The sequence below is a fragment of the Candidatus Bathyarchaeota archaeon genome (genome assembly GCA_023131225.1).
Classification (GTDB): domain Archaea; phylum Thermoproteota; class Bathyarchaeia; order Bathyarchaeales; family SOJC01; genus JAGLZW01.
Genome location: JAGLZW010000036.1, coordinates 1 through 57,671, shown reverse-complemented (window position 1 = coordinate 57,671; position 57,671 = coordinate 1). Strand labels below are relative to the sequence as shown.

Below are 57,671 nucleotides of genomic sequence, written 5' to 3'. Positions count from 1 at the left end.
AGCTCTTGTTTGAAGAGATATCCCTAGATAAAGTATCGACGAGCATGACGATAAACGCGCCCGCCGCAGTGCTTCTGGCCATGTACGTCGCCATAGCACAAAAACAAGGGGTCTCCCCGTCGACCCTAGGTGGCACCGTTCAAAACGACGTTCTCAAAGAATACGTGGCTCGTGGCATGTACATTTACCCTCCTAAACCAAGCATGAAACTCGTCACGGACATTTTCGAATACTGTAGCAAGAACATGCCCCGCTGGAACACGATAAGCATAAGTGGTTACCACATTCGCGAGGCAGGCGCAACAGCGGTTCAGGAAGTTGCCTTCACTCTTGCTAATGGCATCGCTTACGTGCAAGCGGCAATTGACCGTGGCTTGAACGTAGACAACTTTGCCAGAAGGCTCTCCTTCTTTTTTGCATGTCACAACAATTTTCTTGAAGAAATCGCCAAATTTCGAGCTGCTCGGCGATTATGGGCGCGTATAATGCGAGAAAGATTCGGAGCTGGAAAGCCTTCATCTTGGCAATTGCGCTTCCACATACAGACGAGCGGCGTGGCGTTAACTGCACAGCAACCCCACAACAACATCGTTCGCGTTGCACTTCAAGCCCTTGCAGCAGTGCTCGGCGGAACACAAAGCTTGCACACCAACAGTTTCGACGAAGCATACGCATTACCAAGTCAAAAGGCTGTAACTGTCGCTCTGCGCACACAGCAAATTATTGCCTGCGAAAGTGGTGTTGCGGACACTGTTGATCCAACTGCTGGAAGCTATTGCATTGAGGCTTTAACCACTCAGATTGAGGAAGATGCTATGCGCTACATTGAGGAAATCGACCGACAGGGAGGCGCGGTGAACACCATAGAAAAAGGTTACATGCAGCGTGAAATTATAGAAAGTGCCTACAAATACCAAAGAGAAGTTGAGAAAAAAGACCGCACAATTGTTGGTGTAAACGAATTCATAACTGAAGAGGAAGTGCCTATCAAGCTTTTGCGGGTTGACTCTGCTATTGAAATGAAAGTGGTTGAACGGTTGAGCCGCGTGAAAAAGGAAAGGAACAACCGAAAAGTTAGGGACGCTCTTGAAATTTTGCGTCATTTGGCTGAAGAGGAAACAGAAAACCTTGTGCCACCTATCTTAGTGGCTGTTAAGGAATATGCTACAGTAGGTGAAATATGCGACGTTCTGCGGGAAGTTTATGGTGAATACAAGCCATTAACTATTTTCTAGTCAATTTCGATAAGCTATGAAGAGGGCGCAGAAGGGAAATTAAAGGAAAGAACCGCTAAGAACATATATACGGCGTTAGTTGAAGAAGCGAAAGTCCAACAGAGAAATTTTTCCTACAACGTTCGATGCTAATGGGAAAAATATTCAATTAAGTTTCTAGAAAACAAAGAGCGCTTCATCTAAATAGCTAACTGTTTGCTGGTCATCTAGTGAGAGCCGATAAAAAAAGAAGAGTTTAGAGAGTTTGAAGTGCTTCGTCTGTCCGTGTCAAGGCTTTTTCGATGTTAGGAATAGAGTTGGCAAATGAGAATCGCATGTAGCCTTCGCCATACTCGCCGAAAGCCGTGCCTGACAACGTGGCCACGCCTGCCTTATTAAGCAGAAAGTCCGGTAGTTTTCGGCTGTCCATGTTTACTTCTTTCACGTTTGGGAAGACATAGAACGTAGCTTGAGGTTTCTTGCAGGTTATGCCCTCTATTCTGTTTAAGCCAGATACTATGACTTCGCGTCTTCGCTTTAGCTCTTCCACCATCCTTTTTACCTCATCTTGAGGACCACGTAAAGCTTCGACGCCCGCCATCTGTGAGAAAGCACAAGTGCAAGAGTTAGAGTTTATCATGAGCTGCGTGATTTTTTCTGCCAGGTTCTTTGGCATAACTCCGTAACCCAGTCGCCACCCAGTCATAGCGTATGTTTTTGAGAACCCGTCTATTATCACTGTTTTGTCTTTTATTCCTGGAAGTGAAGCAATGCTTCTATGCTCACCTTCGTAAATCATCCGACTGTACATTTCATCTGAAACTATAATCAAATCGTCTCTGTCTTTGACTTTGTCAGCGATAGTTTCCAAGTTCTCTTTTGTTAACACGCCGCCTGTGGGGTTTTCTGGAAAGTTAAGAATAATCATCTTGGTTTTGTCTGAGATTTTTTCCAATGTGTCCACTGTGTCTATTGCAAAATCGTTTTCTTCTTTCAGTGGCATGGGCACTGGTTTCGCGCCGATGAATTTTATCAGAGATTCATATATTGGAAACCCCGGGTTTGGATACATCACTTCGTCACCTATTTCGACGCAAGCCAGTATGCCGAAGAATATTATTGGCTTGGCGCCAGGTGTCACAACAACTTCTTCAGGGTTTACTGTAATGTGTCTTGTTTCTGAGATGTGTTCTGCTATGGCTTCTCTCAGTTCAGGAATTCCAGCGGCAGGAACATAATGCGTATAGCCGGAGTTCATGGCTTTTGTTGCTGCGTCTCTGATATTTTTAGGTGTATCAAAGTCTGGCTCACCAATTTCGAGGTGGATTATTTCGCGACCTTGTTTTTCTAAGGCTTTAGCTTTTGCAAGCACCTCAAATGCGGTTTCTGTGCCTAGATCTTGCATTCTTCTCGCAAATATTGAAGACATTCCCGTTCTCTCTCCAGAGAAGACTACTAAAAGCAATAAACTATTTAACGTTTACATTTGGCAAGATGCTACGCAAATTTTGTAGGCGTTCCGCTTAATGTGCGAGCGCCGCGCAGAGTTCTCTAAAGTTTAGGTTCTCTGGACTTTCTGAATAGGGCGTGCCACTCGTCTTGTTTAGTAAGGACTCTGAGGGCTTCGGCGTATATCTTTACTTTTAGGGTCTCAGCGTTTTCTACTGGGCCCTCTTTTGAGTATTTTCGGCCGGTATTCTCAAGTTGCTTGAGCATCATCAGAGCCAACTTTTCAAGGGTCTCGGGTGAGACGCCAAAGAAACGGTGTTGCAGCTGGAAAGCGATGAAGATTCCTCTTAGATTCACAATCTGCATCTGTATAAAGAATCTCTTAACATCCTTTGGTATATGATCGCAGTTTACTATGAAGAAAGCCGCTACAGGGCTGTAGAATTTCTGTAAGATGCCATGTTCCTCGGGCTCAACTCTTTCTAAGTAAATGAGTTGGGCCTTCATCAGCAGCTTGAGGTGATAGCCAATCGCGGCTCTTGTCAGACCGAGTTCGTCGGAGAGTTGAGCCTCTGTCATGGGATGTTCGCACAGTAGCTGTAGAATTTCCGTTCGCGTGAAGTCGGCGAGTAATCGGATCTTGTCGGGGGCATCTACGATGCAAACACTCATTTTGAGGGGTTTAGGCGTACTCTGTTTTCCTCCATTATCGTTTCATGCACTTATGAAATTACATAATATTTATTCTTTAAAAATATTCATCGGTATTAGATATTTAAATGATGGCGACGTTTGCGCCTCTGTCTGAACAACCAATTCGGTTACAGCCTTTAACATCTAACTCTGGCTTTATCTTTTATTCGCGCCGTGTTTATCTAGAAAAGTTGCTGTCAGAGGAAAGCTCATCAAAAAACATCAACTTAAGGCGATTAGGCACTTTTGTTTGCTACAAGTCGTACATGTTGTCCCGGCTTTTGTGGTCTCAAAATTTGGGTGACTTGAAGGCGATTGAAGGCGATTTGGTCAGTAGAAAGGTTAAATGGCGCTTAGTAGAAGGAATATGGCTACTGTGACTATTCCGATGGCAACCATCTGGGCGCCGTATAACAAAATGTTCGCCTTCGCGATTCTCCCCAGATAAAGGCCTAAAGAAAACAATGTGATTAAGGTGAGAATGACCGAGACAATGTAAGCGTCCCCGATGAGAAACGTTCCCGTCAACGCGAGAATGAAGGGGACAAGAGAAATCACCCCCGTCAATACAGGTGATGAACCATCAATAAATGCGGCATACATAGAAACAAAGTCAGAAGCATCATTGTGTATTGAGCCGCTGAGATCGGTGAGCATGGCAGCCTCGAGCGTTTTAAGCTGTCTCTGTCTCTCAGCTTTTTCAGTCATGTAGGCGCCGAAAAGGCCGGATATCCCCATAGCTAGACATGCCCCTAACCCCGCGGTGACGATTATTTCAGGCTTTGTGACTCCCACGCTCCAAAAGCCTATAATAATACCCAGCATGGTCATTGAGCCGTCAAAACCGTCCTTGATAAAGTATCTTCTAGCAATAGGGGTCATTTGCGTAATCTGTATATACTGTCTAGTTCTCCGGAAGAAAGTTTTAACGCGTTCTATCATGCGTCAACCACGTTGAGAAGACGGTGTTTTCATCTTCCGCACTCATTTGGATTATAGCAGTACGTTTAGCTTAATATAAATTTTCATATGTCTCTAATCGCAGGTTCGCGCGCGTCTTTCTCTGTTGGTCACTAGTAAGTGTCGGGTTTTGGTAAAGGTTGATATTTAGACGCTCTTGTTATTCATTTCTTTCTTCTCTTAGGAAGTTTGAATGTGTAAAATCCTCTGGGCTCATTGGTTTTCAGCCGTGTCACTCGAGGCTAGTGCCATTTGCTACCGCTACTTAACCTATCATTCAGAACGCCGAATTTCAACTTCTCCGTTGTCTCTCACCCACCTTGTGCAAGTCAACAGCGACAGACACAACACTGCAGAAAGAATAGAGCCTACAATCCTTCCTTGGAAAGCCATGATGATAGCGGATCCGTAAGCAACGCAAGCAAACATCCAAAGATGTGTGATAGTAAGTTTCTTTTTCACTTGACCCCTCCTCGCGAGGAATTTGAAAGAGCTAATGCTAAGATAAAAGCAAGTAGGTAGATAATGCATAGAATGACGATGCATAGGAAAAGCAAGCTGTAGTCGAGGAATCCAATAATCAGATGGTTATAGGCTAAGAGTGCCAAGGAGAGCGATGTTATTACGGAAATAGCAACTACATCAGGCCTTTCCAATAATTTTATCATGTTTCTATCTAACCGCCCGTTTAAGCCACCTTAGACTCCAAATCTTAGTTGTCTTATCGAACTCGACTTTATCTAAATTCCTCAGTAACAGCAGATACCTAACGATTCTTCTCCTGTCATAGTTGGTTGTCGTGCCGCCCTCACAAAATTTCATTCGATATGTCAGTTCAAAACAGGTTAGTCCTCCGTGTTGCTCCAGCAATCTTAATATCGTGTTCATCAATAGTTGCTTTGTTTTCTCGGTCTTTATCAAGATGTCTCTCTTCCTCCTCTCCATCTAACCTCCCATGAAAAACGTCAGTTTCAAAAACACATAAGACACGTAAACGAGTATGAGCACCAGCGCCTCCTTCCTTTCAAGTCGCATATTCCTCAAAAACAAACCTATCACAAGAAAAGCTACCAGGAACATGAAGGGAATGTCAAACCATAACAGCACAGGATTAACTGTAAACCCGGAGATCATGGCCCCTGCACCCAAAGAGAAGAGGATGTCGCAGATGTTGCTCCCAACCATGTCGCCCACCGCTATGCCTGCTGCGCCTCTCCGCAAGGCGATTATGGCGATTGTGAGTTCTGGCAAACCTGTGCCTAAGCCAACTATTAGCACCCCCGCAACAGAAGGGGGGACATGCCATAACTCAGCCAGTTGAACACTTCCTTCAACAACAAATTCTGCAGCCAAAAGGAGAATACCCATCCCAATGAGGATCATCAAGAGATCTTTGACGAGGTGCATTTCTGGTTTTTCTTTTTCTACTTTAGGGGTTGATTTGGAAGGGTGTACTTCTTGTTTGACGAGGTAAATGAAGTATAGCAGATAAGCGAGTGTGACAACAACTCCTTCCAGAGGAGTTATTTTCAAGTCCAAGGCGACTAGAGCAAAGAGAATTATGGACAGAATTAGCATGGTTCCCTCCCTCTTCAGTTCCCGTTTGGTTATGGACATTGCTCCAGCAAGCCCTACGATACCCATAATTATGGTGACTTGGTTGATGTAAGAACCGATTTTGTTGCCGACCACGATACCAGAAACCGCAGCCATTTCAGCACCCGCAAGTATATCTATGGCTCCTACTACACTGACCGCTATTTCTGGCAAAGAGGTTCCTATGGCTACTATCGTTAACCCTATGAACAGATGAGAGAGTCCGAAGTGGCGTGCTATGTTCTCAAAACCTCTTACGGATAGTTGCGAACCCAAAAAAAGACCCACTAAACCAAGCGCCAAAAGGATGAGTGGGAGTATCATGTACGTTAAACCATCTTGCCAAGCGTTTGAATGTATATCTAAAAACATCGATTTAAATATTTATATCAGTGAAAAATATTAAATAATGAGTTTGCAAAGTTGAACATCAGAACAAACTGTAGCAAGGACAAGCTTTGCGACAATAGCGCTGCCTAATTTGAAAAAAAGGGAAGATGCAGAAAAGCACATATATCCTGTTTGATAAGGTCTCTCCACCCTGTGGCGCGCTCTGTGACAAAAAAAAACAAGAGTTAAGATTCTTTCTTTTCCTTCATAAGCCAGCTTGCCAAGACTATTTTGTTTGTGTTGTAATACTTCTCGACCGAGACAATCCCTCTTCCAGCTAACCTAAAGAGTATCCTATGGGTCTTTACTCGAGACAGACCAGTTTTCCAACGAATATCTTTCTGTAACATCGTGCCACCTTCCGCAACCAGAGTTTCTATTATTTTTTTCTCATCTTCATTCAAAACTCGCAAAATGGCATCAAGGACGGGTTCTCCTTTTTCCACAGTTCGTCGCGAAGTTTTTTCCTTCGTTTTCTCTATGTTAAGTTCTGGAAAGATTAAAGAATATCCTAACACCGACACTGCTATGACAAGTGGTACAGCAAACATAACAAGCCAAAAAGACTGTGGAACCTCTGGGGCCATTCCGTGACCTCTTCCGCCAAGTCCTCCTTCAAATGCGAAAATGAAAAAACCAAGAACACTGACAACAAGTGCAACTGTTAAAATAGAAATCAAAGTCTTAGAACGCATGTTTCACTCATAGAATATGAAGAAGAAAAGCTGTTTATAAGGTGTTTCAAAATCTGAAACGTTTTGTTACACCAACCATCTAAACCACGCGAGAACCATTGTTTTCTTGTAAGCAAAAAAATGGAGGTGGAAAATAATGAGAGGTAAAATGAAAATGATTGTAGGAATGGCTCTAGTGCTAGGTGCCGTATCAATCGCTTTGCTGGCTACACCAATTCAAGCCCACGTTAACGGAACTAGCGATGGCGATTTGCTTCAAGCACAGGACAGAGATAGACTGAGGACTAAAGACTGCGAATGTGATGGTGGCATGCTTCAGACAAGAGACCATATTAGAGACAGGTTGAGAACACCAGATTGTGAATGCAACTGCACACCGAGTTTAGAACAATATAGATGTCAAGACAGAAACCAAAGCAGAAAAGGAACAAGTCTAGCTCCGTGATGAATGTGGGCCAAAGTTGTTCCAACCCTTTTTCCCTTTTTATGTACACGGTGGACTGGGGTATACCTCGTGAAGTATCTTGCTCTCGCGTACATAAGAAAAAATTCGTGCTTGCCATGTATTTCCAGCTATTGTGAGTTCCGCGCTATTATTATGCGCATTATTTCGCTTGTTCCGCCCGCCGCAATTGTTTCTAGAGAGTCTAGCAGATAACATATCGCTTTGAACTCAGGCAATGTTCCATAAGCTCCGTGAATTTGAACTGCGTTAACAGCAGTTTTTCTGGCAACTTCAGCCGTGTAAAGCTTCGCTCTCGCAATCTCCTTGGCAATTTCTCTACCTGTTTTTCCGTGATCCAAGAGCCACGCCGCATAATAGGCCAACCATCTTGCAGCCTCAATTTCAACATCCATGTCTGCAAGCATAAACTGAATAGTTTGAAGCTGAAAAATCGGGTTCCCGTACAATCGTCTTTCCATAGCAAATTGTAACGCTGTCTCGTAAGCAGCTTCTGCGATTCCTAAGGCTACACCTGCGTTACCTATTCTGCCAATTTCAGAAATTGATGCAAGTGCGGCTTTCAGCCCATCTCCTTCTCTGCCAATAAGATTCTCTTTAGGAATTCGGCAATCTTTAAAAAACAATTCAGTAATTTCCATGCTTTGAAAACCCATATGCTTCTCTCTTGTTCCACACTTGAAGCCCGGTGTTCCTTTCTCAACCACAAAAACGCTGAGGCTTCCCGATTTATGCCCCGTTTTGGCAACGAAAACACAACTGTCTGCTACGCCTCCGTTTGTGACGAAGCACTTGCTTCCGTTAATCACGTATTCATTTCCGTCGCCTTTGGCTACGGTTCTAATTGCTGTGGGATCTGAACCACCTGTGGGTTCAGTGACTGCCATACACATGATTTCTTCTCCCTTGACCACGGGCGGAATATATCTGAGTTTTTGTTTATCACTTCCGAAGCGGAGTATTGTCCAGAGACCCATGGGTGTTGCTTGAAGAAACAGTCCCATAGAAGGGTGAACCCGCGAAATCTCTTCTATAGCTACTACACGCGCTAGGTGCCCCATAGGAGAGCCGCCGTATTTTTCAGGAATTACGATTCCTATGAGCCCTAGATTCGCCATTTTCTCAATAATGTCACGCGGGAACTCGCCTTTACCCTCGATTTCAGAAGCTTTTGGCGCAAGTTCCTTTTCAGCAAAGCTGCGTATTGTTTTTCTGAGTATTTCCTGTTCTTGATTGAGGCTGAAGTCCATGTTAATCTCTCCGCATGTTTGATAGGGAAGGTTTGGTAAGTTATATTTAGCTGTGGCTATTCTGTTATATTGTCTGCTTTGTTAGGTGGAAGAGAGTTGGGTGAACACGAGATTAAGGAAGTTGGCATTGTGATTCATTACTTCACGAAAATAAGCGTAGCTGTTGTCGAGTTGAGCGACACGCTTTCCGTGGGAGATCGTATTCTCATAAAGGGTATGACAACGAAGGTTGAACAAACCGTCAATTCGATGCAAATAGAACATGAAAGCGTGGAAAAAGCTGAGGCAGGGCAAAGCTTCGGATTGAAAGTGGATGACCGTGTGAGAGAAGGTGACACGGTCTACAAAATACTCCAATAAACCCTCATTTTCTCTTTTTCTCATTGATAATCGAAAGAACGTGATAAGAAGAGGTGTGTTAGGCTATTTTTGACCAGGCTTTTTGATTCCCACAACGTCCTTGTTCACGAGGTTTGGAGGAATTCTGCTTTCAAAAAAGGCTACTAGGTTCTCAGCCACCATTTCTGACATTCTTGACCGTGTCTCAAAGCTAGCGCTGGATATGTGGGGTGCCACGATTACATTCTCAAGTGTTAACAACGGATTACTTTGTGGTGTGGGTTCTTGCTCAAAAACGTCTAAGCCAGCACTAGCAATCCATCCTTCCTTCAGGGCCTTATAAAGTGCTTTTTCGTCAATGACTGGTCCTCTTGCATTGTTAATTAGGATGGCTGTTTTCTTCATTAGTCTGAGTTTTTTCTCGTCTATTAGATGGTATGTGGCTTTAAGCAGCGGGACGTTAATTGTTACAAAGTCTGCTTTTTGTAGCAGCGTGTCGATTTCTACGTACTCTATTTTTAGCTCCTTTTCAAGGTCTTGTCTGCGAATCACATCGTAATAGAGAACTTTCATGTCGAACCCTCTAGCTCTTTTTGCGATGGATGAGCCAATTCTTCCCAAACCAACGATTCCTAAAGTTGCGCCATAAACATCTCTACCTTGAAGCATAGCAGGATGCCACCCAACTTTCCACTTTCCAGCACGAACATATCTGTCAGCTTCGGCAACTCTTCTCGCTGCAGCCATTAGAAGCGCCCAAGCGAAGTCGGCGGTGGTCTCGGTTAACACGCCCGGAGTATTGGTAACATAGATTCCCCGTTTTGTAGCTTCTTTTACGTCGATGTTGTCAAATCCGACAGCAAGTTGAGAAACGATTCTAAGGTTAGGTGCTGCGTCAAACACTTCTGCGTCTATCTTATCTGACAATAGTGTGGCTAACGCGTCAACTTTAGCGGCTTTTTCAATAATCACTTCTTTTGGCGGCGGAGCGTATTCAGGCCAAATTTCCGCGTCAAATCGTTCTTTTATTATATGCAATCCTCTTTCTGGCAATTCTCTGGTAACGTATACTCTAGGTTTCTGCATTATCAAACGCCTCAATGTTTCTTCAAATAGCACTGTCAAATTTATTACGTTTACTGACTAAAGAATATAAACACTGGCGAAAGAGCTATGGTAATAATCAAAAACAAAAAGACTCTCATAGAAAACGCGAAATCCAAGCTTGACAGAAAAGCTCGAAAACTGGCCCTAGAAGCTTTAGAAGCAGCGTTGGAAGCAGCAGACCCCGAAGAGATAATCAAGTCAAAGGTCACGGTGAAAGGCAGCACATTAAGAATCGGTCAGCACAGATTTGGTTTACAAAAGTTTCATCGCATCTATGTTGTTGGAGGTGGAAAGGCAAGCGGAAAGATGGCTGAGACTCTGGAGTCAGTTCTTGGAAATCGAATATCAAGCGGAATCGTTAACGTTCCCCACAACAGTGGCCCCTATAAAACTCGCAGAATCAAGTTTCAAGAGGCTAGCCACCCGATTCCTGACGACGCGGGAATGAAAGGCGCAGAAAAAATGTTGAATCTTGTCAGCCAAGCTGAGAAAAACGATTTAATCATCTGTTTAATTTCAGGGGGCGGGTCGAGTTTGATGCCGCTGCCCAGAGGCAAAATAACTCTCAACGACAAACGGCAAGTTACCGAGGCGTTGTTGAAGTCTGGTGCCACAATAAATGAGGTTAACACCGTGCGGAAGCATATTTCAGCTTTTAAAGGGGGTTGGCTGGCAAAAAAGGCATATCCCGCCACAATTGTCAACCTTATATTATCAGACGTAATAGGCGATCCTTTAGATTTCATCGCATCAGGTCCCACCGTTCCCGACTCGACCACTTTTGCCGACGCGATAGAAATCATGAGACGATACAGTCTATGGGCGAACATGCCGCAATCCGTTAGAACCGTGCTTGTTGAGGGGCAGAAAGATTTGATCGCGGAAACACCTAAGAAAGGAGACAAGGTGTTTAGTAAAGTCTACAACGTTGTTGTTGGAAATAATCGCTCGGCAACTTTAGCTGTCTGCAACAAGATTCAAAAAATGGGTTTACGTTCGCTCCTTCTCACGGCTTCTCTTGAAGGCGAAGCAAGACATGTGGGAACAGTATTAGCCTCTATAGCAAAAGAGGTTGGGGCTTCTGGACATCCGTTACCTAAACCTTGTGGAATTGTTGCTGGCGGAGAAACAACGGTTACTGTTGTTGGAGACGGGAAGGGCGGGAGAAATCAAGAAATTGCGTTAAGTGCAGCCTTGAATATTTCGGACATGAACGGAGTTGTTATTGCTTCCTTCAGCACCGACGGCATAGAGGGACTAACAGAAGCAGCAGGCGCCTTAGCAGACGGAAAAACCATAATCCGCTCTCAAGAACAAGGGTTGAATGCTAAAAACTTTCTTGCAAACAACGACTCCTTCAATTTCTTCTCAAAACTGGACGACCTCATTTTCACAGGTCTTACAAGAACCAACGTCAATGACATTTCAGTCATTATATCAATAAAATAACCAGCAGCTATTTTATTATGATCAAAATTTCTCCGTCGTTTACTGGAGTTCCTTCTGCAACATTTACTTCCTGAACCTTCCCAGCCTTTGTAGCCGTGATTTCGTTTTCCATTTTCATTGCCTCAAGAATGCAAACTACATCGCCAGCTTTTACAACATCGCCTTTCTTTACCTTGACTGAGACAATTCTTCCAGCCATAGGGGACACCACAGCCCCTTCCTCAACAACTGTTCCTCGACGTCTTTCAGCTCTTGCCACGACTTGCACGGTAGGTGTTTGAGCAGCCATTCTCTTAGCAGGTTCCATAAGTTGAGCCTTAAAAAGCGCGTTGTTAACTTTCAAAGTAAAAGGTGAACGTCTGTTAATTTTTTCCAGTTCAACCCGATATGTTTTCTCTCCAACATCAAGAGTAAAAGGCGAGGTGGCACCTGTTTCGCTTTTCTCTAATTTCAGTTCAACTGGCTTGTCGTTGACCTTTGCCTTAAACAGCTGTTCACCCTCTCTTTTGACAAGCTCCACTCTATAGGCCCTGTTTTCAATCATTATGTTGTATTCGGGCACACTCAGCCACCTTGTCTGACTAGTTTTTGTCTAGCTGACAAAACCCATGGTGAAAGTCTTTCCATTCCAGCTTTTCTGATTGGAATCACTGCTTTCACCTCATGAGTGCTTTTCAGAAATGCTGCGACTGCTACTGACAGCGCTGCAATTTCTTCTAGTTCCTGTTGTTCTGGAGTTAAAGCCGCATCTTTTTCTTTTCTTTTTGCTTCCCTTTTTTTGAAGAAATCTGCCGCGACTTTTGGGAACAAGGCATAAGTCAGTTCGTCTTCTTCGCTTTGTATGTAGGGCTTAATCTTGTTGGATATTTTGCCAAGTTCCGATTTAAGCAGGTCTGCTGGGCGGCATTTGATTGGTTTTTCATCGCCAATTATCTTTTTCTTTATCTTCTTATTTATCGGTGCGGGCGGTTTCCCGTAGAATCCTTTTACGTAATTTCTCACTTCCTTAGACACGATCTTGTAGCGTTCACCCGATAAAACGTTAAAAACAGCTTGTGTCCCAACCAGTTGACTGGTAGGGGTAACAAGAGGCGGATATCCCAGCTCTTCTCGAACATGTGGAACCTCCTTTAAAACCATGTCAAGCTCGTCGAGGGCGTTTTGTTCCTTTAACTGCGAAATTAAGTTAGAAAACATTCCTCCGGGAATCTGATGCTTTAGGATAGACGTGTCTACTCTTTCGGCTAAGGGGCTAATCAAGCGGAGGGGGTCGTAATATTTTTCTCGCAAACCACGAAAGTATTCAGCAATCTCGACTAATAATTCCATGTCAAGTCCTGTATCATACTCAGTATCTTTTAATCCGGCTACTATGCTTTCAACGGGCGGTTGTGACGTGCCCCCAGCTAAAGGCGAGAAAGCGGCATCTAGAATGTCGGCTCCAGCTTGGCAAGCACGTAAGTAGGTCATCATAACCGTGCCGCTAGTGCTGTGGCAGTGCATGTGAACTGGTAAGCCGACTTCCTTCTTCAAGGCTGAAACAAGTTCATAGGCTTTTTGGGGCATGAGCATGCCCGCCATGTCTTTGACGCATATTGAGTCGCAGTCAAGCTCGGCTAAACGCTTGGCTACTTTCAAGTAGTAATCTGTTGTATGGACAGGGCTTATAGTATAACACAATGAGCCTTGAGCGTGGGCGTCGACTTTTTTAACGGTTTTTATAGCGATTTCTAGGTTGCGAGTGTCGTTTAAGGCGTCGAAGATGCGGAATATGTCTATGCCGTTTTCTGCGGTTTTTTTTATAAACTTGATTAGAACATCGTCGGGGTAGTTTCGGTAGCCTACCAAGTTTTGTCCCCGCAGAAGCATCTGCAGGGGCGTTTTTTGAACGTGTTTCTTCAGTGTACGAAGGCGTTCCCAAGGATCTTCGTTTAAGTAGCGGATGCTGACGTCGAAGGTGGCGCCTCCCCAAACTTCGAGAGAAAAGAATCCCACTTGGTCTATTTTTTCGGCTATGGGAACCATGGATTCGGTTCTCATGCGAGTTGCCATTAAGGACTGATGGGCGTCTCTGAAGGTTGTGTCGGTTATTTTGACGGTTCTAGCCAAGAGAAATCCCGCTTGAATGGTATTGAAGATTAGTTACAATCCTAGGCTAATATTTTAACTTACTCTTTTGGCATAGGAAATTTCGAGATTAAATAAAAAAAGAAACGAAGTTTTACCACATAGCCTTAAAGTTATAGCCTTGCTTCTAATCATAATGCCATTTTTAGAGCTTGTATTGGAGATTGAGTTAATGCCAAACTTTTTTCTTGAAAAATCGGATAGAAACCTTCATATCAATTGATTAAATTTCAGAAGCGAAGAATAACCGAACAAAACACGGTTGTTCCAGAGAATCAAGACTCTCACGGATAGACGTTGTAGGGCATTAGAAAGCAGCATTCGCATTTTCAAAGAGGAATGTTTGGATGTTTCTTAGGTGGTCGCGACTCACGCTTAGTGACCAGCATTTCTAGGGCACTGATGAGTTTAGGTCTTGTCTGTGACGGCTCTATGATGTCGTCAATATAGCCTTTCTCTGCAGCAATATAGGGATTCGCAAACTTCTCACGGTATTCCATCGCTAACTCTTTCTTCCTCTTCTTTGAATCCTTCGATTTTTTTATGTCTTTCCTGAAAATGATGTTGATTGCTCCTGCTGGACCCATAACAGCGATTTCTGCAGATGGCCAGGCGTAGTTTATGTCTGCGCCGGAGTGTTTGCTGCCCATGACATCATATGCCCCTCCATATGCTTTGCGAATTATGACAGTGATTTTTGGTACCGTGGCTTCGCAGTAGGCGAAGAGTAGTTTTGCGCCGTGGCGTATTATTCCGCCATGTTCTTGGTCTATGCCTGGTAGAAAGCCGGGGACATCTTCGAAGGTGATGATTGGAATGTTGAAGGCGTCGCAGAACCGTATGAATCTTGCTGCTTTGGTTGAAGATTTTACGTCTAAGGTGCCCGCGAAGTATTTTGGCTGGTTTGCCACGATTCCTATTGAACGTCCATTCAATCTTGCAAAGCCTACTACTATGTTTGGCGCCCAAAGAGGCTGAACTTCCAAGAATTCCCCGTTGTCCATGACTGTGGCTATTATTTCTTTTGTGTCGTATGGTTTGTCTGGATCGTCTGGCACAATTTCTTCCAAGCTCTCGTCAATGCGGTTTGGGTCATCGCCAGTTTCTTCGATAGGGGGGTCTTCCATGTTGTTGGAAGGTAGGTAGCTGAGAAGTCTTCTAATGAGTTCGATGCATTCCTGTTCGTTGTCAGCCATGAAATGACAAACGCCGCTCGTCTGCATGTGGGTCAAGGCGCCACCCAATTCTTCAAAATCAACTTCTTGCCCTAAGACTGTCTTGATGACTTCTGGTCCAGTAATAAACATGTGACTTGTATCTTTCACCATGATGATAAAATCGGTCATGGCTGGCGAGTAAACTGCTCCGCCTGCACAAGGACCCATAACAGCAGAAATTTGGGGAATAACACCCGAAGCTATCACGTTTCTGAAGAATATGTCGCCGTAGCCTGCAAGGCTTGCAACTCCTTCTTGGATTCTTGCGCCGCCGCTGTCATTCAATCCTATGATTGGCGCGCCTGTTTTCATAGCTAAGTCCATTAACTTGCACATCTTTTTAGCAAACATTTCTCCTAAGGAGCCACCGAACACTGTGAAATCTTGGGAAAAAACGTAGACTAACCGCCCGTTGATTGTCCCATATCCCGTTACCACGCCGTCTCCAGAAATTTTTCTTTCAGCCATTCCAAAATCAGTGCATCGGTGAACGATAAAAGGGTCAAGTTCTACGAAGCTGCCAGGGTCTAAAAGCAAGTCAATTCTTTCTCTTGCAGTAAGCTTACCTTGCTTATGTTGCTTTTCTATCCGTTTTTTTCCGCCTCCAAGCTTCGCCCTTTCCCGCAGCTTACGCATTCGCTGAATCTTCTCTTTCACTGTAGGTTCACGAGTCGACAAACTAGTCCACCAAGGAATTGCTACACTATTCCCTTCAGATATATATTTGCTTCACCAACCAAACATAGAAAAACATAACTTTCAGAACCTCTTTGAAAATATGGCGACACTTGATGCTGCGATTCTACAACACAATGACCCGAAAAAAAGAGGTGTTCAAGCCTCTCGAAGAGGGCAAAGTTCGCATGTATTCATGCGGGTTAACCGTGTATGATTATGCACACATAGGTAATCTTAGGGCATACGTGTTTGTGGATTTGCTGAGACGTTGGCTGGAACATCGAGGCTTCGACGTGAAGCACGTGATGAACCTCACCGACGTAGATGACAAAACTATCCAAGGCATGCAAAGAGAAGGATTGCCTCTAGAAAAGTATACTCAGAAGTATATCGACGCGTTCTTTGAAGACCTGCAGATGCTGAACATTGAAAAACCCCAATTTGTTCCAAGAGCCACCGAGCACATAGATGAAATGGTTAGATTGATTAGAATTTTGATGGAGAAAGGCTACGGCTACAGAGGCGAAGACAACTCAATCTACTATAAAATCTCCAAATTCAAAGACTATGGCAAACTGTCCAAAATGAAACTTAAAGAACTCAAAGTTGGAGCAAGGGTCAAAGTTGACGAATATGGCAAAGAGCAGGCAAGTGATTTCGCTCTTTGGAGAGCTTGGGACCTAGACGATGGCGATGTTTTTTGGGAAACAAAGCTGGGCAAAGGCAGACCAGGATGGCACATTGAATGCTCCGCCATGTCGATGAAATACTTGGGTGAAACCTTGGATATTCATACGGGTGGAGTTGACAACGTGTTTCCCCACCACGAAAACGAAATTGCCCAAAGCGAAGCAGTGACTGGCAAAAAGTTTGTCAATTATTGGGTGCATAACGAACACTTGCTTATTAAAGGTGAAAGAATGGGTAAATCCCTCAAGAACTTCTACACATTGCGAGATTTAATGCGCATGGGATACGACCCATTGGCTATAAGATACTTGCTAATGTCAACTCACTACAGGAAACAGCTTCACTTTACTTTTGAGGGCTTGGAAGCAGCTAAAAACGCTTTACAGCGACTCTACGATTTCTTGGAAAGACTTGAAGATGTCAAAAACGGTGTTGGTCACGAAAAAATCAAAGAATCAATTGAAAAGGCGAGAAAAGATTTCGAAGATGCGATGGATGACGACTTGGACATAAACAAAGCTCTCGCAGCAGTATTCAACCTCGTGAAAGAGGTAAACATATTGATCGACCAGAGGAAGCTAGGTCAGGCAGGAGCGAAGCAAGTGAAAGATTTGATGTTGGACTTTGACAAAGTCCTAGGAGTCTCAAGTGATTTTTGGAGTCGGAAAGAGGCGAAGTTGCCCGAAGAAGTCGAGGAGTTGATTAAGAAGAGAGAAGAGGCAAGGAAGCATAAGAAATGGGAAACCTCTGACGCCATTCGAGATAAACTGCGAAAAATGGGCATAATCATAGAGGACACACCTGAAGGCGTAAAATGGAGAAAAAAACGCAAAATTGGCTAAGGATGTTTTCTCACCATTACATCGCCCACCACAATTTTTTTCAAAGTGCCATTCTCAAGCCTAATGATAAGAGCACCATCTTCATCCAAGTCCCATGCCTTTCCCACAAAAACCTCGCTAGAATTAGTAACCTCCACTTGTTCACCGAGAAAGGCTGCCATGCTTTTCCATTCTTGCCGCAAGATATTCCATTGTCCCTGTTGCAGACGCTTGTAATGATGTTCAAAGTTTTGCAAGATGCTTCTTGTTAACGCCCTTCTTCTTATCCTGTAGCCCAACTCATGCTTCAAAGACGTTACTTTGCCCCGTAGACGGCTGGGGAACACTTCCAAATCTATGTTCGCGTTTATTCCAACTCCCACAACCGCAAATTCAATCAAATCCTCTTTGACGCTTGTCTCGGTTAAAATTCCGCAGATTTTTTTACTATTAACAAGAACATCGTTTGGCCATTTGACCTCAATCTTCAACCCAGACATTTTCTTGATTGCTTTTGCAACAGCTGATGAAGCTATAAAAGTCAGCTTCAAAGCTTCTTTTGGAGTCATTCTGGGTCGCAATATTACTGAAAACCAGATTCCTCCCTTTGGAGAAATCCACCGTCTTCCAAGTCTGCCCTTTCCATATGTTTGTGTTTCGGCAAGAATCACTATCTTCTCTTCGCCGCCTTTTTTCGCGATTTCTTTAGCTATATCATTTGTAGAAGACACGTTGTCATAATAATAGATTTTGTAATCAAGGATTGTGTGTTGAATTTCGAGTGGCTCTGGCGTACTTTGGCTGGACATTTTGAATTTAGCGTTCACACAGCTCTATTAAGACGTTTCCAGTGCTTTTGGGATGTAGAAACGCTATCTTTCCTCCTTCGATACCGGTTCTAGGCTTCTCGTCAATCAAAACTATGCCTTTGGCCTTTAGTTGTTCAAGCATTTTTTCTATGTTATTAACCCTGAACGCTATGTGATGTATTCCTTGACCTCGCTTTTCCAAGAATTTCGACACTGGACTTTCCTTGTCCAAGGGCTCTATCAACTCGATACTTGTTTCTCCAACAGCCAAGAAAGCTGCTTTAATCTTGTGTTGCTCAGCATCTTTCAACTTCTCTAGTTTCAATCCTAGGAGCTGTTTATAGATGGGTAAAACATCGTCCATTCTGTTCACAGCTATCCCAACATGGTCTAATCCAATGATCATGCTTTCACCTTTGCAGGAATTTGTGAGATGCGGAATATAAACAAGTCGAGTATATACGCGCATGGTAAAAGCAACCATCGATATTTTGGGCTTAGTAGAATAGTCCAGTCCAAGCGTCACGGACACACAAACACTATAAACCCCCACGGCAAACACCAGAAGGCAGGGAAAACGCTTGGCAAAGCTCTTTGGAACAAGCGGCATAAGAGGCAAGGCTAACATAACTATAACACCACAACTGGCTCTCCAAGTCGGACAAGCCTTGGTCACTAATACAAAAGCAAGAACGATCCTAACGGCTCACGACATGCGCACAACATCCCTCATGTTACAATACGCATTAACAGCCGGCATAACAGCCTGTGGTGCCACCACTATACAACAAGGTATAATTCCAACACCCGTCCTAGCTTACCTTACAAAAAAAACGAAAGCCGACGCCGGGGTAATGATTACCGCTAGCCACAACCCCCCGGAATATAATGGTATCAAACTCTACAACCCGGATACAACAGCCTATAATGAAACCCAAGAAAACCAAATTGAAAAACTAATCGCCAAACAACGATTTGAACTAACAGCCTGGCAAAACATAGGCAAAACCATTACAATAGACGAAACCCAACAATACGTCGAGATGATAACGAAAAACGTCGTACTCAAAAAATCGTGGAAATTAGTCATAGACCCTGGCAACGGAGCCACCAGCCAACTTGCACCTAAAATGCTTCGTCAGTTAAATTGTAGCGTCACCGCTATTAACTCACAGCCAGACGGATATTTTCCGGGAAGAGGTGCCGAACCAAACGAAGAGTCGCTGAAGCCACTGTGCAAGATTGTTAGAAACCTAAAGGCTGACTTGGGAATAGCGTATGACGGAGATGGAGACAGAATGGTAACGATAGATGAAAAAGGGCGTATGACACCGCCAGACCAGATTTTTGCCGCCTACGCTGCTTATGCAATAAAATGGCAAAAAAATAAGACAATAGTAACGCATGTAGAGGCTTCAATGTGTATCGAAAAGATGATCGAAGCGGAAGGCGGAAAAGTCGTTAGAACAAAGGTGGGCGACATAAACATCGCAGAAGCTGTAAAACAACACAACGCGACTTTCGGAGGCGAGCCCTGTGGTGCATGGATACATCCGAATTACCACTACTGCCCAGATGGCATCCTCTCATCAATCCTACTGCTCCAAACTCTGGAAGAAGCGAATCAACCCCTATCATACTTCATTTCCGAAACGCCGCGATATCCGTTGTTAAGACAGAATGTTACATGCCCAAATTCTGTAAAACTCGCTGTAATGAAAAAAGTATACGAAGCCTTGCCTGTAGTCTTTTCCGGTGCCAAAGAACAATTAAAAGTAGATGGATTCCGCTTAACCTTGAAACAAGGCTGGCTTCTGATAAGACCTTCAGGAACAGAACCCATGATGCGCATAACAGTGGAGACTGAAAACAGAAAAACGGCAGAAACAATTATGAAAAAAGCCATAAGACTTATGAGTAAACTGGTCAAGGAGGCAACTCGATGAAAGCCGTAATTCTAGCTGCGGGAAAAGGAACACGTCTGCACCCACTTACCCTTACACGCCCTAAACATCTCGTTCCAGTCGGTGGGAAACCAATAATAGATCACGTGCTGACCACTCTCAAACACGCGGGAATAAACGAAATCGTTTTCATCGTTAACTACATGGCAGAACACCTTCAACACTATTTAGGAGACGGATCGAAATACAAGATGAAATTCGAATATGCGGTTCAGAAACAGCTTAAGGGCACTGCAGACGCTACAAGCTTCGCTGAACCTTTCGTGAAAGAAAGCTTCCTCTTGACATACGGCGACTGGTTAACAACTTCCAACGTGATAAGCACAGTACTCCTGACGCATGAAAAAGAGAAACCTGTGGTTACTATAGGGGTTGTCCCTGTTGAAAATCCTGAACACTATGGTATAGTAGAACTTGAGAATACTTATGTCAAGAGTATTGTAGAAAAGCCTCGCCGAGACGAAGCCCCAACTAACCTAGCAAACGCTGGCGTATATGTTCTTTCAACAGAAATCTTCGAAGCAATTAGGCATACAAAACCATCTCCAAGAGGAGAGTTAGAGATAACCGATTCTTTTTCGCTCTTTCTGAAAGAAGAACGCAGGGTTGCAGCTGCGAAGCTTTCGAGCAACGAAATGTTTGATGTGGGGCTGCTTTGGGATTTGTTTGAAGCTAACTGTTGGGTCCTTGAAAAGGCAAAGTCAAAGATAGAGGGGCAAATTGAGGATGCAGTTCATTTAATAGGTCCTGCGGTTGTTGAAGAAGGTGCGAGAATCCGCTCTGGAGCATACATTGAAGGGCCAGTCTTCATAGGCAAGGACAGTGACATAGGACCAAACTGCTTCATACGCTCTTTCACTAGTATTGGCCAAAAAGTAAAAATCGGAAATGCGTGTGAAATAAAGAACAGCATAATCATGGATAGAAGCCATATTGGCCATTTATCCTACGTAGGCGATAGTATAATAGGTGAAAACTGCAACTTCGGAGCAGGAACCACAATCGCCAACTATCGTTTCGACGGTAAATCAATAAAAATGAAGGTTAAAGACAAAGTTGTGGACACCGGAAGAAGAAAACTCGGCGTTATACTCGGTGACAACGTCAAAACCGGTATAAACACGTTGTTTATGCCTGGAGTGAAGGTGGGCAACAATTGCTGGATAGGCCCTGATGTCGTGTTGCATCGAGATGTGCCTTCAAACACTATAGTTACGCTAAAACAAGAACACGAACAACGCAAAAAGCTGCAAATAGGTTCTGAAATATCAAAATCCTAAAAAGGTGCAGAGTTATAATATCACCGCGGAATAAAGAAGGTAGAATACATTGTCAGCAGCTCAAAGAAGATTTTTCAACGAAGTGGCCACTTTACTTGACAAGAAAATCACAGTAGCAACCGTCAACGGCAAATCCTATAGTGGGACTCTCATCGGAATAAACCCAGACAACATGAACCTCTGCTTATCAGAAGCAAAAGACGAAAAGGGTCAAACATTGCACAGAGTTGTAATAAATGGTAACGTTGTAGCCAAAATATTTGCAGTTGAAAAGCCCTTTGACTTGAAAGCCCTTGCAAAACGTTTGGAAAAAGTGTTTCCGACCATGGTTAGGCTTTACGAGGATAAGGGGTTCATCTGGGTAATGGAGAAAATCAAGATCACAGAGAAGGGTATTGCAGAGGGAACTGGACCAGCAGCTGAGCGTGTGCAGAAGGTATATGAGCAGTTTCTAAGCGAAATGAAAGCTTAGACAACCCAGCGAAATTGAGATTCCTCTTTTTTTCTTTCTTTTATGGAACGTTCAAGTAAGCCAAAGTTTTCCAAAAGACCTCGTGTGACTTTCACAGTATCATCTAAATTGTCAAGGTTGACTTTCAAATCAAGCATGCTACAAAGTACATTTAGAGCCTCATGAGTGGCAACACTATCTGGATAGAGCCCTAAAGTCTCAGCTAATAGACAAAAGCCGCGGAAACCTTTCAATCTCCCAATTCCTACTAGAAGCCCTGCAACTCCGAAAATCTGGCCTCTAATAATTTCGACACCTCTCTCTAACAGTTCGCTCGCGGTTTCCTTGTCGGTGGCGGCGAAGTAAAGTTTTGGTTTTTCAACTTCCTGCGCTATTTTCAAGCCGCCCAGAGTTATCACGGAGCGGCAGCCAAGTTCTTCAGATACATTCAAAATACGCCCACAAAGCTCGTATTGCCCTGTTGTGGTCAATGCTTGTGTGTTCCCGTAAAGAATAATAAGATCACGTTCCCCCTCTGTCCCCTTGCAATAATACAGCTCATTAATGGGATAGCGGGTTTGTCCTTTTTCAGCAGTAACAGCAAAGTCTTGAAAGGAAGAGCAGCGGATTTCAGCAAAGAGGTTTGCCTTCAACTCCCGAATAAGATGTAAAGCAGCTATGTTAGCAACAAATCCAATGCCCGGCAAGCCCTCTATTAAAACAGGATCTCTTAGCTCCGGTTTTTCCCACGATGAAACGATACATACCATGCTCTTCCCCTCTCCTAAACAAGTATAAAGAAATATAGTAGGGATATTAAAGCATGTTTTGGCGGATCCAATAAGATGAGCTTTGAAGTACGCCATAGAGATATGCTTGCTAGGCTAGGTAGGATAAAAACTAAAAGTGGGACTATTGAAACACCCATTTTGCTGCCGGTGATAAACCCAGCTATTCAACCAATCTCACCGAAAACTATGAGCAAAGAGTTTGGCTGCAAAGCATTGATAACAAACGCGTACATTTTAAAGAAACAAACGGGCGAAGAAATCACGGAAAATGGAGTACATAAACTCCTAGATTTCGACGGCGTGATCATGACTGACTCTGGAGCCTATCAAATTCTTGTCTATGGAGAAATCGATGTTAGCCCTGCAGAAATTGTGCGTTACCAAGAACAAATTTCCACAGATATCGCTACTATCTTGGACATACCAACAAGCTGGCACACGACAAGAGAACATGCAAAACAAACAGTTGATGAAACAATAAAGCGTGCTAACCAACTGGCAAAAATTAAAACGCGAGATGATGTCCTGTGGGTTGCTCCAATACAAGGTGGACAGCATCTTGACCTAGTTGCTTATTCAGCTAAGCAAGTAGGCAGGTTACCCTTTCAAATTCACGCCTTAGGGAGCCCTACTACAATCATGAAACAGTACATTTTTGACACATTGGTTGACATGATTCTGACAGCAAAGATGAACATGCCTTTGCAAAGGCCCTTACATCTTTTCGGTGCAGGCCACCCTTTCATGTTTGCACTAGCTGTAGCTTTAGGATGTGACATATTCGATTCAGCTGCTTACGCAATCTTTGCAAGACAAGACCGCTACATGACAGAATATGGAACTAGCAGACTTAGCAGGCTCCAATATTTCCCCTGTTCCTGTCCAATCTGTACAAGATTCACTCCAAAAGACATGACGCAAATGCCACAGAAAGAGAAACAAGAGGCTTTGGCAAAGCACAACCTGTACGCAAGTTTTGCGGAGCTAAAACGTGTAAAACAAGCCATTGTTGAAGGTCGACTATGGGAACACTTGGAAGCAAGGGTCCATGCACATCCTGCTTTGCTTCAAGCCTTAAAACGACTCAAGAAATATGAGAATTACATAGAGCGCTACGGTCCAGCAACTAAAAAGAGCGGGCTTTTCTTTTTCAGTAACTTAGGGCTTATGCGACCGGAGGTTTTACGGTATAAGAAGCTGTTTGAGGAGAGATATTCACCACCAGAAAAAGCTAAGATTCTTGTGTTGTTACCCCAACTCTCCAAAAAGCCTTTCCATAAAGCTAAAGAAGTAAAAAGCCTAATTAAAAAGATGGAGCAGAAACTGCTTGGAAACCATACTGCGTTTCACATATGTATCTACGCAGCACCATTTGGCGTAATTCCGTTAGAGCTTGATGAAATGTATCCTTTATCTCAACATGAAATTGCGACACCGATGGACCTTGAAACCATCAAATATGTAGCTGAACAAGTCAAAAATTTCATTGCTGCATCTTCTTACGAAAAGGTGGTCTTGGTTGAAGACTTGGCTTGGAAAGGTAAAGTTTCAGCAGCTTGCGAGCGCATCAATAGAAAAGATTTATCACTAACCGTGTTTGATGTAAAAGAAACATTGAACGAGAACGTTCTCAGCAACATTGTAGAAACCCTTCAAAAACCCGTAGTTTGAGAGAAAAATCGCATGTTTGGAGTAGACTTACATCTTCATACAGTTTTTTCAAGTGACTCTACAATTAGCCCAAAACTTATCGTAGACCAGTTGCACGCGCACCCTCTTATTAAAGGCGTGGCAATCACCGACCATAACACCTTAGAGGGCTATTTTACAGTTCGTAAACTTGCCAGCGTCTATGAAGATTTAGTGATTCTGCCCGGAATCGAGATAAGCACAAATCAGGGAGACATAGTTATTTTAGGTGTCGAAGAAAAGCCAGAATATCCACTGACACTAAACTCCACTATCGAGTTCGCAAAGGCAACAGATGGAGTAATTGTAATACCTCATCCGTATCGTTCCTTGGGCATTGGCGATTCAGCCATGAACATTGACGCCCACGCCATCGAAGTCTTAAATCCTACTGCAACACCAAAAGAAAACATGCAGGCCCAAGAATTGGCAAGGGCAAAAAACTTGCCCGGAGTTGCTGGAACAGATGCTCATAATGTAAAGGAAATGTGGACCGTATTCACAGAAGTAGAAGCGCAGCCGACTGTTGAAGGCGTTCTAAACGCTATCCGAAAGGGATCCGTCAAAGCTGTCGCTGCTCGTGCGGAAATTAGTAAATAAGGATAGAAGGTGAGAGAATTTCCCTTAGAAATTAGGTTTCTTGGCGGTGCTCGTGAAGTTGGCAGAACAGCAATAGCGGTAAAGACTGGCAAAACGCAGGTTTTGTTGGATCATGGAGTTATGATGGGTCACGAGCCTGGTTTTCCTATGCATATTGCTCCTAAAGATGTGGATGCGCTTGTATTAACGCATTGTCATCTTGACCATTCTGGAGCGCTACCTATTTTTTACATACAAGATAAGAAGCCGCTTTTTTCAACTCGCTTGACTTTGGAGTTAGTGCAACTTCTGATTAAAGATTTTATTCATCTTTCAGGCTATTATCTCCCTTTTGAGTATCTTGAATTAAAATATATGATGCAAAATTGTGTCTACCCAATTTACAGGGAGAATAAAACTGTTGGCGACATAAGTTTCCAACTTCTCGACGCTGGACACGTTCCTGGGAGCGCTCAAATTCTTTTAGAAGCGGAAGGCAAGCGGATTCTATTCACAGGCGATTTTAACACCTCTAAAACCCAGCTTTTATCATCTGCAGACAATAACTATGGAGAACTTGACGCTATAATAATTGAAACAACCTATGCAGACGAAGACCATACTGAACGGCTGGAATTGGAGAAGAATTTTATCGCTCATGTTATTGATGTTGTAGAAAAAGGCGGCACAGTTCTCGTTCCCGCTTTCAGCATCGGACGCTCACAAGAAATCGCCTGCATTCTTGCAGCACACCACTTTGAATATCCAATAACTATAGACGGTATGGCTAGAGCAGCTAACCGTGTAATGATGGCCAACACAGAATTTCTGCGTGATCCACGCCTTTTTATGGACGCTGTTCACGGGGCCATGTGGGTAGATGGATGGAGAGATCGCAGAACCGCACCTAAAAAACCAGGCGTAATTATTTCACCAGCAGGCATGTTAAAAGGTGGTCCAGCCGCTTTCTACATTTCAAAGTTAGGCAAGAAAACTCGCAACGCTGTTTTCCTTGTCAGCTATCAAATACCGGGCACACCAGGGCATGAACTGTTGGAAAAGGGAATGTGTGTAATCGATGGTAAAATGCGTAAAGTTGAGGCTCAAGTGGAACATTTCGATTTCTCTTCTCATTGTGACGCCAGTCAACTTCGAGAGGTTGTAAAGAATTTGGAAGGTAATCCTGCCGTGTTTGCAGTTCATGGTGCTGAAGGGAACTGTGAACGATTTGCCAGATGGGTGAAGAAGAAGGTAGGTTTAAAAGCTATAGTGCCAAAGGCAGGCGACAGGTTTACTGTTTGAAGGTAAGAACTAACGAATAAAATATAGCCAGCGTGTATGTATATAGTAAAGTTTATATTTATCGGTTTCTATTAGATGTTTTTAGAATTAAATTTGACAAATGTGAAACTAGTTATGGTGAGAATCGAATGTCTGAGGACTTAAAAGAAGAAATGAAAAAACTCAAAGAAGAAATGTCAGTTCTCAAAGAAGAACTTAAAGGCATTACCGAAAGAGGACGAAAAAAAAGCCGAGGCATATACATAGATGTTGGTAACCGTGTTCACGACTACGTCGAAGATGTTATGGAAGGCGTTGCAGAAGGCATACACGGCGAACTTGAAAAATCTATATTCATTGGTCCTCGAGGCGTCAGGATACACGCACGCACAGAACCATATAGACGCGAGGATGAAATAGAAGCTAGTCTTCCCAAAGTGGCTGAGGTTATGAGTGCACTAGGTCACGAGCACAGACTGAGGATATTAAGTGAACTTATGAGCGGTGGAAAATACATTAATGAGATGCAAGAGAAACTTTCAGAGATAACCACGAGCACGCTTTCAAGCCACCTCAACGTGCTTGAAGAAGCAGGGCTAGTAGTTCAAGAAAAAGTCAGAGGACGCTACCTCATCACTATGCCAGGTCGAACCGCATACAAAATGGCGCGAAGAGTCACCAGATTTCTTGAAAGAAGGAACCACGAATGATTTGGCGAGACTATCAACTAGGCGACACAATTTCAAAAACATCTGAAGACATAACGCTGTGGCAAACAGAAAAAGGCATAATAAAAATCGGGAAAGAAACGTTGGCTCTTCCAATAGAACTAAACGACCAACAAAAAGGCTACATATTTCATGGACACGGCAAACTAATCCTTGACACCATAGTTGAAACTGAAAAGGGCGCTATCGGCAAATCTGTCGAGAAAGAAATCAACGAACCCTTCTTGATGCTGGGAGACACAAAAGAACCACAGCAAAGCCTCACTACAGCAACTGACGAAGATTTGGCAGAAAGGGGATATGAAAACCGCCGAGAATTCGTGACTAAAGCAGAAGATTTACTTGATCAATTTTTTAAAGATAGAATGCATAGGCGTCGATGTTCCGACGAAGATTATGGGTTCATATTTGCCTTTTTAAATGAGGGTGGCCATCTAGATACTCTTGTGGCTAAAGGCTCCAAGTTGGTTTACAAGGCGATGGACATAGTTTTCGTGTCAAATAGAAACAATGTTGTTCTGAAAAGCCCAAGCGGAGTGGTTTGCACGAATAATGGCAAATCTGTAATTATCAAGAAAGGGAAATCATTTATTATCAAGAAATAATGCTTTTTCAGCACTGTTACTGAACCTCCCTTTTTTTCTCTTTATTGTGTAGAAAGTGTTATTCGCTGGTTTTAGAATTGTGAGTAGGCAGGTCAGACGCTATGGCTGAAAAAGAGTTTAAAGCAACCCCTATTTACATTGCACCCATATTTGCAAGCTTGCTTGTTAGCGTTCTGTGTACGTTCTTGTTCTTGGAATCCAAAGTAGAATTGACCCCTACAACGGTATTTCCTGAGACGGGGTATGGACCACTATTTAACGCAATGATTTTTGTTCTTGCAGCAGGGTTCGGTGCTACCATGATATATTTTCTCTTGAAGCGTGGTGTACATCGTTTCCTCCGTCTTTTAATGGGTCTAGCGTTTTCCGTCCTCACATTCCTTCTTGCGATCCTTTATTTTGAACTTGTTCTCATGATTTTAGACATAGAAGTCTCTTCGGCGGTGATTTTTGTTTTGACTATTCTAACGACTGCATTTTTTGTTCTAGAGGTTTTTTTGAGAAAGGGCAAGTTTCATGCGATTATCATTCTTATATTTGGAGGAGCCACTGGAGCATTGTTGGGAGCTTCTATTCCTTTGTTTAGTGCAGTCTTGATTCTATTGTTACTGGCTATTTATGACGTAGTTGCTGTTTTCCGTGGTCCTGTGGGTAAGATTGCTGCGAAAGGTTTAGAGCATTTGCCTGGGGCCAGTTTCTCCTTCAAAAACATTTACGTAGGGCTTGGCGATTTGACATTCTATTCAATGCTGGTCAGCCGGGTTTTTTTGAGTTTTGGCTGGGAGGCTTGTGTTGCTGCAATGTTTGGGGTGCTATTGGGTTCCTTTTTGTCCTTCAAAATGGTGGAGAAGAAAGGGATGTTTCCAGGGTTGCCTTTCTCTGTGTTGTTCGGTTTGTTTGCTAGCTTCATAGTTTTGATCTGGAATTAAATGTTCGCTGGTCCTTAAACCATTACTTGCCTACATCAGCTTGAAACTTGAAGCCGTTATTTTGCCTTTTTGATTTATTTTTATTTCGAAATTTTCTCTCCAAGGATGTCCACATAGGTTTATGGGACATGTCCCTATGACTATCCAAACTCCATCTTTCTGTTCTGTTATGACCACTCTAACATCTTCCACATTTCTCTTGTCCTTAACAAAACTAATTGCAATATCTTGAGCGTCTTCAACTTCTACCATGAGATTCACCCAAATCGCTGTATGTTAACGTTCTGAATCTGATAAGAATTATGAACGATCAATAAGTAGCGTGGCTCTTAATTTGGCGTAAAATTAGAGTTCCCGAATCTCGCAGTGCAGTTTCTTTATAATTTCTTCTGCTTTTGTTGGATCTATCTTCAACGTGTAAAGCAGTCTTGGCGTGCGGAGTTTTAATTTTACTGTTCTCGGTAGCCTTTTTATAGCGCAGTAAGCCGCGCGTTCGCTTAGCTCTACAAATTTTTCCGTATCCGTAATCTCTGTGGGCATCGTTCTCCGCTCTTTTACTGTGAATATGCGGTCGAGTATTTGTGCTTTTTTGTGCAAGGCTTGTTATGGTGGGCCGGGCCGGACTTGAACCAGCGACCTTTGGCTCGTAAAGCCAATGTCCTACCGAGCTAGACGACCGGCCCCCTGTTTGCGAATAAACCAAAAATCTGTTTGAGGATTATTTAAGTTTGTAGGAATGTTTTCCGAATGCTCAAGGCTTTAGTTTCAGGACAAGGTCAGCAACCATCTTGCCTAACTCTCTGCATCTTTCTTCTTCTCGTTCCTTCGGCTTTCCAACTGCAGCGGCGCCGTAATGCTCAGCATGGGATCGCCCTTGAATAACCATTCCGTGAATAAGCATAGCTTCCAAAATTGAAATGATGGTGGTCTCAGCGCCACTGGCGACGCCGCCAGAACTTGTGAAGGCTGCACCCACCTTACCTTCCAATTTTCCATGAATCTTAACCGACTCATCAAACATGGCCTTGACTTTGCTGGACATTTGACCGTAGTAAGTAGGCGACCCGACAATAATTCCATCAGCTTTCAACAAATTCTCACTAGTCGTTTTATCCACATTCTTCACCACAACATCAACGCCGCCAGCCTCTTTCACACCCTCAGCAACCGCAAAAGCCATTTTCTCCGTATGCCCAGTCTTTGAATCATAAACAATCAGAATCTGCAAAAGTCTCACCATGTCAAGCGGTTTCAAAGAAAGCGATAGCTGAGTAATAAAACTTCTGACTTCATCCAATTAGGATAAGTGACTACTTCAAGATGGAATAGCCAAAAACAAAAACGAATCGTATCTCCCTTTTTCGGTTTATGTTCAACAAGGTGCAAGCTGCTTCCAAAAAAAGTAACATCTGCTAATCTAGAGACTGAGAATGCAGAGTATATTTACTATCCTCTAATGCGCTTCAATTCGACTTGCAATTTTCTTCATAATGCTGACAGGAAATCCAAAAGTACCTACAAATTCTAATCGACTATTGAGCCGTCACGAATTTTGTGAACCGCATCTGCTACTTTAATTATCTTTTCATCATGCGTCGCTACAACCACCGCTGTTTTACGTTTTCTACATAAATCTAAAAGCAACTGTATGATCTTAATCCCCGTTTCCGAGTCTAATTCGCCAGTTGGTTCATCGGCGAGAATAAGTGAAGGATCGTTTGCGAGAGCTCGAGCAATTGCAACTCGTTGTCTTTCACCAGCACTTAATTCCTTGGGACGATGGTTAAGCCGAGTTGTGAGCTCTACCTCATCAAGAAGTCGAACAGCCATTTTTCTCTGCATCTTGTGCGAGATCTTAGCTAACGCCATCGGCAACTCCACGTTTTCTAAGGCAGTGAGCGTGGGCAACAAGTTAAAGGTTTGGAAGATAAAACCGATGTTGAAGAGTCGAGTTCTTCTCTTTTCTTTATCACTCATGAGGAAGGTGTCTTTGTCTGCGAAGAACACTTTTCCCGCGGTCGGATTGTCGTTCAGCCCTATCAAATGAAGGAGTGTGGTTTTACCTGAACCAGAGGGACCGACAATAGACGTCAAGGCGGATCCTTTGATTACTAAGTTTACCTTATTCACCGCCACAATTGTAGATGAGCCGAGATGAAACTTCCGTGTCAACTCAAATGTCCTGACAATCAATACTCAGCCCTCAAAACCTCCGAAATCTTCATTCTAGCAGCCGTTATAGCTGGTATAATGCCTGCAACGCAACTAACAACGATTGTGGACGCTAGAATCTCAATCATAAAGGAGAACGGAACAACTTCTAAGACGTTAGGAAAGAATAATGCAATTGGGACATCGGCATAGATGCTGCCTAGCCAAAATGCACCGACCGTGCCAAACAGCAGTCCAATAAGACCCCCAAGTAAACCTATAAGAAAGGTTTCAGTAATCACTATACGAATGATAAAGCCTCTAGAGGCTCCGATTGCAATCAATGTGGCGAAGTCTTTCCGTCTCTCAGAAACATTCATCATTGCTACCACGGTCACAAGTATCACGCTCATGAAGAAAAGAATGCTTTGTATCCCAATATTCCATGTTTCGACCTCGCTAATGATAGGTTCAATTATTTCTTTTCTTTCATCATCAGATAACGCCATTACATAGCTGATTTCTTTCTCAATTCTATCAGCTAGTTCTCTCTCATCTGCCTCTTCATCTGATGAGACGATCGCCATGTTGATCTGCATAGGATATCTGTATATTTCTTGAGCTGATTCGAGAGGCATTATAATTGTGCGAGATAGAAACACAGAATGTGTTTCCATGATTCCCGAAACTTCCAACTTGTGGTCTTTTATTATAATTGTTGAGCCAACGGTTAAATTGTACAAGTCTGCTAAAGAAGGCCCTACCACCACTTTGTCACTAGATTCCGCTGAAGGCCAACCTCCGTTTTTCAACGGCGTCGAACCTACTAACACTGACCAGTTTCCCACAGGCACTCCGATCGTAACATTGAGCGGAAAAGGTTGAGCGTCACCCGCCAGTGCGAAGTCGAGATTGAACAACATTGGCACAACTGTTTCGACTCCGTCCATAGCGTTCAACTTGTCAACCACACTTTCCGGAATGACCCCTCCAATCGGGAATGCTTGGATGACAATTACGTCCCTAGCGACGACAACAACCTTACCATTAAAGAACATGTTCATTTCTTTAATGACTGCCATGTATCTTGTGGTAGATGCCCCCACAGCTACAACAAACGTGACGGCCAAAGCAACGCCGATAACACAAAGTGAAGATCTAAGTCGTCTGCGAAAAAGATTTCTTAAACACATTCCTGTAACTCGCATGGTACTGTCTTCCATTGTTTGGCTTATTTTAAGCTTAATTTTATATAAGCACCCTATAATATAGGGTTGCATGGTGAAATAAATGATAAGAATATCCATACGGAATGTGCTCACTGTCACGTTTCTTCTTACGATTCTGTCATTGTCGTTGATGCGGATACCCTTTGCAGGCGCTGAGAGCCCAAGAGCCAGCCTTACTGGCAATGTTTATGATGAGGGAGTGGACAAGGACGGCGATGGGAAATTCGACCTTTTGCAAATAGGAGTGGAGTTTAATGTTAGCGATCCGGGTTGGTATGATGTCAAAGTGTACAACCTAATAAGTGAGAGCTATCAGCAATTATTTATCGAGGGCCGCTCGGAATCTGCCTATTTCGAAACGGGCATAAATGTTGTTAACGTTAGTCTCTACGGACCCACAATCTACGCTTCAAGCATTAACCCGTTGAACATTTCTGAGATAAGGTTGGACACCACAGTAGATTATCCATACATTCCTCACACCATATATAATGTACCGCTTTCAAGAGAATACTCATATACCGAGTTTGACGCTCCCTTTAAGGACGTAGAAGCAAGGTTCATCGTCTATCCAAATGGCACCGTAACGTTAGCAGGAGCGTTAGATTACTCTGACATGGTTGTGTCAGAAGTCAACAGTCCGAACACTGGTCCCACAATGCAAGGAGTAATAGGAATCACCAAAGACGGCGGCTTAGTAGTGGCATCAGCAGACTACATTATGGAAATTCCGCCGAAAGAAGCGTCCGAATTTCCCTTCAACTCAACTATAGTCTCTATCCTTGAAACATATTCTGAAGGGAATGTTCAAAGCGAACTTAATGCTACGATGACTCTGCCCGCCGGAATTGCTGCAGAGTATCCCTTCAACACTACAGATGTTGCAATAACCGGGACGTATTCCGATGGAATTTTCAACCTTCAACTAGATTTCCTGACAGCGTTGCCTTCCTACATTGCTTCAACGTTTCCGTTCAACATTACCGACATTTCCGCAGTCGGAGAATACTCTAACAATGTAGCTCAAGGAACGATCACGTTTCACATGGTATCAGGGTTTCCATTAGGCGACATAAACATAGAGTTTCAGGGAAACCAAACCGACCTAAACCTGATGAGTGATATCACTTTCATTTATGATGTCATGTCCTTTGAGTTACCTCTGCCTTTCCCACAATTCCCCCTCAACAAGACAACGCTAGACGAATGGCTTCTAGAAATAAACAGCACCCTTCCAGAAACAGGTCCACACTCCTTATACAATATGACAATGGGCTTGTTTGAATGCACTCAGTTCACCACAACCCCAACCTATGGAACCACCAGCGCAGATGTAACATTCAACGCGACCGTACATGGCAACTTTATCAAGGCATTGGCGTTCATTATGTCAGGACCTGCCCAAAACATGATGCTATGTCCGTTGTTAAACGCAACTCTGTCCTCCGTTGATACCCTCTCTTTCCAAGTGGCATACACAGTCAGTTCAAAACAAGTTTCTTTATCGTTAACATTCGCCTATGATCTAAGATCATTAGTAGAATACCTTGCTGCGCCAGAGGCCAGATACTTTGCAGTAGCTGGTATGTCTATGGACCCCACTCTGCTGGTTGGCGACATAGTACGAGTTGAAAGCATTGCAGACCCAAGTCAAATCGTAGCTAACAATGAAACTGGTGACATCATCGCATTCTACAAACCGTCAGATCCGAACGTCATAGTTGTACATAGAGCAGTAGACAAATTCTTCAACACTACTACAGGCGAGTGGTATTTCAAGACGAAAGGAGACAACAACCCAAGTCCAGATCCTTGGCTGGTTCCACATACGAGTTTGATAGGAAAGGTTGTAACATGTATACCTTATATCGGAAACCTCATGTTATACCCGCCGATTCCATCTATGTATATTCCACCAATGTCCATCCCTCCAGAGATCCCCTTACAATTGTTAAATCATACGTTTTCAATGCTAAAAGACGCTTCAGTCAAGCTCGAATACTCGAGTACAAACAAGGAATTTCAGGTAAACCTAACTGCTACCTCAAACTTGTCAGAGTATTGGGATGAGATCGCTGCTCTATTGCCGGACGTGGCACCCCTAGAGATCAAACCTTTCGTAGAGTTGCTACTAAACACGACATATTGCTCAATGGAATCCTACAATGAGTCGATGTCTTACCAAAACGGCATAGTGCATTTCGAATCAACATATGTGATCGAGGGAGATCTCACCGCTGAAATCAACCACATAAAACAAGTCATGATGAATCTCCTTAAAATAATGACTGGAGTAGAGTCGCTACCTTGGCAGCTAGTATTCCTCAACCAAACAACGATCGACATCAACAAACTCCAGATGAACTTCAACTATGGCAACACGTCTCTTACAGTCGATTTTGACGACTTAACTCTAACGCCGCCAATAGACCCCGTTGATTCCGACCCCACTCAATTCAAACTTGAACGCTTCTTCAACCTCACAGCTGATTATCCATTCCCAAGTTCAGGAGAACAGCTTAAACTGATAGTTGAGGGAGGAAACAATGTTACCCATGCTGTCACTTTAATCAGCACTGGAAGCGTACCGACGCCTAATGAAACAGGTCCTAACAACAGCTACATGATTTGGTATAACGAATCAATCAGCAACATCAAAGATTTAATATTCAAAATTGAACCGCAAACATACACTGCAAGAGTACTTGTAGTTGATCAAGTGGGCGACCCCGTACAAAATGTAACTGTGGAAGTGTATTGGCCAAACGGAACACTCTATATGTCGCTAACAACCGACGACTTCGGATATACAACGACTTTTGCTGTAGACTATGCATACATGCCCTACGGAGAATACAACATCACGGCTACTTACCTGGAGGTCTCGACAACAAAATCCCTAATCGTCAGTTACAGCGGAGTCTATACCATAAATCTATCAATAGAGGGCTCTCAAACAACTGGGACCATTACTAATCCAGAGACTGTTAACGCTACAAACCCATTCATAATTGATGCCATGAATAAAACTTCGTCTAAACTCATAATCACCGAGATCGACAAGCCTGTCGAAATAGCCATAAGAAATGTAACAACCTTACCGGAAAATGTGGAACCCCCACCAGGTACGCTCAAGGCTTTAAGTAACTATGTAGAAATCATTGCCAACGAAACAGACGTCGCTGTAAATGCCACCATACGCATATACTATACGCTTGAGCAACTGTCCGAATTAGGGCTGGACGAAAGCTCATTGCAGATCCATTATTGGAACGCCACGGAAGGCAAGTGGATTCCAGTTGAAAGTCACATAAACACAGACGAGCATTATGTGTGGGCTGTTGTCAACCACTTCAGCATATGGGCTCTCTTTGGACAACCATCACCATTCTGGACTCAAATCTGGTTCCTAGCTTCGATAACTTGCGTCATTGTAGCTATCGTTGCGATTGTCGTCATCTTTGCCATAAAAAAGAAAAAGAAACCCCCGCCGAAGAAAACTGAGCAATAGAAACTTCCTCTTTTCTTTCCTTATTTGATTCTATTACTTTCAACGATCGAACTTTCATCTATTTTGCTTTCTTCTCTTTGAGAGATACTTCTAGAAGTTGTGAAACACGTGAGCGAAAACAGTCACTCTGAAACCTAGAACAGCAGAACAAGGTAGCTTTGACTTTACCATGTGTATCGTAAGCTTTTGTTCTCGAAACACAAAAATAATACAGACTATAAATCGTGTGAATGAGTGGCTGGAGTAGACTACGGAAAGCGACTAGGTAGAGCAAATATGAGTTAGGGCGGATAATTGCGGGGTTGCCCTGCGCGCGTATTGTGTGTGAAGAAAGAACGAAAGTAGGATAGAATCCTACGAAAGTAGGTGTATGTTGCCTATTCTTACGTTATTTAAGTGTTTTTTCGCGGTGATGTAGCAGTTGTGGGCGTGTTTTCTGCTTGTGGTTGGCAAATCGTTTAGTATGTATGCTGGATAGAAAGCTAGAAGTGTGTAAGGAATTTGGGGGCTTATCTCTGCAATAAATTTGGCAATGCCTTCAACTTCTTGGGTGTCCACGTAGCCGGGTATTAGCAGGGTGCTAGCGGTCAGAATAGGGAGTTCCGGTCTTTGATTATAGTATTTTTTGCCTATTTTTTGGAAGTTTTCGAGAGTTGCTTTGTTTGATGTTCCGCACAGCACTTTGTTGAGGTTTTCGTTCCATGTTTTTAGGTCGAATTTCATGTTTCCGCCGCTTTTCAGCGAAAGCTCTGCGGCTTGTTGTGCATAGTTTGGGAGCATTCGACCGTTTGTTTCCCAACAGATACGTAGTATCTTGTTTTTGTCTGAAGCTTCTCTTAGGGCAGTTTGGCTGGTCTTTAGGGCGTGGGGCATTTGGGTAGACGGGTCGCCTCCAAAGAAACAGATACATGATGTTTTTCCATTAACTTTTGATGCTAGCTGTTGGGCTGAAATTGTGGGTTTGCGTTTTTGGGCTAGGTTGCGGTAGTGCCAGTTTTGGCAGAAGAGGCAGTCTGTGCTGCAGCTGCCGTAGAAAACAGCGAGGTTCGAGTAGCCTATTTCTGCTTTTGGTTTGTAGGCGTATTTTGGATAGCCCGCACCTGTGCATCCTGGACAGAACCACCATGAGACGCAGTTTGTCGGCAGCGGGTCGTAGTACCATTGTAGTATGCCCTTTTCGCGTGTTCCGCCGTGGCGTCTTAGCTTGCCTTCTTGGTTTTCCACAAGACCGCAATATCCTTTCTGTCCTTCGGCTATTTTGCATTTGTTGGCGCATTGGCCGCATTGAATGCCGTTGGGTGTTTGTGGCGGTTTTGCCGGTAAATTGAAGGCTTGTCGGGTTTCGGCGTGGATTTGGCTGCTTTTTTGTAAAGCTTTTTCTGGTTTTAAACGGATGCAGTTTAGGCAAATGCCTAATTGAGCTGAAATTAAAGGTGAGCGAGTGTTACAGATTTGGCATTTGCCCAATTGATCGGGTTCTCCGTGAAATGTTTGGGACGTTTATTCTTTATAGTAGTATTGGAAGGTTTGGTGGATGTGTGTGACGAGTATCGTCCAAATTTTATTTGGCTCCGCGTATTCTTGCTGCTGACGCCCGTGCGCGCATATGCTATGTTGTTACAAGTTTTTCCAAGGCATCTTCTGTGGCAACGCCGTGAACCACTTTTTCTTGAAATGAGATCGTGGGAAGATTCGTTAAACCCTTTAACCTCAACCTTATTTTCGTTAAGAACCCTTTTTCTGCAAAAATTCTCTACAGCAGTAAGAGCGTTTCTCTCTTTGTCAGAAAAATAGCGGTTATCCATAGAGCTTGGATAATGTTTCAGACCTGAGAATGCGGTACTTCCTGCTTGGGCGCAGGCGTGCTGGGCTCCTTCTTTGTCAACAAAGTCGAGAGTAGAAATGTTGAAGCTGTGCACATAAATCTTAATTTTTTCCATTGTTCTTAACCAAAACTAGTTTGATAATTGTTTGACTTAAGTTTTTGCGTGAAAAATCTTTTTTGGTACATATATTTGTGTTAAAATGAAGAAAATGAAATATTGTGAGTTGTATCACGTGCGCACGTGCATCTTTTCTTCAGTTTTTATGGCTTGTGGAAAAAACGGGGGGTTTGCGGGAGACATCTCCACTGTCTAAAGATGTAAATGTATCCATATACGAACTCACAATATCTTTGGGCTATTTTCGTTTTCGGAACAGTCTGTAACCTTCCATTTCCGTTACGTATTCGAATCCTGCCGATAGATCTCTCATACCTGTTCACAATATTCACCAAAACCCCTGCATGGTTCTTCATACTCTGTAACTCTGGCTGCTACCTGTCCCAACTCTAAAAATTATGGTAAACCCTACGGCGCGAATACTCATATTTTTGGCTTAATTGCGTCACTATTTCTGGCTGAGAAAACTTTGAGTAATAGCCTAGGGATATTCGGATTTTCCATTAAGTGTATTTTAGAGACAAATTCCATGTGCAAAAAAGATACTAATATTCTCCAGAAGTTAGGGACGAACGCAAGTCCACAAACGCAAAAGACAAAAATAACACATGCCATAAAGTTGTTGAGCAGTCTTTCAGGGATTTGCGAGAAAGTGAAGTAGGGTTACCTTTGCGGGGTTGCCCTAGCCTGGTAGGGGGCAGGCCTGCTAAGCCTGTGGTCCATCGGGCCGCGCGGGTTCGAATCCCGCACCCCGCGCCATACATTGTCCCATAACTGGCTTTTTTTACCCCAGTCTATGCAATAGAGGAAATTGACTAAAAGTTAAAGCGTAGATGAGCGCATTCTTACTTGGATGTGTTAGTGTGGTTGTTGAAACGGAATTCGGGGCAGATGTTGAGCTGAAGACGCTTTATCAGGTTTATCTTGCGATCGTGTTATTAGGCGGTTTTCTTTGGTGGATGATCCCGGTTGTTGCGTTCATCATGCTTTCATGGATAGAAGCTGGAATTATGATTGCCTTTTCATTCTTTGTTCCTATTCTTGTTGCTGTTGCAATCACGTTGTATTGGATTCCCAAGTTTCATTCTTCAATATGCTATGTTTTGGAAGATGACAAGATCGCGATTTCAAGAGGGGTATGGTGGAAAACTGAGAGTTTTGTGCCTTACAATCGTATAACTAACGTTAGCCTCTACCAAGGCCCAATTTCTAGGCATTTTGGATTAGGCAAACTCTCAATTCAAACTGCGGGTTTCTCGGGAACAAGTAGCAGTGGTGGAAAAGCTGCAGAAGCAGTTATCTTTGGAATAAAGAATTTCGAAGAGGTAAAAGATGTTGTAATGAAATTTGTTAAAGGAATGAAGCCTGAAGCAGTTAAGGCAGAAGCTGAAGTCAAACCTGTAAAAGACATAGACCAGCAGATACTTGCAGAACTGCGCAAGATAAGAAAGTCACTAGAGAAATAGGCTAAGTTGCTCATTTAAGATGAACATCATCAACAAACCCGAAGTTTCTAAGACCACAGCCTTGGCATATTGGATTCTAACTCTTTTCATTTTGACAATAACAGTGTTTTTCGTTTACGCTGCTTTTTTCACACCAATGGAAGTTATTTTTGGAATAGTGGCATCAATCGTTTCAGCTTTTGTAGGGGTGATTATGCTAATGATATTAGTGTCGCTCTACCGAACCAGATACATCTTAACAGATGACGAACTCATCATAAAGACTACCATACTCATAGGCGGAAGCAAGACTATACCTCTAAAATCCGTGAAGTCGGTTGAGAAGATACTCATACCTTTCGGCATCAGGCTTTTCGGTGCCAGCTTTCATGGTGGGTACTATCACATTCCAGGCCTTGGAAGAGCATTCCTAACTATAACGAACTTCAGAGACGGTCTTATTATCAAGACAGACCGAAGAAATTATGTAATAACGCCTAGCAAGCCTCTGGGCTTTGAGGAAGCTATAGAAAGCAGAACCCACTAAGTTTCTCGTTCTAGAACTCCCTAAGCAGAAGGAAGAATTGCGGAATTTATAAAGCCTTGAGTCAGTCTATACGTTAGAAACTTACGCCAACGGGATTTGTATGAAAATTTTGTTTGTGTGCTCGGGAAATGCTTATCGGAGTCCCGTAGCAGAAGCTTTACTGAAGAAGTCCAAGCCAGAAGTCGAGGTAAACTCTGCAGGGACGGATCCAGCAATTCCAATATCTGAAGTTGCAAAAACATATTTAGCAAAAGAAAACGCTCAAGAATATCTGAAGCGTGCCCCCGAGAGTTTAGATGAGAAAGAACTTGGGAACTACGATCTTATCGTAGCTATGAAGCCTAAACACAAAGAAAGCATCTTGAACAAGTGCCCACAATGTGCAAGCAAAATTGTTGTGTGGAACATTGACGATCCGTACTTTTTACCCCATGGATACACTGGGAAGATATTCAATCAGATCAAAGATAAGGTTGCAGAGTTGACCAATTCACTATAAAAAAATGACAAGAGAGCTCGCAACGCATGTTTCATACATTGTACGTGTGTAAAAACGATAAGTTAAAATAGTTTAGAAAATAAACTAGAAAGCAAGGTGAAAAACAAAATGTCTTGTTGTGGATCTAAAAAAGCAAAACCCGAACCTGACGATCCATGTAATTGTGGAAGCGGAAAGAAGTATAAAGAATGTTGCGGAGAATAAGCACACAAAAATAGCCAAGAAGCATATCACACCTTTTTTCTTTCAAACACACACCTTATAATCAAAGGAGAACAGCAACTCTAATTATGCCGAGAAAATAATAGGGGGATAGGGTTGCCTGTTGATGAAGGTCGTTCTCATTATCGCAGATGGAATGGCGGATGTTCCCCTCAAAGAACTAAACGCCAAAACCCCGTTAGAAACAGCTAAAAAACCGTCCCTCAATCGGGTAGCAGAGTTTGGCATCTGCGGCATGATAGATGTCATAGCACCAGGCATTCCTCCAGGAAGCGACACAGCTCACCTTGCTCTACTGGGCTACGATGTAATAGAAGTTTACACTGGAAGGGGTGCATTAGAAGCAATTGGCTCAGAAATAGACATTCTTCCAAACGACTTAGCTTTTCGATGCAACTTTGCCACTGTCGACGAGGAGCTCAAGGTAATAGATAGAAGAGCGGGAAGAATAGAGAACGATGATGCAGCGAAGTTGACAGTTGCCATTGAGGATTCACTTCGAGCAGACCCACCCCAAGTAGGTGGCGTGCTGTTTAGAAACACCGTTCAACATCGCGCAATACTGCGCCTCAGCGGACCAAACCTGTCCGTCATGGTTTCTGACACCGATCCCCATAAAACCGGAGTCAAAGTCTCAAATGCTCGTCCCCTTGAAGGAAGTAGAGAAGCAAAAAACACTGCGGACATTCTAAATAAGCTCACACGTCAATTCCACGAAGCGCTGAAAAATCATCCGGTGAACAGAGAAAGAAAGAAGAAAGGATTACTGCCCGCTAACATGATTCTTTGTAGAGGCATTGGACAGCTACCTGAGATTGACCCACTTGCCCTTCTTTATGGAATTCGTCCAGCAGCAATCGCAGCCGTGCCTCTTGTAAAAGGTGTTTGTAAGACTGCTGGGATGCGTTTGATTTTGGCTCCAGGAGCTACGGGAACGTATGAAACTGATGTCATTGCTAAGGCAAGAGCGGCAGTACGGGCTTTGCAATCCTACGATTTTGTGCTTGTTCATGTAAAAGCTACAGATCTTGCAAGTCACGATGGCAAGCCTGAGAAGAAAATAGAGATGATTGAAAAAGTGGATGCGTTGGTTGGTCACATCATAAAAAATGTTGATATGGACGAGACGTTTATTGTGGTGACTGCGGATCATACAACTTCGTCGATAAAGAGGGCGCACAGCGGTGAGCCAGTGCCTGTTGCGATTATGGGACCTGACGTCCGTACAGATTATGTTAAAGAGTTCGGTGAAAGGGCATGTGCAAAAGGAGGACTTGGTCGAATCAGAGGGCAAGACTTGATGCCTATACTTGTCAACTTGCTTGGAAAAGCTGAGATGGCAGGCTCCTAATTTTATCTGATCCGTAATAGTCTCCATTCGCGATAGTCCGTTGCTACTTTTATGTATCCTCTGAGCATCTTATCCACTTGCGCATCACCAGTGTCGACTCTCAAAACTCCTCCTTCAATGCTTCGAATTTTGCTTCTGGTCGCCAACACGATAATCTTCTCTTTTTCAACAAGTCTAATAATTCTCGGACTAATCTGCTGATTACCTCGCCCGAACAAGATTCCTTGTCTCCCAATCGGGGAAACAACAATCCACGTGCTCTGCCAATCGTCTATTTCTTTCATCAATATCCGCTCATTAACATCCTTTACCACTCTGCCTTTGTGGTAGATGTCAACTCCAAGGAGAGTTTTTTCCACCCCCAGAAAGTCCGCTACACATTTTATGGTGGTGCCTGGGCCGAGGATACATGTCGCTTCAGGACCAATCTCTTCAACTATGAAACGAGCGACAGCCAGTTGATTTTCATGCTCATCTAACGTCTCTGGCGATACCTGTTTGCTTCCTTGAATGCGCATAGGCAAGAAAGGCCCTTTTAGAAAGCCATAGAGACGAATGTTGAAACGGTCACTTCTGATGACTGCCTCATCTGCGTCCATTATCTCAAAGTCTGCGAGTTGGGTTTCTTGTTTAAGAAAGGCCTCAATGATGTAGGCTGCATCTTCAGGATTGATGGCAAATATCCCGCTATACATTTTTACGCCAGACGGAATACCCAGAACTGGTACGGAGTCTAAACCGGATAACGCGTCTAGAACGTCTCTTGCCGTGCCATCGCCACCTACAAATAGAATGAGGTTGACCTTGCACTCAGCCATCAACCTTACCGCCTTTTTGGTGTCTTCTGCTGTTGTTCTGGCTGTTATTTTCATTGGCAATATGTCAGCTTCCAGACTCGTAGAATGAATCACTTCTTCGCCCATTGTGGCTGGGCATGTTACTAATTGGATTCTCTGATTTAGTCCAAGTTCTTTCAGTTTTTTCAAAAACTCCATTCCTCTTTCAGGGGCAATAGGTTTCGCTCCCATCTCAACGGCTTTTTCGAAGACGCCATCTGTCCCTTTTAATCCGACTTTTCCACCCATGCCCGCAATGGGGTTTATAAGAAAGCCGAGCTTCAAGATGTTTTTTCTCCAGTTTTGGCGATGTGTAGTAGGTTGAATGAGCTTGTTTTAGATAAGTTTTTTAGCATAAAAACTAAATGGATTATTTCTCTCAAGCTTCATGCCAACATGTATGTATACGGAGAGATGAAAAATTATGTATGCTGTTGTTAAGACAAAACGAGCACCTGGCGCAGAAGTCACTACTGTGAACATTCCGAAGATTGAAAGAAGCGAAGTTCTTGTAAAAGTTAAAATCGCTTCAATATGTGGCACAGATGTTCATATTTGGGATTGGAATAAGTGGGCACAGGAACGAATGAGGAAAATCCCATTAATATTTGGACACGAGTTTTGCGGTGAGGTTGTAGATGTAGGCGTAGATGTAACCAGTGTAAAGCTTGGCGACTTTGTATCTGCAGAGACACACATAGTAGATGGCACTTGCTATCAATGTCAAACCGACCGCATGCACGTTTGTCGACATATGGAAATATTAGGTGTTGACAGAGACGGCGTATTTGCGGAGTACGTTGCCTTACCCGAGAGAAACGCGTGGAAAAACGACCCGAAACTTGATCCAGCAGTTGCATCCATCCAGGAACCCTTGGGAAACGCCGTTCAAACAGCCTTGCCGAAGGACAATATTGAAGACATTGCTGGAAAAAACGTGGCTGTCTTAGGCTGCGGCCCAATCGGATTGATGGCTATTGCTGTCGTTAAGACGTTGGGCGCGGCAAAAATTTTCGCCACTGCAGGTGGCTTAAACAAAATGCGCATGGATTTAGCCACGAAAATGGGGGCAGACTTGGTTCTTAGCGCCAGAGAGGAAGGCGAGAACATTCCTCAGAGAATACTTACCGAAACCGATGGAAACGGCGTCGATGTTGCTTTAGAAATGTCAGGATCTCCGATGGCTTTGAAGCAAGCCTTCGAGATACTAACGCCTGGTGGAAGAGTTTCCTTGCTAGGACTCTTCGATACATCAGTCATGTTTGATTTCAACGATGCCATGATATTCAAGGCGGCAACGGTGTATGGCATTTCTGGCAGACGCATGTTCCAAACTTGGCATCAAGTCAAGGGTTTACTCTCTAATTCAGAGTTTAGAAATAAGATTGCGTCCATAATTTCGCACAAACTTGCCATGGAGGATGTAGAGGAAGGCATCGAGTTAATTAACTCAAAAAAAGCCGCGAAGATTATCTTAGAGCCTAAATGGTAAAAAAAATATTGCAAAATTGAACGTCGTAGTCTGTCGTGTTTTTCTTATTCGGTTTCTTCTTCCGTGGATTCGCCTTCTGCAGTTGTCTCAACTGTTTCGCTTTCCTCTGTATCTACCTCTGTCTCTGCCTCTGCAGGTTTCTCTTCTGCTTCTTCAACCGCTTCTGCTTCAGCGGTCTCTGTTGTTTCAATTTCCTCTGTAACTGCCTCTGTCTCTGCCTCGACAGGTTTCTCTTCTGCCTCTCCGACTGCCTCTGCTTCAGCAAATCTTCTGCTTATACTGGTTATGCGTATTCTCACATGGTCACCCTGTTTCGTGTTTGGCACGAAGCATACTAAACCTTTGATTCGCGCTATTCCTTCGCCTCGGCGACTAATCTCTAGGATTTCAACGTCATACTCTTTTCCTATTTCAACTGGTTTCGGAGGAAAACGTCCAGGACCGAAGTTACTGCCGCCTCTTCTTCCACTCTTTCCATACTGCATTCTTTCACCTCTTTTCAATTCATTAATAGACATTTTGGCACAAGGTTTCGAAGTTACATCACCGTTAATTGTCCATATTTACCGACGTTGAGTTGGATTTCTCCGCGGAACGAGGTTACGTAGCCATTTTCGATTTTAACTGTGTCGTTTTCGTTGACTTCTTCGATTTGGTCGTTCCATAATGTTAGTTTTATTTGTCCAGTGTCGTCGCTTATAATCACCGTTGCTACGCGTAATGTTTCGTTTTTGTATCTAGACATGACTTCGCGCGTTGCGGTTTTTTCAAGGACTTTTGCTTCCACGTCTACTCGCTTCAATCCATTTGTTAAATCCTTTATTTTCATTTTTCTCCTCCCGTATCATTTATTTTTTCCGCTAGGGCGAATTCTCTGTTGGCCTTGGCTATTTTGACCATTAATCTTTCTCTGGTCTTGGATTTAAGCACAAAAAATTGAAATCCTTGCATTCTTGCTGTTTCGTCTTCGTGACTTCCAATGCCGCTAATCATAACTTCGAGTTCCTTTTCCTCTTTAACAGGATTTCCTGCTCAAAAGCCATCTGATGTTGCTGGCTTTTTTCACCAAATCTTAGTAGCTGTTTTCCTTGTATTCTCGCTTTTTCTGTAAACCATCTCGACATCTGTACGGTTCGTCCCTTAATGCGGTGCTAGCCACCAAAATGGAAACCACGCAAGGAGTGTTGCGACTTACCTGTTACATGGTGTTGTTCTGGTAAGCTAGTGGTGTTGAAGGAAGATTACGTTGAATATAAGTTTTATTATCGTGCTTGCTATTGAAGGACTATGCATGCACGCTTTACTAGCATGCTGGGTGTGGAGAATAGTATTTCAAGAATCGTATCTTCAGTTAAGGTGGAGAGCTCCTTACCTCCCATTTTTCAGACTAAGAATTCCATTTGCTTTGGTTGTTCATGTTATTGAAGTAGGTTTGCTATATTTCAAAAACATTTATAGGTTTAAACTGCGTTTAATGGCATTGAACTTAATTTAGGTTGTGTGAATATAATTGAGTAGAGGTCAACCACCTGGAATAAGGATAACTCAAAGGGATTTAGCTGAAGGAACTGAAGTTGATTTCACAGATGAGCAAGAATATTGGAACACATACAAGCTTTCTGATGGGACAACTCTGAAGGTCAAGCTAGTCTTGAATGGCGTGAAACGACTTAAGAAGTGCAACCCTGATGGAATGCCAATATACCTGATTCGAAGCCAGAATATCGTAAGAACAATTGACGTGCCAGCTAAGCTTAAAGCAAAGCCAAAAGAATCAACATTCAAACCCGTGTAATATGTTAATGATTGACGAATGAGTCACGCTCAACCAGCACATTTAAGCAAGAAGCTCTGAAAACTAGAAGGATAGCACAGGCAGAGTAATAGCCTTAGCATGCAAAGCCGATCAATACGGTTGGGGCTATCTATATTTGGGTAACACCCTATTGGGGATACTACTTTGTGGATGAAGGCCATTGAATAACAATGCATATTCAGTCGAAGCCGCTGCATGCATGCATCGAGTTTGAGAAGGCCTTAGCTGACGAGTGTGAAGGACAGTTATTTGTGTAGATTTGTGAATGCCTTCGCTTGTGCGCGCAAGCGAGATTTAAAATGTGAATGCACTATAATTAATGCTGAAAGCACAGCTGTACAGTGATAGGGTGAAACAAAACTGTTCACGCTAGAAACAAAACAGAAAATCTACCGAATCAACAACTTCAGAATCGGTGGACAGCCTGGAGAATTGCCTACCGTTCTAATCGGCAACATCTTCTATAAAGGCATGCCAGAAGTTTCTAACCACAGAGACGGCAGTTTTGACAAAAAAGCAGTTTTAAAATGGATCAGACTTGCTGAGACAATTTCTGAGAAAAGCGGGGTGCCCCACTTTCTAGACATTATGGCAATGTATCCAGAAGCGATAAGGAGATACATTGCATTCGTTTCGGAGCAAACAAATACTCCTTTTCTAATTGACGGTGCTAATCCAGAGACGAGAATAGCGGCTTTAGATACTGTTAAACACCTTGGCCTTGAGAAATACGTGATATTCAACGGAATTACGCCTAAAACCTCACAAAACGAATTAGTAGCCATCAAAGACACTGGCGTCAATGCGGCAGTAGTGATGGCATTCAACGAATTCGATTACTCTCCCGAGGGCAGAATCAGCATACTGGAAGGTTCGACAGAATATGTCGGACTGCTTGGCATGGCGAAAAAAGCAAAGGTGGAAAAAATCCTTATAGATACAATAGTTTTCGATGTGCCTAGTATCTCTTACGCTGCAGAGGCTATCAAACTTGTGAAGAAACAACTAGGATATCCTGCTGGTTGTTCACCCGCAAACGCAACATACTCTTGGAAACAGGCTTTGAAAGGTTCAGTTTTAAAAGAGGGCTTTGCGGCATCTAACGCATCTGCGCACACAATTGCTCAGTGTTGGGGCGCAGACTTCCTCATCTATGGACCAATAAAACAAGCCAAGAACATGATTCCTGCGTGTGCTGTGAACGACGCAATAATTGCTTACTATGCTATGAAACGTTTCGGAACCAAACCGCTGGTCAAGAACCATCCGCTTTACAAAATCTTTTAGTGAGTAAAGCCCTGACTTTTTTCAAGCAGTCTTGCGCGTCAACTGCGTAAGCATCAAGCTCATACTCTCTGCATGTCTGTTCGGAAACCGTGTTGCCTCCTATTATCACTTTTATTTTATCTCGTAGGTTTTCTTTTTTCAAAATGTCCACTACTACTTTTAGGTATGGGATTGTTTCTTCCATAGAGATAGAAATTGCTATAATCTGTGCTTCTTCACGAACTACAGCCTTTACGAAGTCCTTAGGAGCGACATCTTCGCCTAAATTGATAACTTGGAAACCTGCTGATTGAAGTGTCGCGGCTACGATGTCTTTTCCTAAGCCTTGAATGTTTCCTTTCAACGAGCCAATAACGATTTTCCCTTTCACTGTGGCGGGTTCAACCTCTAAATATGGCTCAAGAACTTTGAAAGCTTCCCGCATCGCTGAGGCAGAAGACGCAACGTCAATAACGAAGTATTCCCTTCTTTCGTAACGTTCGTCAACAGTTTTCATGGCTTTCATTAGTGTGTCTAAGGCCGTATTGACTGAGATTCCTTGGTTTGTTATCTGTTTGGCAATTTCTTTTGCCTTTTTCATGTTACCAACAACAACAGCGTCTTTCAGTTCTTCCAGGACCTTCTTACTCAATCTTTAACCTCACCAAGCATGAAGTCTGCATAACTACTTAGGATTATTAGTCTTTTCAACTTCTAGTCGTTGCACGTAGCGACAAGACTTATATTAGTTTTCTCATTCTACCATGAACGGTTTAGAACATGTGCGAATTCACAGTGTTTCTGAATAAAGAAATCGTTTACAGAGACGCAGTCTACGTTAAGCATGAGGGAAACAAGGTGCTGCTAAAAGACGTCTTAGGTATTACTAAGACAATAGAAAACTGTAAGATTGTTGAAGTTGATGTGGGTTCGGAACGATTAGTTCTCGCTTCAGAGTAACAACACTGAAACATACCGAAAAAAGCTGAGTGGAGATAGCCATTTCTATTCATTGTGGTCATGCCTTCGCAAACTGCAGGTTCTTTCAACAGTTCTTGAATCAGCTTATGTAGGGCAGATTTAAAGGCGTGCTCTTCTCTGCACATTCGCGGTGTTTTTTGATCGCGAATTCTATTCCTTGGCGCAGATAATCCTTCGTCAGTACACCTACAATGTCTTGAACAGGTTTTCCTTGACAGAAGAACTTCAAAGTAGGTGTACCCATTATACCATATTTGGCAGCAAGCTCTTGGCTCTCTAGGTTCTTCATGACATCGAATTTCGCGAATTTCAGCTTGCCTACAAGCTCCTTTGGAAGTTCAACATAAACCGGCTTAACCATCTTGCAGTAGGGACATTGTGGATGCCAAAACTCAACAATAATTAAATCGTTTGAGTCTAGAACCTCCTCTTTCCAGTTCGATGCGTTTGTCTCTACTATGCCCTTGAACATTCCGAATTACCCAAATTCTCTCTCAACTCGGAGACTTGAGTCATTTTCGTGACGAAGACGAAATCGCTCTACTTGAGGAAAGGCAAATAGGTAACTGCATACCTAACCAAAACGAGGAAAACCGAGTGAAAATAGCGGTTTCCAGCTAGGCTGGAGACATCTCCCGCAACTCCCCATTTTTCTAAAATAAGTAGAGGCTATGAACACATCTGCGAAAAAGACAGATAAGAAGTAGCTCACTTGTATTTGTGAAAGAAGTATTTTGTTTCTATCTTGAAGTTATTTGAGTACGCCTCTTTAAGCAGCTTCGCGGTGATTCTCGGATAGAAGTTGATCTCATCCAGTTGATTAACGTCAATAAACCGTGCTTCTCTAAAGTATCCTTCAGGCTTGGGATTTAGTTTTCCACCGATTATTTCGCCCAAAAATGTGATGTTGGTCACCACCACATGCCTATCTTCAGAAAGTCCTTCATCAACAAATAGGAGTTTCTTGACTTTGGTTTTCAAACCAGTTTCTTCCTTCACCTCACGAATGGCACATTCCTCCAATGTTTCCCCGTTCTCTAAGGCACCTCCCGGCAACACCCAGTAGGACTCACTTCCATCAAAATGATTAGCAACCAAAATCCTCCCCCCTTCCAACAAAACCATCGCAACTCTGAACCGCATCTCATCTCAGCTCCCAAATATACGTCGAGCAAATAGCTTGACAGACATCTAAATAGTTTTGCGACCTTGGTGCGGGGGTTAGATTAGAACCCTCCCCACAAGGGAGATGTCTCCCGCAAAACCCCCATTTTTTCTTAGCTGAAATAGAACTTTCTTCCAAAAACGATAATACTGTCTAAGGTATATTTTGCTTTAGGGAGAGAATGTTGAGAAGAATTGCTTCAGGAATAATAGTGACACTGCTTTTAACAAGCATGTTGACTCTAGCATTAAATATTCAGACCGTTGAAGGATCTGGAACCATATATATTAGGACTGATGGGAGCATCGATCCGCCAACTGCTCCAATTTCAAGCTCATGTTTCTCCCCCTTCTCGATTGGATCCCATAACACGAGGATTGCTGGAGCCTCACACTCAGCAATAGCCTCTACACTGCTGTCGAGCGTGGAATGGAACAGGACCTACGGGAATACGCTCAACTCTGTGAAGCAGACGTCAGACGGAGGCTATGTAATGGCTGGTCACGCTCATGTACAGGGTAATGGACTTGACATGTGGTTGGTCAAAGTTGACGCGCAAGGGAATCTTCAATGGAGCAGGACTTATGATGGCGGTGAACATAGAAATGATGTTGCCTATTCAGTGGCGGTGAAGGCGGATGGCGGCTACGTCTTGGCGGGATATACCACCAAGCATGCCTACTCTCGCCCGCCATACAATGAGCAACGTGATGTCTATATTGTTACGACCAATTCCCAGGGCTACAGGGTGTCCGCGGAGACCCGGGGAGGGCTATATGATGATACAGCTTACTGCGTGATAGCAACCTCTGATGGACATGAAGTGATAGTGGGCACTCAACAAACCTATGAGGACTACACTAACAAAATGTTCGATTATTTCATCAAGATCACGGGCTCTGGAGGCCATATGACCTATGACGCTGGAAGCATGAGGGATATTGCCTATTCTGTTGAAGAGACCTCAGATGGCAACTTCGTAGTTGCAGGAGAAGCGCAATTTTTGGGCACTCGGGTAGTGTGTCTCAGCAAGACGTATGGTATCTTGTGGGCACGCAGTTATGGGCTTCCTTATCAGGATTTCGCCTATGCAGCATGCATCAAGCGAACATCTGACGATGGCTTCATTGTCACAGGCACAAACCCAGGAAGTAAGGATGTTTGGCTGCTCAAACTCGATTCTTCAGGAATCCAACTCTGGGAACAGACATTCGCGAGAAGCTCATATGATTCTGGCAGCGCAGTCTTCCAAACGGACAGTGGTGGATACTTCATAGCTGCCTCGACAGCGGTCCCAGGGGAAGATCAGGATATTTGGTTGATAAAAACAGATGATGAGGGGTACATCATATCAGATGAAGTCGTAGGTGGCGCAGGAAATGATTACACTAACGATTTGTGTAGCACATATGATGGTGGAGCAGCAGTGATAGGATATACTGATACTTTCACACCTGCGGGTGCTTGGCTGGTGCGCGTGCGTGCGCATTCAACTGTTCCGGAGATTGGAGAGCCAAGAGGAGTTTTCGTAAGACTAAGTCAGTTATTTGGCATATCAGAAACAGGGCAAACAAGCGTTTCTGAACCAGCAGCTAAACAAGCGATAGATTGGCTTGTTGGAAACCTTAGCGACAATAACATGAATACAATTTTCGTTGGATTCAAGGATGATAGAACTTCATTTGACCCCAACCTTGAAAGCCAAGGCATAGGATACGAAGACCCAGGCTATGCAAGTGGGATACTCATGTATCCTAGCTTGTTGTATCCCGATTTGGTGTATGGACCTTTTCAAGAATTGTTGCCTTTTGATCCAATGGAGTATCTTTTGGGAAAGGCTGATGAAAAGCAATTGGAAGTCCATGCTTGGATTCCAGTTTTTGCGGACTATTTAGGGATAGTTACAGAAGGACTTAATTTGCCAATACAACTGGCTGGAGAAGGAAAGACTGTAGTAGAGTTTGTGCAACCTGAAAGCCCGGCAGTGCAAAGCTATTTCTTTAGCATTCTATCGGAGATTCTTGATAACTACAACGTGGCAGGCATCAACCTCGATTACATAAGAACAGATGAAAACGCTGATGATGTATACAAAAAGATTGTTCAACAAATAATTGTTGACTTCGTTTCTGACATAAGAACAGCATTCCCACAACATATTCTATCTGCAGATGTATATTCTTGGAACATTGGTGATACTAAATCTGGTGTTGCACAAGATTATGTTAATATTTCAAGACATGTTGACGTTATTATGCCAATGACTTATCATGCAACTACCCCTCCTGAGGTTGACCCAGAACCTCCGTCGTTTGTGGGGGAAAGAACAACATACTTCAGAAGTCTTGTCTATAGTCCTTATGTTGTTCCAGTAATTCAAGCCTTCAACTATACAGACGAAAATGGAGAGCTGATACATGGGGTGACTGTGGATGAGGTTGCACAAGCTGTTGATTCTGGACGAGTCAACAAAGCGGATGGTTTTGCCCTCTTCCACTACATAAGCATTAAAGATGACCTTGGACCCCAAGGAGGACTCGATGAGATATGCCAGCAAGTCTGCCAGCAGCCAGCTATACCTTCATGGAAAATATCAGCCAACATGGCTACGGACAAAGAAAGCTACTGGATGATCAGTCCTCACATCACTTTCTCAGGTGACTTCGAGTGGAAAGGCTCTGGGAGTCCCCTAGTTTCAAGTGCTATAGTCATCCAGATTAGAAACCCTTTTGGCTATTGGGTAGACGATCTGGAGATCTCGACCCAAACCAGTTCTGAAGGATTATTCACTTCCCAGTTGACAACAGAGTGGATGATGCCCGAAACTTGGATTGTGCCCAAGCCTTGGATGGCTAGGGTGAAAGATTCGATTTATGGAGCGGCAGCTGTCACTACCTTCAGGATAACCCTTCTTCCTAGTGACCTGCTTTTTATAGCGTTTAGTCCTGTTGACATCCACGTTTATGATCCCCAAGGGAAACATGTTGGAGTGAACGGAACTGGTGGCATTGACGTGGAGATTCCTGGAGCATACTATTCGGGTCCTGACAGTGAACCAGAGTGGGTTTTGGTTCCTAACGTCTTTGGAGAGAGCTTCAGATCAAAGCTAGCAGGAACAGGGAATGGCAACTACACATTCAACATGATTTACGCGATAAATGAAACCACAACAGTGGAAGAAAGCTTCACTGGCCTCATTGAGCTGGGAGTCAACCGAACATTCAGCGCAAACACCTCTGAAGTCGAAGCTTCATTTTGCGATTGGCATGCCCGTGGAGATGTAGATGGTGATGGGGACATTGATATTTTCGACATCGTGGCAATGGCTGGTGCCTATGGCTCAAGCGAGAGCGACCCGGAATACGACGCCAACTGCGACTTGGACGGTGATGGAGACGTAGACATCTACGACATAGTAGCCGCAGTAGGACACTATGGTGAAAGCTGGTAGCCCACAAAACAACTTGTAGAAAAATCAGGAACGTGGGTACTCGATACAAAATTGTAGCGGGTCTCCACTCTCCTGTGACCACCAGCTTTCCCCGTAGTGAGTAGCAGCGCCCTGCTATTCTAAAAGGAAAGCGAAGGGGAGGAAAGAGGAGATAGAAAAGCTCCCCGCAAACTTTGACGAACGCGCGAAGCCTATCATATGTCCGTAGATCAGGAGGTCAAACCTGCATGCGTGCTGAAGGTAGAATCTGTGAAGCTTGAAGCTTGGTGCCAAGGTCACTCGAGCGATTAGTTCAAATATCAGTTTCATGAGTATGTTTGAACAGGTGGAGAGGGGTCTGGAATGGGGGCGAAGAGTCTAGTTCTCATAGGTGTGCTTTTGGCAAGTTTCTTGTCTGGTTCCCTTGTGCTTGTTAAACCTGCGGAAGGTGGAGGCTTCGTCGAAAATGTGGAGGAATTTGAGGACAATGTTGTCTTTGAGAAGGTGTACCTAGACAATCCCACATGGAAGAAGAGTTTCAGTAAAGATTTGGGCGGCTATCGAGGAAAGCTTTCCGGAACTGTGTATTTAAGTCTAGGTCGATGTTACATTCGGTTGCCCACCAAGATCAAGGCGCGCTATGATACTTGCATCGAGCCTTTCACTACGAACGAGGTTGAGATGGCCGCGGAACCGTACAACGGGGAAGGTTTGGAATTCGAGTATGTGTTCGGGTTCAACCTTTCAGTGACATACGACCCTTATGGACCGGAATGCGTCACAGGGAAGGTTGGAGTTGGGGATTTTGACACGGGTTTCAACTTTGAGGGAGACTTCACTCCTCCCCTTCAAGGAGAATCAGTGTTAACTTCAGCTGAGACGTTCAAGGCTTCCATCGGAATAAGGGAAATCCTTGACGTTCAAATAGGGATTGAAGCGCGCTACAGAATCTATGGGTACGAGATTTGGGGAGACTATTATGAAAACGATCCCTATGCCACGGCTAACGATGTCGGAAGCCATGGAATTGTGCTCGGCAACGCATACAGTCCACAGTTCAACATCAAAGACACCGACATTTACACTTCCCAAGACGGCTACGTTGACTTCGGGGCATACAATCTTAACTACGAAGTCGACTATGTCGTCGAAATTGCACCGATGATAGGGTTCTCCATACTGGGCGTGTCGTGGTGGTGGACACTTCCTCTCTGGACCCCTATTAGCAGTGCAGGGGACAACATTCCAGTTAACGCGGACGATTCAGACGACACGGACTACCAGATGTCACGATTATTCATTCCTGGAGGGGGCCCTGGAGTGGGAGGTTACGGCCTGCCCATTTTCGATGTTGGGCCTTCACCGCCAATCTCTGCCACCCCAGGATTCACATTTGAGGCCACGCTTCCCGTAAGGCACGTGGTTGTTAACCCGCCTCCGGGCTATACCATTCCAGACACGACAATGGAGGTTCATTTTGAGAATGGGACGTTGGCGAAAACCATACCCGTTACTCAGGCAGACTTTGCCAATGGAAACGTATCAACCACACTCTCGCTGCCTGCAACATTCGAAGCTGAGAATGAATATGAAAGCTTCGAGTTCTCACTGATCTTCCCCGACCTGTCTCCATGGTACATTAACGTGGTTGGAACTCCACTATCCGTCAAGGCCATGGTGGCCGTTGCATCGCGGCTGCCCGACTTGAACGTCGTTGGGGAGTGGTTTAGAGGGAGCGGACCAGGATTTCTCCCAGGGTACCTTGGTCTCTATCAATCATTGGAAGCGGAAATTCTCGTAACAGTGTCCAATGACGGTGGTGTTGTCTCCCCGCCAACTTCTGTAAGCCTGTGGCTTTATGAGGGTATGCCGACGGTGCCTGCATATGGCAATGTTTCCATTCTAATTGCGAGTTCCATCCTCATAGGCACAGAACCGGTAAGTGCCCTACTAGCACGAAGCAGCCAACTCCTTCTCTTCTTCTATCCGATTCCTCCAAGCATGGAAAACAAAACGTTGGCCTTCATTGTTCAGGTGGATGGCCTTCAGTTGGTTCCAGAAGTTTCGGAGGAGAATAACGTCGCCTTTACGACCGCGGAGATAGTTGACTCGAGCGTTGGAAGGCGGTGGATATTGGCCTTCACGAACTCTAGCTTTCGATCTCTGGGCTTCACTTACGGAACTTCGAATGGCTTCCTAGTTTCGGATTTGGCCGCAGCGGCAGCCATGAATGAGACGGCATACACGGAGCCTGCAACATTCGTGGATGCAATGGACTCGATAGTTCAAGCGGAACTCTTGGTTGACGAAGAACTTGTCGGGCTTGTTCCCGACGTTCTGCTGACCAAGTATGAAACTAGCGTCACTGCGTTGAACGTGACCATTGGCGACGTGAAATCCGCCGGCAACTACACGCAGCTTGAAGTTCTGGAAATCATGGACTTGCAACGGGACGTGATTGACCATGCAGATCGAATGTGGTCAGGGTCAGTATCAGGCTTGGTTGTCGACGAGTCATCCGGAAACCCGTTAGGCGGAGTGGAAATCAACGTAAGCGGCAACACGAGTACACCATTCGTTGCAACACAAAGCAACGAGAATGGAACCTTCACCATTCCGTTTCTGTACCAAGGCAACTACACACTCAACGCAAGCAAGTTTGGCTACGAAAACACATCCCAGCCAATCGTCGTAAACCCAGCCTCAACCACAAACGTTTCGATCAACCTCGCGACCATCACTGGAATGTTGGAGATTAACATAACCGACGAAATAACAGACGAGCCGGTAAACGCCGCAGCCATAACCGTCACGTCTAAACAAGCTTTTCGAGAAAACTTCGAAAACGGAAGCTTCAGTGGGTGGAGTTTCTACTATTCATCTAACAGTGCACAAAGCGGAAGCCTTCCCCCAGGAACTTGGAATAGCAGCATAGTCTCCGACGCCAGCGCGCTTTCAGAATCTTACAGTGCAAGGTTCTACGCAGACTCCGATGCTTGGGCTTCCCCCTGGAGGGTTGATGCCGCAGTGAATCGAACCTTCAACAGAGACGGGGCCCCCACTCTTGGCGCAACATTGAAATTCGACGACATTCAGGGAAGCGGCGGCGTCGGCCATTCCTACTTCATAATCATCGTCTACAATGCTGCAAACACATCCAGATGGGTGTCCTATGGGTTCTCAACGACTGGAGATTTCGGCGGCATGAACTACACTGTTAACCCAGGAGACGAGGTGCATTTCGAGCGAAACGTAGCCGCGGACTACTTTGACAAGTATGGAGAAACTTTGCCAAACGAAGTCATGTTTCACCTCCAAGCATCGGCGGACTATGCAGAAGGTTGGGGAGAAAGAAGAACCACAGCGGTCCGTGTCGACAACATCTATGTCATTGGTCCCTATGTTAGGCGCGGCGTCACGTCAAATGGGATTGTGTCCTTCGCCGAGATTCTCCCGGGAAACTACACTATCACCGTGGAGAAGGCAAACTACGTGACCTCAGAAGAAAACGCCTCAGTTTACAGTCAAGCGGAGACGACAATGCAAGTCGCCTTGTCTCCTCTGCCAATCCATGACGTAGCAGTCATCAGCCTTCACTACCCGAAGTTTGTAGTGCCCGAGGGTTATGCAATCAATCTCACCGTTAAGGTTGGAAACGAGGGAATGTGGATCGAAACCTTCAACGTAACCGTCTGCGCAAACGCAACCACCATCGGGAAGCAATTCGTTGCGCTTGCCAGGAATAACGTCACCACGTTCACATTACAGTGGACTGGCTCTTCCAAGGGAAGCTACAACATAAGTGCCGCAGCAGACGTAGTTTTTGGGGAGATAGATGTTGCTGACAACGAGTTAGGCGACGCTTGGGTGTTCGTGACGATTCCCGGTGATGTCGACGGCGATCGCGACGTGGATATTTTCGACATTGTGGCGATGGCTGGTGCCTACGGATCTAAGGTAAGTGACCCTGGGTACAATCCAAACTACGACATAGATGGTGATGGTGATATAGACATTTTTGACATCGTGGCTGCAGCTGGAAACTACGGGGAAAGCTGGTAACCATAACTCTGTCTTTTTGCTTAACAAGAAGACAACGTAGAAGCGGAGAAAGCGACGACAATGCTTTTCTATGTTAGCAGTGGAGATGTCTCCCGCAACTTTCCCATTTTTTTCATGAACAGCATCCATTTATTTTAGACTTCTAATAAACTATGGCTGTGGATCTAATGACCAAGACATCCATGATGAAGCTCAACAAGATACAACCGAGTCAATTATACATAAGTTCTGAAAAATTATCTGAAATAATGAAGACGTTTGATTCTGCAAACCCTGAGATAATTGAACCTATACCAATTAAGAAACTCGGAAATGAAATCGTTTTTGTTGACGGTCATACTAGGGCATTTGCTGCTTTCCTGCGTGACTTTCCCGAAGTTCCAGTATACTGGGAAGACGAGGAACTTGATTGGGATGCTTATGAAATCTGTGTGAGATGGTGCAAGGAAGACGGGATTCACACTATAGCGGACCTGAAAAATAGAGTTGTGTCTCAAAAGGATTATGAGACCTTATGGTACGCGCGCTGCGAAGAAATGCAGCGGGGCTTGGCAAAAAGAAAACATAACAAGAACACAAATACCCAAGACAAGGATTCTGATAGAGCAGCGCGGTTCTGAAAAATTAGCAATGGCGGGCGGGGTGAGATTTGAACCTCCCCCACTCGGGTGATATCTCCCAATTTCTTTTCCCCGCAACTCCCCATTTTTTCCTTTGGATATGTTCTAGTTTGTTACCAAGCGTTCCAAGCTAGCCACAGCAACTTTCCCTTTGCGTGTTTGTGCATTCATCGAAATAGAACTTTCTTTCAAAAACGATAATAGTGTGATGTTGCAAGGTATTAGTGTAGGGAGAAAGAATGAGAAGAGCAACATACGCTTTTTCATTCTCTATAGCTATGCTGATTCTGCTTCTAGTTGGCACATTAGCCTTAACGTTTAACATTCAACCAGTTAAAACGAGTGGAACCATCTACATTAGAGCCGATGGAAGTATTGACCCTCCAACAGCAAACATAACCACTGCAGACAATGTCACCTACACCTTCACTGGCACAATTAACGATTTCATTGTAATAGAGAGGAATAACATTGTGGTTGATGGAGCAGGCTACTCGGTGCAGGGCGCAGGCACAGGAACTGGAATAAGTCTACGTAGCAGAAGCAACGTAACGCTCAAGAACGTAGAAGTCACAAACTTCACCTATGGAATCTTCCTCTACGATTCCAGCAGCAATAACACTCTTACTGGTAACAACGCCTCCAACAACTTTCGTGGAATCAGCCTCTACGATTCCAGCAGCAACACGATTACTGGCAACACCGCCTCAAACAACACTTATGGAATCTACCTCTACGCTTCCAGCAATAACGATGTTTTCCATAACAACCTAATCGGTAACACTCTTCAAGCAATTGTTGCAGGAATAATCGATACAAACACATGGGATAATGGATGTGAAGGCAACTACTGGAGTGACT

The 57,671-nt window shown here is 43.8% G+C and carries 57 protein-coding genes and 2 tRNA genes (1 of these 59 running past the window's edge); 30 read left to right on the top strand and 29 right to left on the bottom strand.

What is annotated here, in order from left to right:
* Positions 1-1,235 carry the 3' portion of a methylmalonyl-CoA mutase family protein gene (locus KAU88_09345; GenBank protein MCK4478710.1) on the top strand. The gene continues 448 nt to the left of window position 1, outside the view, so the window shows 1,235 of its 1,683 coding nt (coding positions 449-1,683); the start codon falls outside the window, past its left edge; its stop codon occupies positions 1,233-1,235.
* 235 nt (positions 1,236-1,470) lie between these two features.
* Here the strand turns inward: KAU88_09345 and KAU88_09340 are convergent, their stop codons facing one another.
* From KAU88_09340 to KAU88_09330, 3 genes are all read right to left on the bottom strand, one after another.
* Entirely contained in the window at positions 1,471-2,643 is a 1,173-nt protein-coding gene (locus KAU88_09340) for a pyridoxal phosphate-dependent aminotransferase (GenBank protein ID MCK4478709.1), read from the bottom strand.
* 122 nt (positions 2,644-2,765) lie between these two features.
* On the bottom strand, positions 2,766-3,335 hold the full coding sequence (locus KAU88_09335; protein MCK4478708.1) for a winged helix-turn-helix transcriptional regulator: 570 nt from the start codon (positions 3,333-3,335) through the stop codon (positions 2,766-2,768).
* Positions 3,336-3,698: 363 nt separating this feature from the next.
* Complete coding sequence (locus tag KAU88_09330; protein MCK4478707.1) at positions 3,699-4,298, bottom strand: VIT1/CCC1 transporter family protein; 600 nt, start codon at positions 4,296-4,298, stop codon at positions 3,699-3,701.
* Between the two features lie 211 nt (positions 4,299-4,509).
* Between KAU88_09330 and KAU88_09325 the strand changes: the two genes are divergently transcribed.
* Positions 4,510-4,728 (top strand): hypothetical protein, encoded by a 219-nt coding sequence (locus KAU88_09325; protein ID MCK4478706.1) that lies wholly within the window; start codon positions 4,510-4,512, stop codon positions 4,726-4,728.
* A gap of 260 nt (positions 4,729-4,988) precedes the next feature.
* On the opposite strand, the gene KAU88_09320 is transcribed toward KAU88_09325, so the two are convergent.
* From KAU88_09320 to KAU88_09310, 3 genes are all read right to left on the bottom strand, one after another.
* A complete protein-coding gene (locus tag KAU88_09320) occupies positions 4,989-5,261 on the bottom strand; it encodes a hypothetical protein (protein ID MCK4478705.1) in 273 nt (90 codons plus the stop codon).
* Positions 5,262-6,236, bottom strand: a complete 975-nt coding sequence (locus KAU88_09315; protein ID MCK4478704.1) for a calcium/sodium antiporter — start codon at positions 6,234-6,236, stop codon at positions 5,262-5,264. It abuts the gene before it with no gap.
* Between the two features lie 251 nt (positions 6,237-6,487).
* Positions 6,488-6,997, bottom strand: coding sequence for a hypothetical protein (locus tag KAU88_09310; protein ID MCK4478703.1), 510 nt, complete (start codon positions 6,995-6,997; stop codon positions 6,488-6,490).
* 136 nt (positions 6,998-7,133) lie between these two features.
* On the opposite strand from KAU88_09310, the gene KAU88_09305 reads away from it, so the two are divergent.
* Positions 7,134-7,442, top strand: a complete 309-nt coding sequence (locus KAU88_09305; protein ID MCK4478702.1) for a hypothetical protein — start codon at positions 7,134-7,136, stop codon at positions 7,440-7,442.
* A 128-nt stretch (positions 7,443-7,570) separates the two neighbouring features.
* On the opposite strand, the gene KAU88_09300 is transcribed toward KAU88_09305, so the two are convergent.
* On the bottom strand, positions 7,571-8,710 hold the full coding sequence (locus tag KAU88_09300; GenBank protein MCK4478701.1) for an acyl-CoA dehydrogenase family protein: 1,140 nt from the start codon (positions 8,708-8,710) through the stop codon (positions 7,571-7,573).
* A gap of 96 nt (positions 8,711-8,806) precedes the next feature.
* Here KAU88_09300 and KAU88_09295 point away from each other — a divergent pair, with 96 nt between their 5' ends.
* Positions 8,807-9,070, top strand: coding sequence for a translation elongation factor-like protein (locus KAU88_09295; GenBank protein MCK4478700.1), 264 nt, complete (start codon positions 8,807-8,809; stop codon positions 9,068-9,070).
* Positions 9,071-9,133: 63 nt separating this feature from the next.
* Here the strand turns inward: KAU88_09295 and KAU88_09290 are convergent, their stop codons facing one another.
* A complete protein-coding gene (locus tag KAU88_09290; protein MCK4478699.1) occupies positions 9,134-10,135 on the bottom strand; it encodes a D-glycerate dehydrogenase in 1,002 nt (333 codons plus the stop codon).
* A gap of 87 nt (positions 10,136-10,222) precedes the next feature.
* On the opposite strand from KAU88_09290, the gene KAU88_09285 reads away from it, so the two are divergent.
* Positions 10,223-11,605: a glycerate kinase gene (locus tag KAU88_09285; protein MCK4478698.1), complete on the top strand. Its 1,383-nt coding sequence runs from the start codon at positions 10,223-10,225 to the stop codon at positions 11,603-11,605.
* Positions 11,606-11,612: 7 nt separating this feature from the next.
* Here the strand turns inward: KAU88_09285 and KAU88_09280 are convergent, their stop codons facing one another.
* From KAU88_09280 to KAU88_09270, 3 genes are all read right to left on the bottom strand, one after another.
* Complete coding sequence (locus KAU88_09280; protein ID MCK4478697.1) at positions 11,613-11,912, bottom strand: biotin/lipoyl-binding protein; 300 nt, start codon at positions 11,910-11,912, stop codon at positions 11,613-11,615.
* 257 nt (positions 11,913-12,169) lie between these two features.
* A complete protein-coding gene (locus KAU88_09275; protein MCK4478696.1) occupies positions 12,170-13,714 on the bottom strand; it encodes an oxaloacetate decarboxylase subunit alpha in 1,545 nt (514 codons plus the stop codon).
* Between the two features lie 347 nt (positions 13,715-14,061).
* A complete protein-coding gene (locus tag KAU88_09270) occupies positions 14,062-15,585 on the bottom strand; it encodes a methylmalonyl-CoA carboxyltransferase (GenBank protein MCK4478695.1) in 1,524 nt (507 codons plus the stop codon).
* Between the two features lie 155 nt (positions 15,586-15,740).
* Between KAU88_09270 and cysS the strand changes: the two genes are divergently transcribed.
* The gene (gene cysS, locus KAU88_09265; GenBank protein ID MCK4478694.1) at positions 15,741-17,159 is read left to right on the top strand and encodes a cysteine--tRNA ligase; all 1,419 of its coding nucleotides are present in this window, start codon (positions 15,741-15,743) and stop codon (positions 17,157-17,159) included.
* On the opposite strand, the gene KAU88_09260 is transcribed toward cysS, so the two are convergent.
* Together KAU88_09260 and mce are read right to left on the bottom strand one after the other, a co-directional pair.
* Positions 17,156-17,947 carry a biotin--[acetyl-CoA-carboxylase] ligase gene (locus KAU88_09260; protein MCK4478693.1) on the bottom strand — a complete coding sequence of 264 codons (792 nt, stop codon included), beginning with the start codon at positions 17,945-17,947 and terminating at the stop codon, positions 17,156-17,158. The two genes, cysS and KAU88_09260, sit on opposite strands and share 4 nt — an antisense overlap.
* A 7-nt stretch (positions 17,948-17,954) precedes the next feature.
* Positions 17,955-18,353 (bottom strand): methylmalonyl-CoA epimerase, encoded by a 399-nt coding sequence (mce, locus tag KAU88_09255; GenBank protein MCK4478692.1) that lies wholly within the window; start codon positions 18,351-18,353, stop codon positions 17,955-17,957.
* Positions 18,354-18,528: 175 nt separating this feature from the next.
* Here mce and glmM point away from each other — a divergent pair, with 175 nt between their 5' ends.
* Genes glmM through KAU88_09240 form a run of 3 tightly spaced genes read left to right on the top strand, consistent with a single transcriptional unit; the run spans position 18,529 to position 21,663 of the window.
* Positions 18,529-19,893 (top strand): phosphoglucosamine mutase, encoded by a 1,365-nt coding sequence (gene glmM, locus KAU88_09250; protein ID MCK4478691.1) that lies wholly within the window; start codon positions 18,529-18,531, stop codon positions 19,891-19,893.
* The gene (locus tag KAU88_09245; protein ID MCK4478690.1) at positions 19,890-21,191 is read left to right on the top strand and encodes an NTP transferase domain-containing protein; all 1,302 of its coding nucleotides are present in this window, start codon (positions 19,890-19,892) and stop codon (positions 21,189-21,191) included. The genes glmM and KAU88_09245 overlap by 4 nt, the downstream gene beginning before the upstream one ends.
* Before the next feature lie 49 nt (positions 21,192-21,240).
* Complete coding sequence (locus KAU88_09240; protein MCK4478689.1) at positions 21,241-21,663, top strand: Lsm family RNA-binding protein; 423 nt, start codon at positions 21,241-21,243, stop codon at positions 21,661-21,663.
* On the opposite strand, the gene KAU88_09235 is transcribed toward KAU88_09240, so the two are convergent.
* On the bottom strand, positions 21,660-22,412 hold the full coding sequence (locus KAU88_09235; GenBank protein ID MCK4478688.1) for a PAC2 family protein: 753 nt from the start codon (positions 22,410-22,412) through the stop codon (positions 21,660-21,662). The genes KAU88_09240 and KAU88_09235 overlap by 4 nt on opposite strands.
* Before the next feature lie 75 nt (positions 22,413-22,487).
* On the opposite strand from KAU88_09235, the gene tgtA reads away from it, so the two are divergent.
* The 6 genes from tgtA to KAU88_09205 all read left to right on the top strand — a co-directional run bounded on the left by tgtA (position 22,488) and on the right by KAU88_09205 (position 28,244).
* Positions 22,488-24,104 carry a tRNA guanosine(15) transglycosylase TgtA gene (gene tgtA / locus KAU88_09230; GenBank protein ID MCK4478687.1) on the top strand — a complete coding sequence of 539 codons (1,617 nt, stop codon included), beginning with the start codon at positions 22,488-22,490 and terminating at the stop codon, positions 24,102-24,104.
* 12 nt (positions 24,105-24,116) lie between these two features.
* A complete protein-coding gene (locus tag KAU88_09225; protein ID MCK4478686.1) occupies positions 24,117-24,722 on the top strand; it encodes a PHP domain-containing protein in 606 nt (201 codons plus the stop codon).
* Positions 24,723-24,731: 9 nt separating this feature from the next.
* Complete coding sequence (locus tag KAU88_09220) at positions 24,732-26,003, top strand: MBL fold metallo-hydrolase (protein MCK4478685.1); 1,272 nt, start codon at positions 24,732-24,734, stop codon at positions 26,001-26,003.
* Between the two features lie 128 nt (positions 26,004-26,131).
* Positions 26,132-26,692: a winged helix-turn-helix transcriptional regulator gene (locus KAU88_09215; protein MCK4478684.1), complete on the top strand. Its 561-nt coding sequence runs from the start codon at positions 26,132-26,134 to the stop codon at positions 26,690-26,692.
* Positions 26,689-27,315: a hypothetical protein gene (locus tag KAU88_09210; GenBank protein ID MCK4478683.1), complete on the top strand. Its 627-nt coding sequence runs from the start codon at positions 26,689-26,691 to the stop codon at positions 27,313-27,315. The genes KAU88_09215 and KAU88_09210 overlap by 4 nt, the downstream gene beginning before the upstream one ends.
* A 101-nt stretch (positions 27,316-27,416) precedes the next feature.
* Positions 27,417-28,244: a hypothetical protein gene (locus KAU88_09205; GenBank protein ID MCK4478682.1), complete on the top strand. Its 828-nt coding sequence runs from the start codon at positions 27,417-27,419 to the stop codon at positions 28,242-28,244.
* 30 nt (positions 28,245-28,274) lie between these two features.
* Here the strand turns inward: KAU88_09205 and KAU88_09200 are convergent, their stop codons facing one another.
* From KAU88_09200 to KAU88_09175, 6 genes are all read right to left on the bottom strand, one after another.
* Entirely contained in the window at positions 28,275-28,496 is a 222-nt protein-coding gene (locus tag KAU88_09200; protein MCK4478681.1) for a hypothetical protein, read from the bottom strand.
* Between the two features lie 93 nt (positions 28,497-28,589).
* Entirely contained in the window at positions 28,590-28,784 is a 195-nt protein-coding gene (locus KAU88_09195; GenBank protein MCK4478680.1) for a 50S ribosomal protein L38e, read from the bottom strand.
* 66 nt (positions 28,785-28,850) lie between these two features.
* Positions 28,851-28,927 (bottom strand) — tRNA-Val (locus KAU88_09190).
* A 68-nt stretch (positions 28,928-28,995) separates the two neighbouring features.
* Positions 28,996-29,484: an NAD(P)H-dependent oxidoreductase gene (locus KAU88_09185; protein ID MCK4478679.1), complete on the bottom strand. Its 489-nt coding sequence runs from the start codon at positions 29,482-29,484 to the stop codon at positions 28,996-28,998.
* 284 nt (positions 29,485-29,768) lie between these two features.
* Positions 29,769-30,437: an ABC transporter ATP-binding protein gene (locus KAU88_09180; protein MCK4478678.1), complete on the bottom strand. Its 669-nt coding sequence runs from the start codon at positions 30,435-30,437 to the stop codon at positions 29,769-29,771.
* A complete protein-coding gene (locus tag KAU88_09175; protein ID MCK4478677.1) occupies positions 30,434-31,603 on the bottom strand; it encodes an ABC transporter permease in 1,170 nt (389 codons plus the stop codon). The genes KAU88_09180 and KAU88_09175 overlap by 4 nt, the downstream gene beginning before the upstream one ends.
* Before the next feature lie 82 nt (positions 31,604-31,685).
* On the opposite strand from KAU88_09175, the gene KAU88_09170 reads away from it, so the two are divergent.
* Positions 31,686-35,135, top strand: a complete 3,450-nt coding sequence (locus tag KAU88_09170; GenBank protein ID MCK4478676.1) for a signal peptidase I — start codon at positions 31,686-31,688, stop codon at positions 35,133-35,135.
* A gap of 354 nt (positions 35,136-35,489) precedes the next feature.
* Here KAU88_09170 and KAU88_09165 read toward each other — a convergent pair whose 3' ends face one another.
* Together KAU88_09165 and KAU88_09160 are read right to left on the bottom strand one after the other, a co-directional pair.
* Positions 35,490-36,602 (bottom strand): radical SAM protein, encoded by a 1,113-nt coding sequence (locus KAU88_09165; GenBank protein MCK4478675.1) that lies wholly within the window; start codon positions 36,600-36,602, stop codon positions 35,490-35,492.
* Entirely contained in the window at positions 36,563-37,075 is a 513-nt protein-coding gene (locus KAU88_09160) for a hypothetical protein (protein MCK4478674.1), read from the bottom strand. The genes KAU88_09165 and KAU88_09160 overlap by 40 nt, the downstream gene beginning before the upstream one ends.
* A 674-nt stretch (positions 37,076-37,749) precedes the next feature.
* Between KAU88_09160 and KAU88_09155 the strand changes: the two genes are divergently transcribed.
* The 6 genes from KAU88_09155 (at position 37,750) to KAU88_09130 (ending at position 41,142) form a co-directional block, all read left to right on the top strand.
* Positions 37,750-37,837 (top strand) — tRNA-Ser (locus KAU88_09155).
* Positions 37,838-37,941: 104 nt separating this feature from the next.
* Complete coding sequence (locus KAU88_09150; protein MCK4478673.1) at positions 37,942-38,544, top strand: PH domain-containing protein; 603 nt, start codon at positions 37,942-37,944, stop codon at positions 38,542-38,544.
* A 19-nt stretch (positions 38,545-38,563) separates the two neighbouring features.
* Positions 38,564-39,070, top strand: coding sequence for a hypothetical protein (locus tag KAU88_09145; protein ID MCK4478672.1), 507 nt, complete (start codon positions 38,564-38,566; stop codon positions 39,068-39,070).
* Between the two features lie 100 nt (positions 39,071-39,170).
* Positions 39,171-39,569 carry a hypothetical protein gene (locus KAU88_09140; GenBank protein MCK4478671.1) on the top strand — a complete coding sequence of 133 codons (399 nt, stop codon included), beginning with the start codon at positions 39,171-39,173 and terminating at the stop codon, positions 39,567-39,569.
* A 108-nt stretch (positions 39,570-39,677) separates the two neighbouring features.
* Positions 39,678-39,773, top strand: a complete 96-nt coding sequence (locus KAU88_09135) for an SEC-C domain-containing protein (GenBank protein MCK4478670.1) — start codon at positions 39,678-39,680, stop codon at positions 39,771-39,773.
* A gap of 124 nt (positions 39,774-39,897) precedes the next feature.
* Positions 39,898-41,142 (top strand): 2,3-bisphosphoglycerate-independent phosphoglycerate mutase, encoded by a 1,245-nt coding sequence (locus tag KAU88_09130; GenBank protein MCK4478669.1) that lies wholly within the window; start codon positions 39,898-39,900, stop codon positions 41,140-41,142.
* 2 nt (positions 41,143-41,144) lie between these two features.
* Here the strand turns inward: KAU88_09130 and KAU88_09125 are convergent, their stop codons facing one another.
* The gene (locus tag KAU88_09125; GenBank protein MCK4478668.1) at positions 41,145-42,263 is read right to left on the bottom strand and encodes an ATP-NAD kinase family protein; all 1,119 of its coding nucleotides are present in this window, start codon (positions 42,261-42,263) and stop codon (positions 41,145-41,147) included.
* 139 nt (positions 42,264-42,402) lie between these two features.
* On the opposite strand from KAU88_09125, the gene tdh reads away from it, so the two are divergent.
* Entirely contained in the window at positions 42,403-43,470 is a 1,068-nt protein-coding gene (gene tdh, locus KAU88_09120) for an L-threonine 3-dehydrogenase (GenBank protein ID MCK4478667.1), read from the top strand.
* Between the two features lie 44 nt (positions 43,471-43,514).
* Here the strand turns inward: tdh and KAU88_09115 are convergent, their stop codons facing one another.
* Genes KAU88_09115 through KAU88_09105 form a run of 3 tightly spaced genes read right to left on the bottom strand, consistent with a single transcriptional unit; the run spans position 43,515 to position 44,463 of the window.
* On the bottom strand, positions 43,515-43,955 hold the full coding sequence (locus tag KAU88_09115; protein MCK4478666.1) for a TRAM domain-containing protein: 441 nt from the start codon (positions 43,953-43,955) through the stop codon (positions 43,515-43,517).
* A 53-nt stretch (positions 43,956-44,008) separates the two neighbouring features.
* Complete coding sequence (locus KAU88_09110) at positions 44,009-44,299, bottom strand: DNA-binding protein (protein MCK4478665.1); 291 nt, start codon at positions 44,297-44,299, stop codon at positions 44,009-44,011.
* Complete coding sequence (locus tag KAU88_09105; protein MCK4478664.1) at positions 44,296-44,463, bottom strand: deoxyribonuclease; 168 nt, start codon at positions 44,461-44,463, stop codon at positions 44,296-44,298. Before KAU88_09105 ends, KAU88_09110 begins: the two co-directional genes overlap by 4 nt.
* A 517-nt stretch (positions 44,464-44,980) precedes the next feature.
* On the opposite strand from KAU88_09105, the gene KAU88_09100 reads away from it, so the two are divergent.
* Together KAU88_09100 and KAU88_09095 are read left to right on the top strand one after the other, a co-directional pair.
* Entirely contained in the window at positions 44,981-45,265 is a 285-nt protein-coding gene (locus tag KAU88_09100; GenBank protein ID MCK4478663.1) for a hypothetical protein, read from the top strand.
* A 381-nt stretch (positions 45,266-45,646) separates the two neighbouring features.
* Positions 45,647-46,573: a tetrahydromethanopterin S-methyltransferase subunit H gene (locus tag KAU88_09095; GenBank protein ID MCK4478662.1), complete on the top strand. Its 927-nt coding sequence runs from the start codon at positions 45,647-45,649 to the stop codon at positions 46,571-46,573.
* Here the strand turns inward: KAU88_09095 and KAU88_09090 are convergent.
* Entirely contained in the window at positions 46,542-47,204 is a 663-nt protein-coding gene (locus tag KAU88_09090; protein MCK4478661.1) for a cobalamin-dependent protein, read from the bottom strand. The genes KAU88_09095 and KAU88_09090 overlap by 32 nt on opposite strands.
* Positions 47,205-47,347: 143 nt before the next feature.
* Here KAU88_09090 and KAU88_09085 point away from each other — a divergent pair, with 143 nt between their 5' ends.
* Positions 47,348-47,512, top strand: a complete 165-nt coding sequence (locus KAU88_09085; protein MCK4478660.1) for a CooT family nickel-binding protein — start codon at positions 47,348-47,350, stop codon at positions 47,510-47,512.
* Between the two features lie 100 nt (positions 47,513-47,612).
* Here the strand turns inward: KAU88_09085 and KAU88_09080 are convergent, their stop codons facing one another.
* Both KAU88_09080 and KAU88_09075 read right to left on the bottom strand, forming a co-directional pair.
* Entirely contained in the window at positions 47,613-48,005 is a 393-nt protein-coding gene (locus KAU88_09080) for a thioredoxin (protein ID MCK4478659.1), read from the bottom strand.
* 236 nt (positions 48,006-48,241) lie between these two features.
* The gene (locus tag KAU88_09075) at positions 48,242-48,676 is read right to left on the bottom strand and encodes an NUDIX hydrolase (protein ID MCK4478658.1); all 435 of its coding nucleotides are present in this window, start codon (positions 48,674-48,676) and stop codon (positions 48,242-48,244) included.
* Between the two features lie 203 nt (positions 48,677-48,879).
* On the opposite strand from KAU88_09075, the gene KAU88_09070 reads away from it, so the two are divergent.
* From KAU88_09070 to KAU88_09055, 4 genes are all read left to right on the top strand, one after another.
* On the top strand, positions 48,880-52,149 hold the full coding sequence (locus tag KAU88_09070; protein MCK4478657.1) for a hypothetical protein: 3,270 nt from the start codon (positions 48,880-48,882) through the stop codon (positions 52,147-52,149).
* A gap of 342 nt (positions 52,150-52,491) precedes the next feature.
* Complete coding sequence (locus KAU88_09065) at positions 52,492-56,190, top strand: carboxypeptidase-like regulatory domain-containing protein (protein MCK4478656.1); 3,699 nt, start codon at positions 52,492-52,494, stop codon at positions 56,188-56,190.
* 167 nt (positions 56,191-56,357) lie between these two features.
* On the top strand, positions 56,358-56,810 hold the full coding sequence (locus tag KAU88_09060; GenBank protein ID MCK4478655.1) for a hypothetical protein: 453 nt from the start codon (positions 56,358-56,360) through the stop codon (positions 56,808-56,810).
* A gap of 239 nt (positions 56,811-57,049) precedes the next feature.
* The coding region (locus tag KAU88_09055) for a right-handed parallel beta-helix repeat-containing protein (protein ID MCK4478654.1) at positions 57,050-57,671 on the top strand (622 nt) is incomplete at its 3' end.

Excerpts from the sequence above, each read along its gene's own strand:
- KAU88_09340 (MCK4478709.1), bottom strand. The coding sequence starts at position 2,643 with ATGTCTTCAATATTTGCGAGAAGAATGCAAGATCTAGGCACAGAAACC.
- KAU88_09335 (MCK4478708.1), bottom strand. The coding sequence starts at position 3,335 with ATGAGTGTTTGCATCGTAGATGCCCCCGACAAGATCCGATTACTCGCC.
- KAU88_09330 (MCK4478707.1), bottom strand. The coding sequence starts at position 4,298 with ATGATAGAACGCGTTAAAACTTTCTTCCGGAGAACTAGACAGTATATA.
- KAU88_09325 (MCK4478706.1), top strand. The coding sequence starts at position 4,510 with ATGTGTAAAATCCTCTGGGCTCATTGGTTTTCAGCCGTGTCACTCGAG.
- KAU88_09320 (MCK4478705.1), bottom strand. The coding sequence starts at position 5,261 with ATGGAGAGGAGGAAGAGAGACATCTTGATAAAGACCGAGAAAACAAAG.
- KAU88_09315 (MCK4478704.1), bottom strand. The coding sequence starts at position 6,236 with ATGATACTCCCACTCATCCTTTTGGCGCTTGGTTTAGTGGGTCTTTTT.
- KAU88_09310 (MCK4478703.1), bottom strand. The coding sequence starts at position 6,997 with ATGCGTTCTAAGACTTTGATTTCTATTTTAACAGTTGCACTTGTTGTC.
- KAU88_09305 (MCK4478702.1), top strand. The coding sequence starts at position 7,134 with ATGAGAGGTAAAATGAAAATGATTGTAGGAATGGCTCTAGTGCTAGGT.
- KAU88_09300 (MCK4478701.1), bottom strand. The coding sequence starts at position 8,710 with ATGGACTTCAGCCTCAATCAAGAACAGGAAATACTCAGAAAAACAATA.
- KAU88_09290 (MCK4478699.1), bottom strand. The coding sequence starts at position 10,135 with ATGCAGAAACCTAGAGTATACGTTACCAGAGAATTGCCAGAAAGAGGA.
- KAU88_09285 (MCK4478698.1), top strand. The coding sequence starts at position 10,223 with ATGGTAATAATCAAAAACAAAAAGACTCTCATAGAAAACGCGAAATCC.
- KAU88_09280 (MCK4478697.1), bottom strand. The coding sequence starts at position 11,912 with ATGGAACCTGCTAAGAGAATGGCTGCTCAAACACCTACCGTGCAAGTC.
- KAU88_09270 (MCK4478695.1), bottom strand. The coding sequence starts at position 15,585 with ATGCGTAAGCTGCGGGAAAGGGCGAAGCTTGGAGGCGGAAAAAAACGG.
- cysS (MCK4478694.1), top strand. The coding sequence starts at position 15,741 with ATGCTGCGATTCTACAACACAATGACCCGAAAAAAAGAGGTGTTCAAG.
- KAU88_09260 (MCK4478693.1), bottom strand. The coding sequence starts at position 17,947 with ATGTCCAGCCAAAGTACGCCAGAGCCACTCGAAATTCAACACACAATC.
- mce (MCK4478692.1), bottom strand. The coding sequence starts at position 18,353 with ATGATCATTGGATTAGACCATGTTGGGATAGCTGTGAACAGAATGGAC.
- KAU88_09245 (MCK4478690.1), top strand. The coding sequence starts at position 19,890 with ATGAAAGCCGTAATTCTAGCTGCGGGAAAAGGAACACGTCTGCACCCA.
- KAU88_09235 (MCK4478688.1), bottom strand. The coding sequence starts at position 22,412 with ATGGTATGTATCGTTTCATCGTGGGAAAAACCGGAGCTAAGAGATCCT.
- tgtA (MCK4478687.1), top strand. The coding sequence starts at position 22,488 with ATGAGCTTTGAAGTACGCCATAGAGATATGCTTGCTAGGCTAGGTAGG.
- KAU88_09225 (MCK4478686.1), top strand. The coding sequence starts at position 24,117 with ATGTTTGGAGTAGACTTACATCTTCATACAGTTTTTTCAAGTGACTCT.
- KAU88_09215 (MCK4478684.1), top strand. The coding sequence starts at position 26,132 with ATGTCTGAGGACTTAAAAGAAGAAATGAAAAAACTCAAAGAAGAAATG.
- KAU88_09210 (MCK4478683.1), top strand. The coding sequence starts at position 26,689 with ATGATTTGGCGAGACTATCAACTAGGCGACACAATTTCAAAAACATCT.
- KAU88_09205 (MCK4478682.1), top strand. The coding sequence starts at position 27,417 with ATGGCTGAAAAAGAGTTTAAAGCAACCCCTATTTACATTGCACCCATA.
- KAU88_09200 (MCK4478681.1), bottom strand. The coding sequence starts at position 28,496 with ATGGTAGAAGTTGAAGACGCTCAAGATATTGCAATTAGTTTTGTTAAG.
- KAU88_09195 (MCK4478680.1), bottom strand. The coding sequence starts at position 28,784 with ATGCCCACAGAGATTACGGATACGGAAAAATTTGTAGAGCTAAGCGAA.
- KAU88_09185 (MCK4478679.1), bottom strand. The coding sequence starts at position 29,484 with ATGGTGAGACTTTTGCAGATTCTGATTGTTTATGATTCAAAGACTGGG.
- KAU88_09175 (MCK4478677.1), bottom strand. The coding sequence starts at position 31,603 with ATGCGAGTTACAGGAATGTGTTTAAGAAATCTTTTTCGCAGACGACTT.
- KAU88_09170 (MCK4478676.1), top strand. The coding sequence starts at position 31,686 with ATGATAAGAATATCCATACGGAATGTGCTCACTGTCACGTTTCTTCTT.
- KAU88_09160 (MCK4478674.1), bottom strand. The coding sequence starts at position 37,075 with ATGGAAAAAATTAAGATTTATGTGCACAGCTTCAACATTTCTACTCTC.
- KAU88_09145 (MCK4478672.1), top strand. The coding sequence starts at position 38,564 with ATGAACATCATCAACAAACCCGAAGTTTCTAAGACCACAGCCTTGGCA.
- KAU88_09140 (MCK4478671.1), top strand. The coding sequence starts at position 39,171 with ATGAAAATTTTGTTTGTGTGCTCGGGAAATGCTTATCGGAGTCCCGTA.
- KAU88_09135 (MCK4478670.1), top strand. The coding sequence starts at position 39,678 with ATGTCTTGTTGTGGATCTAAAAAAGCAAAACCCGAACCTGACGATCCA.
- KAU88_09130 (MCK4478669.1), top strand. The coding sequence starts at position 39,898 with ATGAAGGTCGTTCTCATTATCGCAGATGGAATGGCGGATGTTCCCCTC.
- tdh (MCK4478667.1), top strand. The coding sequence starts at position 42,403 with ATGTATGCTGTTGTTAAGACAAAACGAGCACCTGGCGCAGAAGTCACT.
- KAU88_09115 (MCK4478666.1), bottom strand. The coding sequence starts at position 43,955 with ATGCAGTATGGAAAGAGTGGAAGAAGAGGCGGCAGTAACTTCGGTCCT.
- KAU88_09110 (MCK4478665.1), bottom strand. The coding sequence starts at position 44,299 with ATGAAAATAAAGGATTTAACAAATGGATTGAAGCGAGTAGACGTGGAA.
- KAU88_09105 (MCK4478664.1), bottom strand. The coding sequence starts at position 44,463 with ATGATTAGCGGCATTGGAAGTCACGAAGACGAAACAGCAAGAATGCAA.
- KAU88_09080 (MCK4478659.1), bottom strand. The coding sequence starts at position 48,005 with ATGTTCAAGGGCATAGTAGAGACAAACGCATCGAACTGGAAAGAGGAG.
- KAU88_09075 (MCK4478658.1), bottom strand. The coding sequence starts at position 48,676 with ATGCGGTTCAGAGTTGCGATGGTTTTGTTGGAAGGGGGGAGGATTTTG.
- KAU88_09070 (MCK4478657.1), top strand. The coding sequence starts at position 48,880 with ATGTTGAGAAGAATTGCTTCAGGAATAATAGTGACACTGCTTTTAACA.
- KAU88_09065 (MCK4478656.1), top strand. The coding sequence starts at position 52,492 with ATGGGGGCGAAGAGTCTAGTTCTCATAGGTGTGCTTTTGGCAAGTTTC.
- KAU88_09060 (MCK4478655.1), top strand. The coding sequence starts at position 56,358 with ATGACCAAGACATCCATGATGAAGCTCAACAAGATACAACCGAGTCAA.